Origin of the sequence: Pseudomonas sp. G5001 (assembly GCF_013385475.1) — a bacterium.
Lineage (GTDB): Bacteria > Pseudomonadota > Gammaproteobacteria > Pseudomonadales > Pseudomonadaceae > Aquipseudomonas.
Genome location: NZ_JACAPZ010000017.1, coordinates 56364 through 102916, shown reverse-complemented (window position 1 = coordinate 102916; position 46553 = coordinate 56364). Strand labels below are relative to the sequence as shown.

53 protein-coding genes (1 of these 53 only partly in view) are annotated in these 46553 nt (G+C 60.5%); 22 read left to right on the top strand and 31 right to left on the bottom strand.

Annotation, left to right across the window (positions count from 1 at the left end):
• Nucleotides 1-126: 126 nt before the first annotated feature.
• From HX805_RS15410 to HX805_RS15390, 5 genes are all read right to left on the bottom strand, one after another.
• Entirely contained in the window at nt 127-738 is a 612-nt protein-coding gene (locus tag HX805_RS15410) for a LysE family transporter (protein WP_177035511.1), read from the bottom strand.
• 74 nt (nt 739-812) lie between these two features.
• The gene (locus tag HX805_RS15405; RefSeq protein ID WP_177035512.1) at nt 813-1604 is read right to left on the bottom strand and encodes an AraC family transcriptional regulator; all 792 of its coding nucleotides are present in this window, start codon (nt 1602-1604) and stop codon (nt 813-815) included.
• Nucleotides 1605-1684: 80 nt separating this feature from the next.
• A complete protein-coding gene (locus HX805_RS15400; RefSeq protein ID WP_177008532.1) occupies nt 1685-2155 on the bottom strand; it encodes an arsenate reductase ArsC in 471 nt (156 codons plus the stop codon).
• A gap of 13 nt (nt 2156-2168) precedes the next feature.
• Nucleotides 2169-3452, bottom strand: a complete 1284-nt coding sequence (locus tag HX805_RS15395; RefSeq protein WP_177067375.1) for an arsenic transporter — start codon at nt 3450-3452, stop codon at nt 2169-2171.
• 18 nt (nt 3453-3470) lie between these two features.
• Entirely contained in the window at nt 3471-3827 is a 357-nt protein-coding gene (locus tag HX805_RS15390) for a metalloregulator ArsR/SmtB family transcription factor (protein WP_003212604.1), read from the bottom strand.
• Between the two features lie 176 nt (nt 3828-4003).
• Between HX805_RS15390 and HX805_RS15385 the strand changes: the two genes are divergently transcribed.
• The 3 genes from HX805_RS15385 to HX805_RS15375 all read left to right on the top strand — a co-directional run bounded on the left by HX805_RS15385 (nt 4004) and on the right by HX805_RS15375 (nt 5295).
• A complete protein-coding gene (locus tag HX805_RS15385) occupies nt 4004-4219 on the top strand; it encodes a hypothetical protein (RefSeq protein ID WP_003212603.1) in 216 nt (71 codons plus the stop codon).
• A gap of 72 nt (nt 4220-4291) precedes the next feature.
• Complete coding sequence (locus HX805_RS15380; protein WP_087693909.1) at nt 4292-4987, top strand: AzlC family ABC transporter permease; 696 nt, start codon at nt 4292-4294, stop codon at nt 4985-4987.
• Nucleotides 4984-5295 (top strand): AzlD domain-containing protein, encoded by a 312-nt coding sequence (locus HX805_RS15375; protein WP_008432487.1) that lies wholly within the window; start codon nt 4984-4986, stop codon nt 5293-5295. Before HX805_RS15380 ends, HX805_RS15375 begins: the two co-directional genes overlap by 4 nt.
• A gap of 152 nt (nt 5296-5447) precedes the next feature.
• Here HX805_RS15375 and HX805_RS15370 read toward each other — a convergent pair whose 3' ends face one another.
• A complete protein-coding gene (locus tag HX805_RS15370) occupies nt 5448-5708 on the bottom strand; it encodes a hypothetical protein (RefSeq protein WP_003212600.1) in 261 nt (86 codons plus the stop codon).
• A 109-nt stretch (nt 5709-5817) separates the two neighbouring features.
• On the opposite strand from HX805_RS15370, the gene HX805_RS15365 reads away from it, so the two are divergent.
• Nucleotides 5818-6171, top strand: coding sequence for a hypothetical protein (locus tag HX805_RS15365; protein WP_087693907.1), 354 nt, complete (start codon nt 5818-5820; stop codon nt 6169-6171).
• Between the two features lie 141 nt (nt 6172-6312).
• Here HX805_RS15365 and HX805_RS15360 read toward each other — a convergent pair whose 3' ends face one another.
• From HX805_RS15360 to HX805_RS15330, 7 genes are all read right to left on the bottom strand, one after another.
• Nucleotides 6313-7017 carry a YoaK family protein gene (locus tag HX805_RS15360; RefSeq protein WP_177117014.1) on the bottom strand — a complete coding sequence of 235 codons (705 nt, stop codon included), beginning with the start codon at nt 7015-7017 and terminating at the stop codon, nt 6313-6315.
• 77 nt (nt 7018-7094) lie between these two features.
• Nucleotides 7095-8123 (bottom strand): DNA topoisomerase IB, encoded by a 1029-nt coding sequence (locus HX805_RS15355; RefSeq protein WP_102369005.1) that lies wholly within the window; start codon nt 8121-8123, stop codon nt 7095-7097.
• A 91-nt stretch (nt 8124-8214) separates the two neighbouring features.
• Nucleotides 8215-9300 carry a molybdenum ABC transporter ATP-binding protein gene (gene modC, locus HX805_RS15350; RefSeq protein WP_177117013.1) on the bottom strand — a complete coding sequence of 362 codons (1086 nt, stop codon included), beginning with the start codon at nt 9298-9300 and terminating at the stop codon, nt 8215-8217.
• Nucleotides 9300-9980 (bottom strand): molybdate ABC transporter permease subunit, encoded by a 681-nt coding sequence (modB, locus tag HX805_RS15345; RefSeq protein WP_003212595.1) that lies wholly within the window; start codon nt 9978-9980, stop codon nt 9300-9302. The genes modC and modB overlap by 1 nt, the downstream gene beginning before the upstream one ends.
• A complete protein-coding gene (modA, locus tag HX805_RS15340) occupies nt 9981-10748 on the bottom strand; it encodes a molybdate ABC transporter substrate-binding protein (RefSeq protein WP_003212594.1) in 768 nt (255 codons plus the stop codon).
• Nucleotides 10749-10867: 119 nt separating this feature from the next.
• Entirely contained in the window at nt 10868-11932 is a 1065-nt protein-coding gene (locus HX805_RS15335) for a nitronate monooxygenase family protein (RefSeq protein WP_102369008.1), read from the bottom strand.
• Nucleotides 11933-12042: 110 nt separating this feature from the next.
• The gene (locus HX805_RS15330) at nt 12043-12921 is read right to left on the bottom strand and encodes an alpha/beta fold hydrolase (protein WP_177117012.1); all 879 of its coding nucleotides are present in this window, start codon (nt 12919-12921) and stop codon (nt 12043-12045) included.
• A gap of 176 nt (nt 12922-13097) precedes the next feature.
• On the opposite strand from HX805_RS15330, the gene HX805_RS15325 reads away from it, so the two are divergent.
• A complete protein-coding gene (locus tag HX805_RS15325; protein WP_177117011.1) occupies nt 13098-13682 on the top strand; it encodes an ABATE domain-containing protein in 585 nt (194 codons plus the stop codon).
• A gap of 6 nt (nt 13683-13688) precedes the next feature.
• On the opposite strand, the gene ada is transcribed toward HX805_RS15325, so the two are convergent.
• The 5 genes from ada to HX805_RS15300 form a co-directional block, all read right to left on the bottom strand.
• On the bottom strand, nt 13689-14753 hold the full coding sequence (ada, locus tag HX805_RS15320; RefSeq protein WP_008432501.1) for a bifunctional DNA-binding transcriptional regulator/O6-methylguanine-DNA methyltransferase Ada: 1065 nt from the start codon (nt 14751-14753) through the stop codon (nt 13689-13691).
• 76 nt (nt 14754-14829) lie between these two features.
• Nucleotides 14830-15510, bottom strand: coding sequence for a DNA oxidative demethylase AlkB (gene alkB / locus HX805_RS15315; protein ID WP_008432502.1), 681 nt, complete (start codon nt 15508-15510; stop codon nt 14830-14832).
• Nucleotides 15500-16216 carry a 2OG-Fe(II) oxygenase gene (locus tag HX805_RS15310; RefSeq protein WP_177067370.1) on the bottom strand — a complete coding sequence of 239 codons (717 nt, stop codon included), beginning with the start codon at nt 16214-16216 and terminating at the stop codon, nt 15500-15502. Before HX805_RS15310 ends, alkB begins: the two co-directional genes overlap by 11 nt.
• Nucleotides 16217-16298: 82 nt before the next feature.
• Nucleotides 16299-16463, bottom strand: a complete 165-nt coding sequence (locus HX805_RS15305; RefSeq protein ID WP_177019849.1) for a hypothetical protein — start codon at nt 16461-16463, stop codon at nt 16299-16301.
• Nucleotides 16464-16474: 11 nt separating this feature from the next.
• Nucleotides 16475-16777, bottom strand: coding sequence for a DUF1883 domain-containing protein (locus HX805_RS15300; RefSeq protein WP_003212586.1), 303 nt, complete (start codon nt 16775-16777; stop codon nt 16475-16477).
• A 212-nt stretch (nt 16778-16989) separates the two neighbouring features.
• On the opposite strand from HX805_RS15300, the gene HX805_RS15295 reads away from it, so the two are divergent.
• From HX805_RS15295 to HX805_RS15280, 4 genes are all read left to right on the top strand, one after another.
• Nucleotides 16990-17340, top strand: coding sequence for a hypothetical protein (locus HX805_RS15295; protein WP_003212585.1), 351 nt, complete (start codon nt 16990-16992; stop codon nt 17338-17340).
• Between the two features lie 195 nt (nt 17341-17535).
• A complete protein-coding gene (locus tag HX805_RS15290) occupies nt 17536-18186 on the top strand; it encodes a c-type cytochrome (RefSeq protein ID WP_087693900.1) in 651 nt (216 codons plus the stop codon).
• The gene (locus HX805_RS15285; protein ID WP_177117010.1) at nt 18183-19106 is read left to right on the top strand and encodes a c-type cytochrome; all 924 of its coding nucleotides are present in this window, start codon (nt 18183-18185) and stop codon (nt 19104-19106) included. The genes HX805_RS15290 and HX805_RS15285 overlap by 4 nt, the downstream gene beginning before the upstream one ends.
• Nucleotides 19107-19169: 63 nt before the next feature.
• Nucleotides 19170-19400: a hypothetical protein gene (locus HX805_RS15280; protein WP_003212582.1), complete on the top strand. Its 231-nt coding sequence runs from the start codon at nt 19170-19172 to the stop codon at nt 19398-19400.
• Here HX805_RS15280 and HX805_RS15275 read toward each other — a convergent pair whose 3' ends face one another.
• Both HX805_RS15275 and HX805_RS15270 read right to left on the bottom strand, forming a co-directional pair.
• On the bottom strand, nt 19401-19685 hold the full coding sequence (locus HX805_RS15275; protein ID WP_003212581.1) for a hypothetical protein: 285 nt from the start codon (nt 19683-19685) through the stop codon (nt 19401-19403).
• 144 nt (nt 19686-19829) lie between these two features.
• Nucleotides 19830-20015 (bottom strand): hypothetical protein, encoded by a 186-nt coding sequence (locus tag HX805_RS15270; RefSeq protein ID WP_003212580.1) that lies wholly within the window; start codon nt 20013-20015, stop codon nt 19830-19832.
• 307 nt (nt 20016-20322) lie between these two features.
• Between HX805_RS15270 and galU the strand changes: the two genes are divergently transcribed.
• Nucleotides 20323-21162 carry a UTP--glucose-1-phosphate uridylyltransferase GalU gene (gene galU, locus HX805_RS15265; RefSeq protein ID WP_003212579.1) on the top strand — a complete coding sequence of 280 codons (840 nt, stop codon included), beginning with the start codon at nt 20323-20325 and terminating at the stop codon, nt 21160-21162.
• A 55-nt stretch (nt 21163-21217) separates the two neighbouring features.
• Here galU and HX805_RS15260 read toward each other — a convergent pair whose 3' ends face one another.
• Nucleotides 21218-21985 carry a helix-turn-helix domain-containing protein gene (locus tag HX805_RS15260; protein WP_177020095.1) on the bottom strand — a complete coding sequence of 256 codons (768 nt, stop codon included), beginning with the start codon at nt 21983-21985 and terminating at the stop codon, nt 21218-21220.
• A 133-nt stretch (nt 21986-22118) separates the two neighbouring features.
• On the opposite strand from HX805_RS15260, the gene HX805_RS15255 reads away from it, so the two are divergent.
• Together HX805_RS15255 and gorA are read left to right on the top strand one after the other, a co-directional pair.
• The gene (locus HX805_RS15255) at nt 22119-24257 is read left to right on the top strand and encodes a TonB-dependent siderophore receptor (RefSeq protein ID WP_134326572.1); all 2139 of its coding nucleotides are present in this window, start codon (nt 22119-22121) and stop codon (nt 24255-24257) included.
• 56 nt (nt 24258-24313) lie between these two features.
• Entirely contained in the window at nt 24314-25672 is a 1359-nt protein-coding gene (gorA, locus tag HX805_RS15250; protein WP_102369015.1) for a glutathione-disulfide reductase, read from the top strand.
• Here gorA and HX805_RS15245 read toward each other — a convergent pair whose 3' ends face one another.
• Nucleotides 25673-26680: a DNA-binding protein gene (locus HX805_RS15245; RefSeq protein ID WP_102369016.1), complete on the bottom strand. Its 1008-nt coding sequence runs from the start codon at nt 26678-26680 to the stop codon at nt 25673-25675.
• A gap of 161 nt (nt 26681-26841) precedes the next feature.
• Between HX805_RS15245 and HX805_RS15240 the strand changes: the two genes are divergently transcribed.
• The 3 genes from HX805_RS15240 to ahpF all read left to right on the top strand — a co-directional run bounded on the left by HX805_RS15240 (nt 26842) and on the right by ahpF (nt 30174).
• Nucleotides 26842-27768 carry a site-specific integrase gene (locus HX805_RS15240; protein WP_177067367.1) on the top strand — a complete coding sequence of 309 codons (927 nt, stop codon included), beginning with the start codon at nt 26842-26844 and terminating at the stop codon, nt 27766-27768.
• A gap of 149 nt (nt 27769-27917) precedes the next feature.
• Nucleotides 27918-28481, top strand: a complete 564-nt coding sequence (gene ahpC, locus HX805_RS15235; RefSeq protein ID WP_003173835.1) for an alkyl hydroperoxide reductase subunit C — start codon at nt 27918-27920, stop codon at nt 28479-28481.
• Nucleotides 28482-28608: 127 nt separating this feature from the next.
• On the top strand, nt 28609-30174 hold the full coding sequence (gene ahpF / locus HX805_RS15230) for an alkyl hydroperoxide reductase subunit F (RefSeq protein WP_003212573.1): 1566 nt from the start codon (nt 28609-28611) through the stop codon (nt 30172-30174).
• A gap of 63 nt (nt 30175-30237) precedes the next feature.
• Here the strand turns inward: ahpF and gloA are convergent, their stop codons facing one another.
• Nucleotides 30238-30759 (bottom strand): lactoylglutathione lyase, encoded by a 522-nt coding sequence (gene gloA / locus HX805_RS15225; RefSeq protein ID WP_003212572.1) that lies wholly within the window; start codon nt 30757-30759, stop codon nt 30238-30240.
• A gap of 193 nt (nt 30760-30952) precedes the next feature.
• Here gloA and HX805_RS15220 point away from each other — a divergent pair, with 193 nt between their 5' ends.
• Nucleotides 30953-31489, top strand: a complete 537-nt coding sequence (locus tag HX805_RS15220; RefSeq protein WP_008432526.1) for a DUF4946 domain-containing protein — start codon at nt 30953-30955, stop codon at nt 31487-31489.
• Between the two features lie 170 nt (nt 31490-31659).
• Here the strand turns inward: HX805_RS15220 and HX805_RS15215 are convergent, their stop codons facing one another.
• The 3 genes from HX805_RS15215 to HX805_RS15205 all read right to left on the bottom strand — a co-directional run bounded on the left by HX805_RS15215 (nt 31660) and on the right by HX805_RS15205 (nt 34763).
• On the bottom strand, nt 31660-32025 hold the full coding sequence (locus tag HX805_RS15215) for a histone-like nucleoid-structuring protein, MvaT/MvaU family (protein ID WP_003212570.1): 366 nt from the start codon (nt 32023-32025) through the stop codon (nt 31660-31662).
• Between the two features lie 196 nt (nt 32026-32221).
• Nucleotides 32222-33766, bottom strand: coding sequence for an EAL domain-containing protein (locus HX805_RS15210; RefSeq protein ID WP_087693895.1), 1545 nt, complete (start codon nt 33764-33766; stop codon nt 32222-32224).
• 124 nt (nt 33767-33890) lie between these two features.
• Nucleotides 33891-34763: a LysR family transcriptional regulator gene (locus HX805_RS15205; RefSeq protein ID WP_177117009.1), complete on the bottom strand. Its 873-nt coding sequence runs from the start codon at nt 34761-34763 to the stop codon at nt 33891-33893.
• A gap of 77 nt (nt 34764-34840) precedes the next feature.
• Between HX805_RS15205 and HX805_RS15200 the strand changes: the two genes are divergently transcribed.
• The 3 genes from HX805_RS15200 to HX805_RS15190 all read left to right on the top strand — a co-directional run bounded on the left by HX805_RS15200 (nt 34841) and on the right by HX805_RS15190 (nt 38481).
• Nucleotides 34841-35764, top strand: a complete 924-nt coding sequence (locus HX805_RS15200; protein ID WP_177117008.1) for a DMT family transporter — start codon at nt 34841-34843, stop codon at nt 35762-35764.
• Between the two features lie 249 nt (nt 35765-36013).
• Nucleotides 36014-37090, top strand: a complete 1077-nt coding sequence (gene hppD, locus HX805_RS15195; protein ID WP_003212566.1) for a 4-hydroxyphenylpyruvate dioxygenase — start codon at nt 36014-36016, stop codon at nt 37088-37090.
• A gap of 158 nt (nt 37091-37248) precedes the next feature.
• Complete coding sequence (locus tag HX805_RS15190; protein ID WP_256348153.1) at nt 37249-38481, top strand: dermonecrotic toxin domain-containing protein; 1233 nt, start codon at nt 37249-37251, stop codon at nt 38479-38481.
• On the opposite strand, the gene rarD is transcribed toward HX805_RS15190, so the two are convergent.
• The 3 genes from rarD to HX805_RS15175 form a co-directional block, all read right to left on the bottom strand.
• On the bottom strand, nt 38450-39331 hold the full coding sequence (gene rarD, locus HX805_RS15185; RefSeq protein ID WP_023658818.1) for an EamA family transporter RarD: 882 nt from the start codon (nt 39329-39331) through the stop codon (nt 38450-38452). The two genes, HX805_RS15190 and rarD, sit on opposite strands and share 32 nt — an antisense overlap.
• Before the next feature lie 137 nt (nt 39332-39468).
• Complete coding sequence (locus tag HX805_RS15180) at nt 39469-40479, bottom strand: aldo/keto reductase (RefSeq protein WP_177117007.1); 1011 nt, start codon at nt 40477-40479, stop codon at nt 39469-39471.
• Nucleotides 40480-40555: 76 nt separating this feature from the next.
• Nucleotides 40556-41458, bottom strand: a complete 903-nt coding sequence (locus tag HX805_RS15175) for a LysR family transcriptional regulator (protein ID WP_008432540.1) — start codon at nt 41456-41458, stop codon at nt 40556-40558.
• A gap of 100 nt (nt 41459-41558) precedes the next feature.
• Between HX805_RS15175 and HX805_RS15170 the strand changes: the two genes are divergently transcribed.
• Entirely contained in the window at nt 41559-42263 is a 705-nt protein-coding gene (locus HX805_RS15170) for an SDR family oxidoreductase (protein ID WP_003212561.1), read from the top strand.
• A gap of 65 nt (nt 42264-42328) precedes the next feature.
• Here HX805_RS15170 and HX805_RS15165 read toward each other — a convergent pair whose 3' ends face one another.
• Complete coding sequence (locus tag HX805_RS15165) at nt 42329-42682, bottom strand: hypothetical protein (protein ID WP_023658819.1); 354 nt, start codon at nt 42680-42682, stop codon at nt 42329-42331.
• Between the two features lie 254 nt (nt 42683-42936).
• Complete coding sequence (locus HX805_RS15160) at nt 42937-44247, bottom strand: MFS transporter (RefSeq protein WP_003212559.1); 1311 nt, start codon at nt 44245-44247, stop codon at nt 42937-42939.
• A gap of 161 nt (nt 44248-44408) precedes the next feature.
• Between HX805_RS15160 and HX805_RS15155 the strand changes: the two genes are divergently transcribed.
• Together HX805_RS15155 and HX805_RS15150 are read left to right on the top strand one after the other, a co-directional pair.
• Nucleotides 44409-45515 (top strand): sugar diacid recognition domain-containing protein, encoded by a 1107-nt coding sequence (locus tag HX805_RS15155; protein WP_003212558.1) that lies wholly within the window; start codon nt 44409-44411, stop codon nt 45513-45515.
• A 91-nt stretch (nt 45516-45606) separates the two neighbouring features.
• Nucleotides 45607-46553, top strand: the 5' portion of a protein-coding gene (locus tag HX805_RS15150) for a glycerate kinase (protein ID WP_134326579.1). The gene runs 196 nt beyond the window's last position; 947 of the gene's 1143 nt are visible here — the first part of the coding sequence; it begins with the start codon at nt 45607-45609; its stop codon lies beyond the right edge, outside the window.

Below are 46553 nucleotides of genomic sequence, written 5' to 3'. Positions count from 1 at the left end.
CCGAACGCAGGTATTGCGGAGCCCTTTGCCTACTTTGGGCTGGGCCGGCATTCCGGCTTTTCCAAAGTGAGCCGCTGTAAGAGCGGAACCATAGGCCGCCGTTACCCAAATAACGGATATGCCCCCTCAAATCCCCCGCAACGCCAACATCGCCAGATACAGCAGCACCACCCCACAAGCCCCATAGCTAACCCTCTGCCACATGGGCGAAGCATTCCGCCGCAGCAAGTTGACCAACCCCGCAATCAAAAAGCACGACAACACCGACGCCAGCATAAACCCCGCAAAAAACATCAACGTCTGCCCATGGCTAGGCGCCGCCCCGACTATCCCCGATAACGCACTCCCCAGCGCCCCCCAATAGACAATGTTCTTCGGATTGGCCAGGGAAATCGCCGCCCCCACCACCAGCGCATTCTGCCCGGACCTGGGCGGCGCACTCCCGGCCTCTGGCAAGTGCCAGGCATCCATCAGGCTGCGAATCCCGAGCCAGGCCAGATACAGCCCACAAACGGCCGTCAGCGGCACCCGCACCGACTCATGCTGGATCAACAACGCCATGCCCGTAAGCCCGATCACCGCCCACACGGCATCGCCCACCAGCGAACCGATCTGCACCAACAGCGCAGGGGTAAACCCATGCAGCAGCCCACGGCGCAGCGTCTCCGCCAGCACCGCCCCCGGCGACAGGCAAAACACAAACCCAAACACCAGCGCCGAAAAAAAGATCGTCAACATGCCTGCCTTCCTTCAAGTGATGGCCGGCATTTTAGGGAAGGGTGTGTAAGTCGTCTTGAACCAGATTGCGCTTTTCAGCCCTTGAGCACGCGTTGATAGCGCCCCGGTGTGATCCCGTAGGCCGCCCGGAAATGCCGATTCAGATGGCTCTGGTCAGCAAACCCCAAGGCATGGGCAACCTGCGACGCCGCAACGCCTGAGCGCAACAGCCCCTTGGCGCGCCGGGTACGCAGTTGCATCGCCCACTGGCGTGGACTCAGCCCGGTTTCTTTCTGAAAAGCCCGCAGCAGATGGAATTTCGACAGGCCCAACTCGTCACCAAGGGTCTCGAGTGCCACCGCCTGGTGCAGGTTTTCAGCCAGCAATTCCTGGGCCTTGATCACCAACCCGCGTCCCACCGCAGTGCTGCCCGGCAAGCGGACGCCGCTGCAACCGACGACTTCGCCGAGCAGCACCACCAGGGCTTCCTCACTCAGCTCCCGGGCCAGCGGATCGACACTCAACGCACCTTCAATCGCCCCGGCGAGTTTCATCGCCAACGCCGGCTGGAAGCACAGCGAACGGTCAAACTCCAGGTGCGCCAGGCCCAGGTCAGCTGCCAATTGCTCGGCAGTCGCATACAAGCTGACAAAGCGCCACGGCTGCCCTTCGGCCGCGCCGCCGCCTTGAATCTGCCCCGGGTTGTACAGGGTGATGCTGCCTGGGCCGGCCTCGAAGGTGCGACGATCCAGCCACACCTGTTCCTCGCCGAGCAGGTTGACGCCGATCACGCATTCATCATGGCTGTGGCGGGCAAATGTCAGGCCGGTGCAGGTGGTGCTGCTGACTTCGTAGTTGCCCAGCCAGGCGTGCTGCATGGAACTCATTGAGGGGGCTCGCTGTGACCGTTGCCCGCGAGCATACGCCGGAAAAGACCTTCAGATCGACTACTCGCCCGGCTCTTCGGTTACGGCGTGGCGATGCGATCAAGCTCGGCCTTGATTTCGATGGCGCTGAGGCTGGCGAACGGAATCTCGAAAAAAGCCCGGCAGCGCCGTTCAATGATTTCCAGGGTGGCGCGGAACGCGGCGTCGACCTGGGCTTCATCGCCTTGAACATCCGACGGGTCCTCCAACCCCCAATGTGCCTTCATGGCTGGGCCGAAATACACTGGGCAAGCTTCTCCAGCAGCCTTGTCGCACACGGTGACGACGATGTCCGGCGGGCTGCCTTCAAAGGCGTCGTTGCCCTTGCTGTACAAGCCTTCGGTGCTGATGCCGGCGGCCTTCAGCGTGGTCAGGCTGCGTGGCAGCACCTGGCCCTTGGGGAAACTCCCGGAGCTGATGGCCTGGAAACCGTCCGGCGCCAGATGGTTGAACAAGGCTTCCGAAAGAATGCTGCGGCAGCTGTTGGCGGTGCACATGAACAGGACTTTCATCAAGCGAACTCCGTCAGAAACTCAGGCGCAAGGCCAGGGCGGCGAGGGTGATCAACAGTACCGGCAGGGTCAGCACGATCCCGACCTTGAAGTAGTAACCCCAGGTGATGGTGATGCCTTTGCGTGCCAGGATGTGCAGCCAGAGCAAGGTCGCCAGGCTGCCGATAGGGGTGATTTTGGGGCCTAGGTCGCTGCCGATCACGTTGGCGTAGATCATCGCGTCCTTGACCACGCCCACGGCGTGGCTGGCCTCGATGGAGAGCGCGCCGATCAGCACGGTTGGCAGGTTGTTCATCGCCGAAGACAGCAGCGCAGTGAGCACGCCGGTGCCCAAGGCCGCGCCCCATACGCCATAGCTTGCGAAGATGTCGAGCCAGGTCGCGAGGTAGTCGGTCAGCCCGGCGTTACGCAGGCCGTAGACCACCAGGTACATGCCCAGGGAGAAAATCACGATCTGCCAGGGCGCTTCCTTCAGCACCTTGCGGGTGGAGATTTTGTGGCCCTTGGCGGCGATCACCAGCAGTAATATGGCGCAGGCGGCAGAAATTGCGCTGATGGGAATGCCCAGCGGTTCCAGGGCAAAGCAGCCCACCAGCAGGATGCCCAGCACCCACCAGCCGGCGCGGAAAGTGGCGCGGTCGTGGATCGCACTGGCAGGGTCGTCGAGGTCGGCCGGGTCGTAGGTTTGCGGAATGTCCCGGCGGAAAAACCACAGCAATACGGCGAGGGTCGCGGCGACGCTCACCAGGTTCACCGGCACCATCACTGCGGCGTATTCGTTGAAGCCGATCTTGAAATAGTCGGCCGAGACGATGTTCACCAGGTTGGAGACTACCAGCGGCAGGCTCGCGGTGTCGGCGATAAACCCGGCGCCCATGACGAACGCCAGGGTGGCCGCCGGAGAAAAGCGCAACGCCAACAGCATCGACATCACGATGGGCGTGAGGATCAGCGCCGCGCCGTCGTTGGCGAACAAAGCCGATACCAGCGCGCCCAGCAGCACCATGTACGCGAACAGTCGCCGACCGCGCCCACGGCCCCAGCGCGCCACATGCAAGGCAGCCCAGGCAAAGAAGCCCGCCTCATCCAGCAGCAGGCTGATGACGATCAGCGCGACAAAGGTCCCGGTGGCGTTCCAGATGATGTGCCACACCACCGGGATGTCGGCCAGGCTGATAACCCCACAGGCCAGGGCCAGGATCGCACCCATCGTGGCGCTCCAGCCCACGCCCAGGCCCTTGGGCTGCCAGATGACCAGGATGATGGTGAACAGAAAGATAGCAACGGCAACAAGCATGAAAAGCTCTCCGCAGGATCAGCAGCAGGCGCTGGCCCGTTGTGGTCGGTCACCCATGGTTTCCAGACGCTGGGCGTCTGTTTTTAACCAGGCTTGGTTGGCTTGCAGGGTGGTGTCGAGCACTGCCGTCACCCACTCCGGCAAGGCCGGGTTGAGGCGGTAATAAATCCACTGGCCCTGGCGACGGTCCAGCAGCAACCCGCAACTGCGCAGTTGCGCCAGGTGGCGGGAGATTTTCGGCTGGCTGTCGTCCAGAGCATGGATCAATTCGCACACGCAAAGTTCGCCTTCACGCAGGATCAACAACGTCAGCCTGGCGCGGGTGGCGTCGGCCAGGCATTTGAAGACGTTGGGCGGGGAGAAAAGATCTGACATGGTCAGTGCCTTGATACATATGGAAATACGAATATACGGATATCCATATGTATTGGTCAAACCTTGTTTCATTGACCTGCGTCAAGTGCCCGACAATCGATGACAAGTGGTTGAAATTAAACTGAAACACAAATGTCCTAAAGTGCCTGCCCATTGGTGATGAAGGAAGAAAACGTGTGACCCGTGCCACTCGCAACCTGCGCAAGACCCTGGATTCCGTCGCGGACAATAACGAAACCGCGGCCTTTGACCTGATGCGCGCCGTCGAAAAGCTCAGCGATGAAGTGCTGCGCCAGCGCCTGCTCAATACCATCCACCGGCTCAACCAGGACGCCCACGAACTGCGCGAAGCCCGGGACGCGGTGGAGCGGGTGTCGGTCAAACTGGCTTGAGCACGATCGTTCAAGACAATCCCTGATACCGCTGGCATGCTTGTCGACTGACTGTCGATGAGCTTGTTGTGTATGCCTAACGCTCTGCCTCTGAACGCCTTTTCCCGTGGCGCGATTGCGATCATTCCATTGTCCCTGGCGTGTGCGCCGTGGGGATTGCTGGCCGGTTCGACTGCAATTGATGCCCAATTCACGCCACTGGAAGCCCAGGGGCTGTCGACCATCGTGTTTGCCGGTGCCGCACAATTGGTGGCCATCGGCATGGTCAAGAGCGGCGCCAGCCTGATTTCGATCCTGCTGACCACCTTGCTGCTGACCTCCCAGCATTTGCTCTACGGCATGCACATGCGTCCCACGCTGTCGCCGCTCAAACCACGGTGGCGCATGAGCCTGGGCTTTTTGCTGACCGACGAATTCTTCGCCCTGGTCAGCCAGTACGACCGCCAGACCTTCAATCGCTGGTACGCCCTGGGCGTCGGCCTGACGTTCTATATCATCTGGAACGTCTTTACCTTCGCCGGCATCGTGCTCGGCAAAAGCATTCCCGGGCTGGATCAACTGGGCCTGGAATTCTCGATCGCAGCGACCTTTATCGCCCTGATCACCCCGGTAGTGCGCGACGTGCCGACCATCGTCTGCGTAGCCGTGTCGTTGCTGTGCTCGGTTTGGCTGAGCTACCTGCACTGGGAATCGGCGGTGGTGGTGTCCGGTGTGTTGGGGATGAGCGCAGGGTATGCCTGCAAGCGGCTGGGAGTAGGGCAACAATGATCTTCGTGATGATTTTTGGCATGGGTTTGATCGTGTTTCTCAACCGCTACCTGTTTCTCGAGCCGCGCCTGCCGGTGCGCCTCAATCGCGGGGCGCGGGAGTTTCTCGGGTTTGCCGTACCGGGGATGCTCACCGCCATCTGCGGCCCGATCATTTTCCTGGCTGATCACAAGCTCAACCTGAGTGTAGGCAACCCCTACCTGCTGGCCGGAATCAGCGCCGTGGCGTTGATGTTCTGGACCCGTAGCGTGCTGATCACCGTGTTGCTGAGCATGGCGCTGTTCTATCTGTTCCGCTGGCTGCTCTGACCAACAAACTCCTGCTACGGGGGGAGCAAAACCAAGGCAAAAAAAAGCCTGCGGGAGGGCAGGCTGGAAGGGAGACTTCTTAAAAATGAGCCTGCCGACTATAGGCGGCGAGGTCTTCCTTCACAGTGAAACAAAGTTCATGAATCTGTCAGCTATTCGATAACCGGGGCGGCGGCTTTCTTGTTGGCTTTCGCCTCGGCCGCCAGGCATTCCAGGGCAAACTGCTCGGTGTAGGTCATCTGGATCGGGGTGCTTTCGCCCTTCACGGTGCGCTCGCCGTCAAGGATGTAGCGGATGCGCTTGTCGGTCACGCCGATGCGTTTGGCGATCCACGAAGGCGTCTGGCCGATGCGGCTGATCAGCTTGTCGGCGTAGTCGGTGGAGGGGTTGTAGCGCTCGGCATTGGGTGTCATGGGGTTTCCGGGTAAAAGCGGGTTCGTAAGTAGGCGGCAGGGTGACGCAATAATCCTTCGGTGTCGCCTGCTAATGGTACAGTCGCGTTTTTTCCAAGGAAGCTTCGGTATGCGGATGGTGGTAATTGGCGCTTTGGTCCTGGCATCGCTGGCCGGTTGCGCGGGCTCGAAGATGAAAGAGGCGCGTACCGGCGCGCCCTACAAAACCCTGGCCTCGGACAAGGCTCCGCTGGTGGTTGCCCAGTGCATCCAGTTCGGCTGGCAGGATGAAGCGGTGTTCGGGGTGGATGCCGGTGGTTTCATGGAGCCTGCACAGGCTGGTGGCTTCACCATCTACACCACGGCAGGTGACTATTTTGTCGACGTGCGCAGTGCCGGCGCCGGCGCCTCCGTCAACTATTACGCGGCCCAGGATGACTATCCGGCCAAGCGCCGCCTGGCGGCACTGGCGACCTGCCTGTAATCCATTCCGTTAGAAAAGTTCAGAAATGCCCTGCGGACAGTCCCGCAGGCATTGTTTTAGTATTTTCCCGCTCACCCGGCGTGACGGCTCTTTACCGGTACAGGGATGTCGAGGCCGGAGCGTCGGGAGGGCAACTGTTTTCTAGCGGGGCATGTACCCCAGGTGCCAGCGCCGCGGAATCTTCAGCGACACCAGCCCCAACAGCGCCGACAGCACCCCGCTGACCAGCAGCGCACGAATCCCCATGTGGTGCTCCAGCAACGCACCGATCACCGCACCCACAAACATCCCGGCCCACGGGATCAGTTGCACGCGCCAGCCGTTGCGGCGTTCACCGAGCATCCAGCGGCCCAGTCCGCGACCAAAGCGTGACAGCGCCCCGGTGACATAGGTAAGCCCCACGGGCAACCCGTTCACTTCTTCGACGGCGGCATTCAGCATGCCCATGGCGATGATCGCTGCCAGCAACGCCGGCAATTGATCGGCAAACGGCCAGGCCGCAGCCCCGCACAGCAGGGTGGCGATGCACAGCAACAAGGGCAGGGCGTGGCGCCGGCTGACGCGGCTGACCATCACGCCCAGCGCATTCCCGCCGATAAACGTCGCCACCAGCAGTGTCAGGCGCGCGGTAAGGCCCAGGTCGCCTTCGCTGATCGCCACGGCGAGGCGCGTGGTGTTGCCGCTCATGAACGACACAAAATCCCCGCTGGCCATGAAACCAATCGCATCGGTCATGCCCGCCAGCACGGAAAGGCTGGCCACCAGCAGCAACCCGACACGCCCGCGCCATTTGTGGCGATGCAGCAAGGCGGCGTTGGTGTAGGGCTTCAGGGATGAAGGCAGCATGGGGCCGGGTTCCTCGGTGAGATTATCCGGCCACTACCGTAGGGCGCTTCGTGCTCCGCTGCAATGACTTGGCGCACTTACAGGCGTTCGGCCAGTTGCTCCAGAAACATCGCCAGCCCGACTTCCTCGGCTTTCAAGCCTTTGCGCACTCGGGGCTTGGGCAGTTTCGCCAGTTCGCCCAGGCTGAAATGCTCCAGCACCGCCGGGTGGATGTAGCACTTGCGACACACCGCCGGCGTGTTGCCCAGTTGCTTGGCAACGTTCTTGACCATCTCCACCACATGTTTCCTGGCGTCGGATTCCGGCTGCCACTCAAGCTCGCGCAGCACTGCCAGCGCCAGGGCGCTGCCGGCCCAGGTGCGGTAGTCCTTGGCGGTAAAATCCGCGCCGGTCAGGGTGTGCAGGTAGGCATTCACATCGGTGGAACTGACGGTATGGCGCTCGCCGTTCTCGTCCAGGTACTGGAACAGGTTCTGCCCCGGCAACTCCAGGCAACGCTTGATCACCGTGGCCAGGCGCCGGTCCTTGACGCTGATCTGGTGCTCGATGCCGCTCTTGCCGCGAAACTGGAACAGGATCTCACTGCCCTTGATGTCCACATGGCGGGTGCGCAGGGTGGTCAGGCCGTAGGAGCGGTTGTCGCGGGCATATTGGGTATTGCCGACGCGGATCAGGGTGGCGTCGAGCAGCAGCACCACCGTGGCCAGGACCTTTTCCCGATTGAATCCGGGCGCCTCGATCTGTGCTTCCAACTGTTTGCGCAACTTGGGCAGCGCGCTGCCGAACTGTTGCAGCCGGGAATACTTGTCGGTGTCGCGCACCTCGCGCCAGCGCGGGTGGTAGCGGTACTGCTTGCGCCCCCGGGCATCCCGCCCGGTGGCCTGCAGATGGCCGCGCGGGTCGGCGCAGATCCACACATCGGTATAGGCCGGCGGCACTGCCAGTGCGTTGATGCGTTTGATTTCGTCGGCATCGGTTATGCGTGTGCCGTCGGCCTTGAAGTATTGGAATTTGCCCCGCAGCTTTTTCCGGGAGATCCCGGGCTGGGTATCGTCGACGTAATGCAGGTCGCGGGGCAGGTCGGCAAGCAACGCAGGATCGGGCATGGCGCAAATTCCTTGGCAGGTATTTCTGATTGACCGCAGGGTTTTGCGGTCGTGCCAACAAGTTTGCTCCCCCATAGCAGCTGTCGGACAGTCAGGCCAGTACCGCCACCGCCTTGATTTGCGCCCACAGCGGCTGGCCGGGATGCAGCTGCAGCTGGTCCCGCGAGTAACGGGTGATGCGCGCCAGCAGCGGCGTGCCGGCGGCGTCCAGGCTTACCAGCACGTGGGCTGCGTTGTCCGCCGGGATTTCCTGGGTCACCGTCACCGGCAGGCGATTGAGGATGCTGCTGTGTTCCTCGGCCTGCAGGCTCAAGCTGACGTCCCGCGCCTGGATCTTGAAACGCAACTGTTTGCCCAGCGCCAATGGTGCATGGGCCACGCGCATCTGCAATTGGCTCGCGGGCAATTGCAGGGTGAGCAACTGGTAATGCGCGTCGTAGGCGCAGACCGTTCCGTTGATCACCACGCCGGCGTCGTCGCCCAGGGCCATGGGCAGGTCAAGCCGGGCCAGGGTTTCGCCGATGGGGCCGCTGGCCAGGGCCTTGCCTTCACTGAGCAACACGATGTGATCAGCCAGGCGCGCCACTTCGTCCTGGGCATGGCTGACGTACAGCACCGGAATCTCCAGTTCGTCATGCAGGCGTTCGAGATACGGCAGGATCTCGCTTTTGCGTTTGCTGTCCAGCGCGGCCAACGGTTCATCCATCAGCAACAGGCTCGGGCTGGTGAGCAGGGCGCGGGCGATGCCGATGCGCTGGCGCTCACCGCCGGAAAGGTGCTGCGGATGGCGGTCCAGCAGGTGGCCGATGCCCAATAGTTCGGTGGCGTGGCTCATCTCCACCCGGCGTTGCTGGCGCGGGATGCGCTTGAGGCCGAACTCCAGGTTGGCCAGTACCGACAAATGCGGGAACAGGCTGGCTTCTTGAAACACGTAGCCCAGGGCGCGTTTGTGGGGTGGCACGAACAGTCCTTTGCGGCTGTCTTGCCAGACCTCGTCGTTGATCTGCACGAAACCCTCTTCAGCCCGCTCCAGCCCGGCGATGCAACGCAGGCAGGTGGTCTTGCCGGAGCCGGAATGGCCGTACAGCGCCGTCACCCCGCGACCGGGCAGGTGCAGGTCGACGTCCAGGGCAAACCCGGAATACTTCAGTTGCAGGCGTACCTCGATCATCGACATCAGCTCCAGCCCGCCTTGGTTTTACGGCTGGAGTAGAGCGCCAGCAACACCAGGAAAGAAAACACCACCATGGACCCGGCCAGCCAGTGGGCCTGGGCATATTCCATGGCTTCGACGTGGTCGTAGATCTGCACCGAGACGACCCGGGTCTTGTTGGGAATATTGCCGCCGATCATCAGTACCACGCCGAACTCGCCGACGGTGTGGGCAAAACCGAGAATCGACGCGGTGATAAACCCCGGGCGCGCCAGGGGCAGGATCACCGTGAAAAAGGTGTCCCAGGGATTGGCCCGCAAGGTCGCGGCCACTTCCAGTGGGCGAGTGCCAATGGCGGAGAAGGCGTTTTGCAACGGCTGCACCACGAACGGCATCGAATAGATCACCGAGCCAATCACCAGCCCGGCGAAGCTGAAGGTCAGGGTGCCCAGGCCCAGCCATTGGGTGAACTGGCCGAAGTAGCCGTTGGGGCCCATGGTCAACAGCAGGTAGAAGCCGATCACCGTGGGTGGCAACACCAACGGCAAGGCCACCACCGCGCCAATGGGGCCGCGCCACCACGAGCGGGTGCGCGACAGCCAGAGGGCTATCGGAGTGCCGATGATCAGCAGGATGACCGTGGTCAGCGATGCCAGTTTCAGGGTCAACCAGATCGCGGAAAAATCGGCACTCGACAGCGGCATTTACAGCTCGTAACCGTAGGACTTGATCACCGCGGCGGCTTTCGGACCCTTGAGGTATTCAACCAGGGCCTTGGCGGCGGCGCTGTCCTTGCCCTTGTTGAGGATTACCGCGTCCTGCTTGATCGGGTCATGCATCGACGACGGCACGATCCAGGCCGAACCGCTGGTGACTTTGCCGTCCTTGTAGATCTGCGACAGCGCTACAAAACCCAGTTCGGCGTTGCCGGTGGAGACGAATTGATAGGCCTGGGTGATGTTCTGGCCTTCAACGAGCTTGTCCTTGACCTTCTCGGTCAGGCCTTCCTTCGCCAGCACCTGGGTGGCGGCCAGGCCATAAGGCGCGGCTTTCGGGTTGGCGATGGACAGGTGCTGGAACTGGTTTTTCTTCAGCACTTCGCCCTTGGCATCGACGTAGCCTTCCTTGGCCGACCATAGCGCCAGGGTGCCGACCGCGTAGGTGAAGCGCGAGCCCTTGACGGTGTCGCCCTCGGCTTCGAGCTTCTGCGGGGTGGTGTCGTCGGCGCTGAGGAACACTTCAAACGGCGCGCCGTTCTTGATCTGGGTGTAGAACTGGCCGGTAGCGCCGTAAGCAGCGACCAGTTTATGGCCGGTGTCTTTTTCAAAGTCGGCGGCAATCGCCTGGATCGGTGCGGTGAAGTTGGCAGCCACGGCCACCTGTACTTCATCGGCATTCGCCGAGGAGAAGCCAAACGCGGCGATCAGGGTAGCGAGGGCCGTGGGGGCCAGGCGTGAGGCGCGAATCATCATCAAGAAGCTCCTTGGGGTTTGCGGCTTGTTATAGGCAGAAGGGGACTACCGCTATGTATGGGAATATATAGCGGTTGGCCACTGCCGGTACAGCGCAAAGTTGTCCCGGGAGTTCAGGTTCAGCGTCGGCCGAGTTTTTCCAGGGTTTGCGCGGCCAGTTGCAGCGTCAGGTCATAGCTGGAGATGTCTTTGCCGAGGCGCAGCGCCTGGCCCGACCACAAGTTGCTGAAGCCGGCTTCGTCCTTGGCCTTGAGCGGCATCAACGCACCGCCGGACAGCGGGAACGCCGGCGCCGTGGGGTTGATCGCGCCCAACTCACGCATTACGCGGTTGATGATGCCCCGCGCCGGGCGCCCGGTGAACAGGTTGGTCAGCGCGGTTTCACTGGCCTGGGCAGTGCGCAAGGCGTGGTGGTGTGACTTCGAGACGGTGGCCTCGGGGGTAAACAGGTACGCGGTGCCAATCTGCACCGCTGACGCGCCAAGGGCGAAGGCCGCGACAATGCCCCTGGCATCCCCGATGCCGCCGGCCGCAATCACCGGCACACGAACGGCATCGACAACCTGTGGCACCAGCGCCATGGTGCCGATCTGGCTATTCAGGTCGTCGCTGAGGAACATCCCGCGATGGCCACCGGCTTCGCTGCCCATGGCGATGATTGCATCGCAGCCGTGCTGTTCCAGCCAGATGGCTTCTTCGACGGTGGTAGCCGACGACAGCACTTTCGCCCCGGTGGCCTTGACCCGGTCCAGCAGGGATTTTTCCGGCAGGCCGAAGTGAAAGCTCACCACTTCCGGGCGGAATTCTTCCACCACTTCACAGGCGGCGTTGTTGAACGGTGCGCGGTTGGAGACGGGCGTCGGCGCGTCAAAATCGGCGCCCAGCTCGCGGTAGTAGGTTTCCAGCAGGTTCTTCCACTGAAGGTCGCGGTGAGCATCCGGCGTCGGTGGCTGATGGCAGAAGAAATTTACGTTCAGCGGCCGCGAACTGGCCTGGCGAATCGTGGTGAGTGCTTCGCGCAGTTGCTCGATGCTGAGCGCCGCCGCCGGCATTGAACCGAGGGCGCCGGCCTGATTGGCCGCAATCACCATAGCCGTGCTCGTGGCATTGGCCATGGGCGCCTGAATGATCGGTAACTCGATGCCCAGCAGGTCAAGAATTCGGGTGTCTGGCCAGGTGCTCATGGGACGCTTCTCCAACGGTGGAATGCTGTTCCGTCGTTTTAGCAGGGCCAGGCAGCACCAGGCCAGTCTGTATTATTCACTGGACGAATCCAGTGTTTCATGGGCGGTTATCAGTTGATGGCGTCGCCCAGTACTGCATGAATCCGTTGGGCAATGTGCGCGGCGTGGGTTTCCAGGGCGAAGTGGCCGGTGTCGAGTAATTCCACCACGGCGTTGGGGTTGTCGCCTTTGTAGGCATGGGCGCCCGGCGGGATGAAGAAGGGATCGTTCTGGCCCCAGATCACCAGCGCCGGCACTTGCGTGGCCTTGAAAAACGCCTGGAACGCCGGGTACAGCGTCAGGTTGTTGCGGTAGTCGAGGAACAGGTCCAACTGGATCTCGTCATTGCCGGGACGCTGCATCAGGAGCACGTCGAGCATGTAGGACTCCGGCGCCACCAGCTCCGGTTGCGACACGCCATGCAGGTACTGATAACGCGTGCCTTCCAGGCTGATGACCGCGTTGCGGATCACCTCGCGATTGGCCTGGCTCGGCTCGGCCCAGTAGGCCCGGATCGGACCCCAGGCGTCACCCAAACCTTCCAGGTAGGCATTGCCGTTTTGCGATATCAGCGCGCTGACCCGTTCCGGGTGGGCCACGGCCAGGCGCAGGCCCACCGGTGCGCCATAGTCGAACACATAGAGGGCATAGCGACTGAGGTTCAGGGCCTCGACGAAGTGGCCAGCGGTGATCGCCAGGTTATCGAAGCTGTAGTGGTAATTGCGTTCGGCGGGGACTTCAGTGAAGCCGAAGCCTGGCAAGTCCGGGGCGATGATCCGGTAACGGGTGGCAAGCAGCGGGATCAGGTCACGGTACATATGGGACGAACTGGGAAAGCCATGCAGCAGCAACAACACCGGCGCGGACGGGTCGCCGGCTTCACGGTAGAAAATGCGCACACCATCGGCATCAACGTGCTGATAGCGAACAACCGGGGCTGAAATCGACATGATCGGAGTCCTCTTTGTAACTGGTTAAATTGATTTGTTGGGTTACTGGTTTTGCAGGCTGCGCTTGAAAATGTAACCTGTCAAATTAATCTAATGGGTTACTGATTGACGAATTTAGTAACTATTCAAAAGCGAAATCAGCGGTTACGATGGCGCGGACTTGAAGAGGATTCGCCATGCCCGCCATCACCCCATCCCCATTGGAACCCTACGTCCTGGCTGATCATCCCGTGCTGGACATGCTCAATACCCGGGCGAATGTCGACGGTGTGCCCTTTGAATTCTGGCAAGGCGATGCCGATGTCGAGCGCTGGCTGGTGCGGCTTGGCTGGGCCGAGGAGGGCGCAGTACCGGTATTTGAGGAGGGGGCACTGCTGGGCGCGGCGCGGGGATTGCGGGAAGTGATCCGCGTGTTACTGGAACAGCGCAAGGCCGGCCAGCAGGGCGATCCCGGCGCGCTGAATGCGTTCCTGCGCAAGGCGGTCAGTCACCCGCAACTGGCTTGGCCGGCGCCTGGCGAGTTGCGGCTGGAGCGCCAGCGCAAGGTGCAGACTGCCGAGCAGTTCCTGGCGCCGATTGCCGAAGTCGCCGCGACGTTACTGGTGGAAGGGGATTTCGGCCTGATCCGCACCTGCGAACATCCCGAGTGCGTGCTGTGGTTCTACGACCGCACCAAGGGCCACAGGCGCCGCTGGTGCAGCATGGCGCTGTGTGGCAATCGGCATAAGGTGGCCGAGTTTCGCAAGCGCAAACTGGTGTAGACGTCCTCAGGATTCTGCCGGGCTTTCGCGCTCCAGCAACTGCCGCTTGCGCTCGACACCCCAGCGGTAGCCCGACAGATTGCCGTCGGCGCGCACCACGCGATGGCAGGGAATCGCCACCGCCAGGCTGTTGGCACCACACGCCTGGGCCACGGCGCGATAGGCGGTCGGCGCGCCGATGCGCTGGGCGATCTCGGCGTAGCTGGCGGTGCACCCCACCGGGATTTCCCGCAAGGCTTGCCACACGCGTTCCTGAAACGCAGTGCCGCGCAAGTCCAGGGGCAAGTCCAGGCCCAGGGCCGGCGCTTCGATAAAGCCCACCACCTGGGCGATCAATTGTTCGAAGTCGTGATCGGCACCCAGCAGATTGGCGCGGGGAAACTGGTCCTGCAGGTCGCGCACCAGTTTGTCCGGGTCATCCCCCAGCAGGATCGCGCACACACCGCGATTGCTCTGGGCCACCAGAATGGCGCCCAATGAGCATTGGCCAACGGCAAAGCGAATATCCGTGTTGGTGCCGCCGGCTTTGTAGTCGCGGGGCTTCATGCCGAGCAATTGGTCGGCAGCCTCATAAAAGCGGCTGTTGGAATTGAAGCCGGCGTCGTACAGCGCATCGGTCACCGAGTGCTGGTCCTTGAGGCCGTCCCGTACCTTGCGCGAGCGATGAGCACTGCCGTAGCGCTTGGGCGTCAGGCCGGTCACCGCCTTGAACACCCGATGAAAATGGAACGGGCTCAAGCCGGCGAGGGCGGCCAGATCTTCAAGGGGCGGCAGGGTTTCGGCCTGTTCGATGTGCCGACAGGCCGCTGCCACCAGTTGCGCATGGCGTGCGGCCACCTGGGTCTGGTCCCCCGACGCGCGCTTGTTGGGCCGGTAGCCCGCCGCTTCAGCCTGTTGCGGGGTGTCGAAGAACTCGACATTCTCCGGGCGCGGCCGCCGCGCGGAACTGCTGGGGCGGCAGTACACACCGGTGGTTTTTACGCCATAGACGAAGGTCAGGTCGGCCTTGGCGTCGCGGGCGACGATGGCGGCCCAGCGTGGGTCTTGTTCGGTGGCGTGGCGCGCGGTCATGGTGGTGGCTCCTGGTTGAAGAATGCCAGGTTAGTCCCGTGGGGCATTCCCATCACTCCGATGCTTGCGGTCAAATTCATCCGGCCGTGCGAAACGTCAGGTTGATGCGCTGCGGCCCCATGACCGGATGCGTGCCGGGCTTGATCGGCATCACGCCGTGAAAGCGCAGGCGGTCCACGCCGCCCCATACCACTACGTCGCCATGGAACAGCGAGACTTTTTGCGTCTTGTCGCTGCGCTCATGGCCGCCGAACAGGAAGATCGCCGGTAAACCCAATGACACGGAGACCACCGGGGCGGCATAGCGACGCTCGTTTTTGTCCTGGTGCAGGGACATTTTCGCGCCTGGCACATAGCGGTTGATCAGGCAGGCATCCGGCTCGAAATCGTCGAAACCTGCATCTGCTGCCGCCATCACGGCCAGTTCGCGCAATGCGGCCGGCAGGGCTGGCCAGGGTTGTTGGTTATTCGGGTCAATCGGGGAGTAGCGATAACCGGTGGAGTCGGTCGTCCAGCCCAATTCACCGCAACTGCTTAACGCCGCCGACATGGTAAAACCACCGGGCGTGACCATTTGCCGGAAGGGCGATTGAGCCAATACCCGTCGCAGTTCCGGTAGCAAACGCTCGACCCAGGGCAGGGCATAGCCCCTGAGGACGTAGGATTGTTCACCGATTTGCTCGCGCCCCGGGGGCTGTTGCAGCGCCTCATCGGCGAACAAATCGGCGGTTGATCCGGGAAGGGTCTTACTGCGCATCGTGAAAAATCACTCCCAAGGTATGCCGGGTACCACTGTGCAGAACACTGACCCCATGGCGCAAGGTCACCCGATGAAACCCCCTCACACTCGGCATGGGTCGCTGATTGACCGCGAAGATTACCGCGTCACCCTGGTTAAGAGGGACGACCTGGGCCCGGGATTGCATTCTTGGCCGCTGCTCCGTCAGCACCAACTCCCCGCCACGAAAGTCCTCTCCCGGCTGCGACAACAGGATGGCAACTTGTAGGGGAAACACATGTTCCCCGTACAGATCCTGATGCAGGCAGTTGTAGTCGCCTGGACCGTATTGCAGCAATAACGGGGTAGGGCGTTGCTGCCCGGCTGCGTGGCAGCGGGCAATGAAGTCGGCATGGTGCGCCGGATAGGTGATCGGCAGGTTCATCTGTTCGTTCCAGCGATTGGCCTGGGGCGCCAGGAACCCATACAGCTGTTCACGCAGCGCGCGGATCGGCGCTGGCAGCGGGTAGCGGAAATATTTGTATTCGCCCCGGCCAAAGCCGTGCCTGGCCATCATCACATGGGAGCGAAACAGTTCGGGTCGGGGGTAGTGGCCGCTCAGTTCAGCGCATTCCTGCTGATCCAGCAGGGCCGGAATCAGTGCGTTACCCTGTTCATCAAGGGCTTGCTCGATGGCGGCCCAGTCCAGCTTGGCCAGGCGTTCATGCAGTGGAGTGGAAGGCATCGACAAGTTCCTGTGGCAGCGCATTAGGGCTGCCAGTCTAGAAAGTCGTCAGCGTCAGAACACTCCGATGCTTGCGCTCGAATTACAGCGCCTTGCTCACATTGATGTCGGTAATCTCATCGCTGGCATCGTGGATTTTCTCCAGGGCTTCCTTGGCTTCCTCCACGCTGCCTGCTTGCAGTTGGGCGAACTCGAAGCGGCGCTCACCGTTGAGTTTGTACTTGATCACATATTTGGTGGTAGTCACGGGCATTCCTGTCAGCTCAGTTTCGAATTGGTGCGGCGCACAATGCGGATCTTGTGGGACAAGGTCGGCTTTTTGGTCACGCTGATGGCGCGGCGGGTCACGACGTCCAGGGTGATGTTCCAGAACCCGGTGCTGGGCGCAGTGATTTTTGCCGGGAACTTGTCGAACGCGCCGCCGTGGTAAGTATGGCGGCCGCCGTTCTTGAAGCTGCGAAAGTTGGCATCGCTCATCAGGCGGATGTTGCAGGTTTGCGAGCATTCAATGACGACAATATCTCCTTCATTGAGGTGCTCACGCTGGTGGATGAATTTCATAAGGTGTCTCCAGAAGGGCTTTTTCTGAAAAATCAGAACGATACGTAGGTTAAGATGGAGTTTATCAGCCCCAGCACGTTTATTATCGGACCGTCGTCGACGACTTCGACAATTTAAAACAGTTATTTACCGAGTTATCAGGGATAAATCCTACGTGGGCGGGAGAAAAATACCTTCTTCGCTGTCGTAGGGTCTTTATCGGAGGTTTTTATATGAAGTGGAGTGTGTTGGTTCTGGCCCTGGCGTTGGGTGGATGTGCTTCGGTGGCGGATATCAAGCAGACCCCACCAACGCTGGCAGTGATCTCCGGGAAAAAACCACAGGAATACGCGGCGTGCGTTGTCCAGAAATTGTCTAAAACCCGCAGGCCTTCGCAGATCGAGCCTCACAAGGATGGTGTTCAAGTTATCGTACCGCAGAAGTTTTCTGCCGACCCGTCGGCCATTTTTGAAATTGAAGAGCGCTCCAGCGGGAGCAGTATCAAGCTCTACGAGAGCATGTCCAATGTGCCTATTCGTCCAGGTGACGTGAAGGCTGCGGGGGAAGCGTGCATTTCCGGCTGAGTCTGTAGCCGCCCACCTCGAATCCGATCAAGAAGCCCGACCCTGCTACCGCAGCGTCGGGCTTTTTTGTGCGCGATGTTCAGTGCACCGTCCTTTTGCTCGCGGATGAGTGTTGTCGCGACCGGGCCATTGCCCTACCATTTGTAGGCTTATGCCTAATTCGCCTAAGCATATAACTATAAAAATGGAGTCGTGATGATGTCTCTGGAACGAGTTCTGATGGGTAGCGCGTTGTTGCTGATGTTGGGCAATGCACACGCGCTGGAGGGGAAAAACGTTTATATGCAGGGCGGCTCGCAGCCGGGAGCTGCGCCGTGCGTGGCCTGCCACGGGGCTGATGGCCTGGGGCTGGCAGCCGCGGGTTTTCCGCGTTTGGCCGGTTTATCGGCGGGGTATTTGCGTAAGCAACTGCAGGATTTTAAAAGTGGCGCCCGTAACAGCCCGGTGATGCAACCGCTGGCCAACGCCCTGACGGAAGAGGAAGTCAGCGCTGTAACCCGGCAGCTGGCGGCAATGCCTGCGCCCGCACCTGTGCCGGTGCACCGCAGCGAGATGCCTACTGACGCTGCGCAAAAGATTGCCCTGCAAGGTGCGTGGGAGCGCCAGATTCCGGCCTGTGTCAGCTGTCATGGCCCGGCCGGCGTGGGCGTCGGCGACGGGTTTCCACCCCTGGCCGGACAATCTGCGGCCTACCTCGCGGCGCAGTTGAACGCCTGGCGCAGCGGCACGCGCCATAACGATCCGAATGATCTGATGGGCCATATCGCCAAATCCCTCAGCGCTGAAGAAGTGCAGGCCGTGGCCACCTATTTTGCCTCGTTGAGCGGCCAGGAGGCCAAGCCATGAAGCGCTTCTTGTTTGCTCCGCTGCTGGGAAGCCTGATCGGCGTACCCGTCCATGCCGCCCCTATTGCCATGGAAGACCAGTCACAGTTGCAGCCAGCCGGCGCTCATGGGGCTGCCGTGCAGTTCCAGCCGCCCAAAGAAAGCGAGCTGCCGGACAACGCCTACGGCAAGCTGGTGAAACAGGGCTACGCGCTGTTTGTCGACACCAAGCGCCTGGCGCCGCAATTTGTCGGTAATGGCCTCAATTGCAGCAATTGCCACCTGGACCAGGGTCGCCTGGCCAATTCGGCGCCGCTGTGGGGTGCCTACCCGATGTACCCGGCGTATCGAAAAAAGAACGACAAGGTCAACACCTTCGCCGAGCGTTTGCAGGGCTGTTTCCAGTTCAGCATGAATGGCGGCACGCCACCGGCTGCAGACAGCCCGGAGATTACCGCGCTGTCGGTGTATGCCTACTGGCTGGCGAGCAAGGCTCCCTTGGGCGTCGAACTGCCGGGCCGTGGCTACCCGGACGTGCCGGCACCCGCCAAGGGTTACGACCTGGCCCAGGGCGCAGAGGTCTACAAGGGCCAGTGCGCGGTGTGCCATGGCGCCGAAGGCCAGGGCCAGAAAGTGGGCGACAACTACGTGATGCCGCCGCTCTGGGGTAAAGACTCCTACAACTGGGGCGCCGGGATGCATCGAATCAATACGGCAGCGTCCTTCATCAAGCACAACATGCCCCTGGGCCAGGGCGGCAGCCTGACCGACCAGCAAGCCTGGGACGTGGCGGCCTACGTCAACCGTCACGAGCGTCCTCAGGACTCGCGCCTCGTGGACGGCTCCGTGGAGAAAACCCGGGTGAAGTTCCACGCCAATGACGGCGTCAATCTTTACGGGCAGACGGTCGATGGCGTACTGATCGGGCAAGGCATCCGTTAAACTGTCGATAACCCATAAAAAATGCCGCTGAATCAGCGGCATTGTCTTTTCGGAAACTCAGTCATGAAACGTGAGCAAGTCAGGGAACAGCATGCAGGGGGGCATATTTCTGCGACCCATGTGATTCAAAATCCCGCGGATACGGGCGAGTGGATCGTGTTCTTCAAGAAGAGCGGCGGTCGCAGTTACTTCCTGGTGGATGACCAGGATGAAGTCGAATCCTTCTCCCGCCTGGACGACTTGATCGAGACCATTCGCGGCCTGGGCATCAAGTTCGCCGAAATTCACATGTAATTATTTGCAGACCACCGTCACGCTGCGGGTCTTGTAGTTGCCGACATCCTTGCCCAGGGTCTTGTCGCTTTCTTTCAGGGCCGGTGTGCCTTCGGTGCCGACAATCCGGTAGCCGGTGCCCGCGCAGGACGCATCAGCCTTTTCATAACAGCTGGCCCAGGAGTTGGCTTCGCCGGAGCAGTCGATGGCCAGTCCTTGTTCGCCGTTCTTCAGGACCGTGTCGGAAGTGGTGGTGCAGCCACCGGTAAGCGCCAGTACCGCAATCAGTGCCAGGATCTTGTTCATGTAGGAGTCGTCATCAGGGTGTTGGAGGGGAGCGCTGACACTGTCGTGGGGCGTTACAGGCGAGATTATAGCGAACCGCCATCAACGTACAGACAAACACAAAAAAGCCCCGTCAAACGAGGCTTGATTGGCGTTACCGCGGTGTTACTTGGTTTTCGGACGCTTGCTCGACGCGTGGCCGGCCTCATCCACAAACACTTCGGCCACGGCACAGGCTTGAGCTTCGGTCGCGAATGCGCCGGCAACGCTGTCGCCATGGAAGTTGATCAAGTGCCAGCCGTCCGCTCGCTTGGTGATCAGGTAGCCGTTCACGCCTTTTGGTTCTGACATCTATCAATCTCGTTGTCTGGTTCAAGGGCGTAATGATAGCGCCAAACGGCGTGGGGCGGCGCAAGTTGTTGCAGGTCAGTGCCGATCGTCATAAAGCGTGCTAAAAAGGTTGGAGCCCTTTGAATGACGGGCACAAGCCGACGATTTCTAACAGCGGCGAAGGTACTTGATTGAATGCCGGCGGAACTTACGCCGACATTTTTTCTCTATGTTGACATCGCAACGCCAGCAGGACCCATTGTAAGGTGACTGCGGCCTGATTAGACTGCGCCGAATTTCGTACGCACAGCCCTTTGTAAGGACTCATATGATCAAGAAATGCTTGTTCCCAGCAGCCGGTTACGGCACTCGCTTCCTGCCAGCGACCAAGGCCATGCCCAAAGAAATGCTGCCGGTGGTGAACAAGCCACTGATCCAGTATGGCGTGGAAGAAGCACTGGATGCCGGCCTGAACGAAATCTCGATCGTGACCGGCCGTGGCAAACGCGCCCTGGAAGACCACTTCGACATCAGCTACGAGCTGGAAAACCAGATCAAGGGCACCGACAAGGAAAAATACCTGGTCGGCATCCGTAAGCTGCTCGACGAGTGCTCGTTCTCCTACACCCGCCAGACCCAAATGAAAGGCCTGGGTCACGCGATCCTGACCGGTCGTCCGCTGATCGGTGACGAACCGTTCGCCGTGGTACTGGCCGATGACCTGTGTGTAAACCTGGAAGGCGACGGCGTCCTGACCCAGATGGTCAAGCTGTACCAGAAGTACCGTTGCACCATCGTCGCGGTTCAAGAGGTCGATCCTCAGGAAACCAACAAGTACGGCGTGATTGCCGGCGACGATATCGGTGATGGCCTGATCCGCGTACGCGACATGGTTGAAAAGCCAGCGCCGGAAGATGCTCCGTCGAACCTGGCGATCATCGGCCGCTACATCCTGACCCCTGACATCTTCAAGCTGATCGAAGAAACCGAGCCAGGCAAGGGTGGCGAGATCCAGATCACCGACGCTCTGCTGAAGCAGGCAAAAGACGGTTGCGTGATTGCCTACAAGTTCAAGGGTCGTCGTTTTGACTGCGGTGGCGCTGAAGGTTACATCGAAGCGACCAACTTCTGCTACGAGCACTTCTACAAGACTGGCAAGGCTTACTGATTTATCGTTGCCAGCCCGTTGAAAAAGCCTGCGAGTCGAAAGACCGCAGGTTTTTTTATGCCTTGCCCAAATAGCGGCTGGGGGCTTCGCCCAGTACCCGCTTGAACATTGCACCAAACGCATTGCCGTTGGCATAGCCCATGTCCCGTGCAATAGCCCCCAATGGTCGGCCCTGGGCTAACTGGCAAACGGCTTCGGCAATCCGTAGCTGCTGGCGCCATTGGTTGAAGCTCAGCCCGGTTTCATCCCGAAACCGCCGGCGCAGGGTGCGCACGCTGGCGCCGATGGATTCACTCCAGTCTTCCAGGGTGGCCGGGTTCGCCGGGTCTTCCAGAAGCATTTCACACACACTGAGCACGCGTTTGTCCCGGGGCAATGGCAGGCTGCAGCCTTCGGTTTCAGTCGCGGATATCAACTGGTGCAGCAGCAATGGCGTGAGCAGGGCAGTGTGGGCGTCGGGTGCGAGCATGCCCAGAATCAGCTCCCGCAGCAGCGGCTCCACCCTGATCAATCGGCAGGATTGCCACGCCGTGGGTAATTGATCGCTTTCCACGTACAGTGCGCGCATCGCAACCTCACCGACCATGTGCAATTCATGGTCGACACCCGGCGCAATCCAAAAGCCGTATGCCGGCGGGACGGTCCAGGCGCCCATGCGGGTCAGCACCCGGATCACGCCTTGGGTGGCGTGCACCAGTTGGCCATATTCATGGCTGTGCCAAATCTCCCGTGCGCCATCGACATAGTCATGGGCCCGAACCCGCAATTCCTCGCTGGTGCTGCGAGCGGGCGCCCCAAAGCGTTTACGCCAGATGTTGTCCAATCAAGAATGATTCCTGAGATGTAGGTTGGAACGGTCATTAATTGACCCGTGCGCGTAGAAGAATGACCGGATCTTTAACGCGATTCAATATTAAATAAGAACGATTAACAAAAAGACTTTTCAAGGAATCGTCATGTCCGGTGCGTTGTCTTCTCCTCCGTTTTACCTTTCCAGGCTGGCGCTGGTGGTGTTGGCGCTTGCTCCTGTTGTGTGGGCCGATGACGCGCCCATCGTGTTGAAGGACACCGCGGTGACAGCCGCCGAGGCCGAGCCGGCAGACGGCGTGGTGCCAGGCTATGTGGCGCGCAACACCACCGTGGGCACCAAAACCGGCGCGCCGATCGTGGAGACGCCGCAATCGATCTCGGTGGTCAGCCGCCAGCAGATGGATGACCAGGCGGCGCAAACCGTCGACCAGGCATTGCGCTACACACCAGGGGTTTACTCCCAGGATAACGACCTGCGGTTTGACCAGTTGAGCATTCGCGGCTTCGATGCCGACTCCTACCTCGACGGGCTCAAGCTCAATCGCACGACCTGGTTCGCTACGCCTCGGGTCGACCCTTGGTTTCTGGAGCGCATCGACGTGCTGCGCGGGCCAGCTTCCGTGCTGTACGGCCAGAGCGGGCCGGGCGGCCTGGTGGACATGCAGAGCAAGCGGCCGACGGATGAGCCACTGCACGTGTTGCAAATGAGCGTGGGCAATGACAACCGCTATCAGGCCGGCTTCGATTTTGGCGGGCGCCTGGACGAGCAGGGCGATGTGACCTATCGGCTGACCGGGCTGGGCCGCATGGCCGATACCCAGACCGATCACATCAAGGACCAGCGCATCGCCATCGCGCCGGCCATCACCTGGAACATCGACGACGACACCAGCCTGACCCTGCTGGCCAACTATCAATACGACCCGGAAGGTGGGCTGTTCAACCCGGTACCCGCGTATGGCACCGCGCTGCACAACCCGAATGGGCGCTTGCGCCCCGATGATTACCTGGGCGACCCGGACCGCGATCGCTTCAAGCGCAATCAGTTTTCCCTGGGCTACGCGTTCAGCCACCGGTTCAACGACACCTGGAGCTTTCGCCAGCACCTGCGCTATATGCATGATGACGTCGACTACTACCAGACTTCCCTCACCGGTCCGCTGGACGCCAACCTTGCCACCGCGCCGCTGTGGGCCAACGTCAATCATGAGCACCTTGGCCAGTTCGCCCTTGATAACCAGTTGCAGTCCGACTTCAGCACCGGCCCGGTCAAGCACACTGTGCTGATGGGGGCGGACTTCCAGCGGCTGTTGCAGACCATCAACCGGGGCGGTCAGTATTTCCCGAGTGCGATCAATATTTACAACCCCGACTTCAGCGCCTTGCCGAGGGTGCCGGTGTCCATCAACCAATACACCACCCAGAGCCAGTTTGGCGTGTACCTGCAGGACCAGCTCAGCTTCGACCATTGGCGCTGGCTGATCGGTGTGCGGCAAGACTGGGCGCGTACCTACGACAATCAGGACAGCGCGTTGACTGGCGCCAACCTGAGCAACACGCGCCAGCACGACGAGAAACTCACCTGGCGTTCGGGCCTGAGCTACGTGTTTGATAACGGCGTTGCGCCGTATGTCAGCTACAGCGAATCGTTCCAGCCGCAACTGGGCACTGACCGGCTGGGCGCGACATTTGTGCCGACCACCGGCAAGCAGTACGAAGCCGGCGTTAAATACCAGCCTGTGGGCTCCCGCAGCCTGTACAGCGCGGCAGTGTTCGACCTGCGTCAGCAAAACGTCCTGACCACCGACGATGTCGACCCCAATTTTGCCACCCAGAAAGGCGAAATCCGCTCCCGCGGCATCGAGCTGGAAGCCCATGCCGAGGTCACCTCGAACCTCAGCCTGATCGGTTTTTACACCTGGATGGACCAGCGCATCCTCAAATCCAATGACGGCGACCAGGGCGAACACCCGACCGGCATCCCGGGCAAGAGTGCCTCGCTGTGGGCGGACTACACCTTCCACGACGGCCCGCTGCAGGGCGTCGGTTTCGCGGCGGGTGCGCGCTACTTCGGGCCGAGCTACGGCAGCGCCGACAACACGCTGGAGGTATCATCGCGCACGCTGTTTGATGCCGCGGCGCACTATGACGTGCAGAACTGGCGCCTGGCCCTCAACGCCAGCAACCTGTTCAACAAGGAATACCTGGCCTACTGCAGCAACGGTTTCCTTTGCTACTGGGGCGCAACCCGTTCGTTGCAGGCCAGCGCGACGTATCGCTGGTAAGGCGCTGACCTCTGGCGCGGCAGCAGGTATGCTGTTGTCCTGCCGAGGAGAGTGAAATGGCCTACGATTTTGACCTTTATGTAATTGGTGCCGGTTCCGGCGGTGTGCGCGCTGCACGATTCGCTGCGGGTTTTGGCGCCAAAGTGGCGGTGGCTGAAAGCCGCTACCTGGGCGGTACCTGCGTGAATGTGGGCTGCGTACCGAAGAAACTGTTGGTGTACGGCGCGCATTTCGCCGAAGACTTCGAGCAGGCCAGCGGTTTTGGCTGGTCCCTGGGTGAAGCGAATTTCGATTGGGCGACCCTGATCGCCAACAAGGATCGTGAAATCAACCGCCTCAATGGCATCTACCGCAACCTGCTGGTCAACAGCGGCGTGACCCTGCACGAAGGGCATGCGCGGCTGGTGGACCCGCACCAGGTAGAAATCAACGGCGAGCGTTTTACCGCCAAGCACATTCTGGTGGCCACCGGTGGCTGGCCGCAGATCCCGGACATCCCGGGGCGCGAGCACGCCATTGGCTCCAATGAGGCGTTCTTCCTCAAGGAGCTGCCCAAGCGTGTGCTGGTAGTCGGCGGTGGCTATATCGCCGTCGAGTTCGCCGGGATTTTCCATGGCCTGGGCGCACAGACTTCGCTGCTGTATCGCGGCGACCTGTTCCTGCGCGGTTTTGACGGCTCGGTGCGCACGCACTTGAAGGAGGAGCTGACCAAGCGCGGCCTGGACCTGCAGTTCAACGCCGACATCGAGCGTATCGACAAGCAGGCCGATGGCAGCCTCAAGGCCACCTTGAAAGATGGCCGCGTGCTGGAAGCCGATTGCGTGTTCTACGCCACTGGCCGACGCCCGATGCTCGATAACCTGGGGCTGGAAAACACTGGCGTCAAGTTGGACAAGCGCGGCTTTGTCGAAGTGGATGAGCTGTACCAGACCGCCGAACCATCGATCCTGGCGATTGGTGATGTGATCGGCCGCGTGCAACTGACGCCAGTGGCCCTGGCTGAAGGCATGGCCGTGGCACGTCGCTTGTTCAAGCCTGAGCAATATCGTCCGGTGGACTACGCGATGATCCCGACGGCGGTGTTCAGCCTGCCGAATATCGGCACCGTGGGCCTCAGCGAAGAGCAGGCCCGTGAAGACGGGCACAAGGTGCAGGTGTTCGAAAGCCGCTTCCGGCCGATGAAACTGACCCTGACCGACTGCCAGGAAAAGACCCTGATGAAGCTGGTGGTCGACGCCGAGACCGACAAGGTCCTGGGTTGCCACATGGTCGGCCCCGACGCTGGCGAGATCGTGCAGGGCCTGGCGATCGCGCTCAAGGCGGGCGCGACCAAGCAGCATTTCGATGAAACCATCGGCGTGCACCCAACAGCGGCGGAAGAATTCGTCACCATGCGCACGCCAGTGGCGCAGTAATCAGCCCTCGGTAGTTGCTTCCGGCACCGTCGCAACGACGGCTGCCAGGCGCAGCGCATCAATACTGGCCTGGGCCTTGACCAGGTCCAGTTCCAGGGTTTTGTTGGCCTTCTGATGCTCGGCCAGCGTTTCCTGGCGCGCCTGATTCTCCAGTTGGGCAACCCGCAAGCGCTCCTGCAGCAGGGTGCGCTCGCTGTCGATCACACTCACTTGTTCGCTTAATTGGCGCTGCTGTTCACGGTCCTGGCGAGCCTGTTCCTGCAGTGCGCTCAATTCCTTCACGGTCACCCGATGCTCGATCAGCAGGCGCTCATTATCGCGGTGCAACTGAGTGATTTCATCCTGGCGCACCATCGCGCTCTGCTGGGCCTGGCGCAGCTCTGCCTGGACCTGCTGCAACTGGCCTTCATGGCGACGCTGTTCCTGCTCACGCTGGTCCTTGATCGCATTGCGGTAATGCTCCAGGGCGTCCCGGGCATGCAGGTGCTTCTCTTCCAGTGAGCGAATCTGCTCGTCCTTGTCGTTGATCCGCAACTCGTAATCGCTGCACGCCTGGCTCAGCCCGGCGTTGCGGGTTTGCTCGGTTTGCAGGCTGGAGCGAGTGCTTTGCAAGGCCGCGCTTTCATCGGCCAGGGCGGCGGACTGGATATCGAACTGCTGCTTGAGCTGGGAGTGGGCCGCTTCCAGCTCCTCAACCTGGGCGAGCAGGGCGGTTTTCTGTTGCTGGAACTGCGCCAGGGCCAGGTCTATAGGCTCCTGGGCCTTCTCCTTCAGGCGCTGGGCCAGTCGCGCCACCAGTTCACCCAGTTCGTCGTCGATGGGCGCTTCGGTGATGGTCTGGCGGGTTTCGCTTTCGTCCAGCTCCTTCAGATAGCGGTGAATCGTGGTTTTCGAGCCGGTATTGCCCATCTCGATGCGTACTGCATCGATGCTCGGGTTTTCGCCACGGGCAAGGATTGCCAGGCGTGCCGTTTGAACTACTGCTTTATTGATGCCGCCGCGAGCCATGGAGTCTCCGTCGATTTAGTACTGTGGTACGTAGTATGTATATACGTACTATATCACGATTGTTTTAAAGCCGAAATTGATGATTTATCAGATGGGATATTGGCGTATTATCCCGTGTGATACAGGTTTTGAAATGGACAACAGCCAATGGCAGTACAGGCATGAGTGAGCTGGACCGTTATCTGAATGCGGCCACCCGCGATAACACCCGCCGCAGCTATCGAGCGGCAATCGAGCATTTCGAGGTGAATTGGGGTGGATTCCTGCCGGCGACCAGCGACAGCGTGGCGCGCTATCTGGTGGCGCATGCGGGCGTGCTGTCGGTCAACACGTTGAAGCTGCGTTTATCGGCGCTGGCCCAGTGGCACACCAGCCAGGGGTTTCCTGATCCGACCAAGGCGCCAGTGGTGCGCAAAGTCCTGAAAGGCATTCGCGCCCTGCACCCGGCTCAGGAAAAACAGGCGGAGCCATTACAGCTGCAGCACCTGGAGCAGGTCATCCAGTTCCTCGAACAGGAAGGCCACGACGCCCGAGGCGCAGAAGACCATCCCCGATGGCTGCGGGCCAAGCGTGACGCAGCGTTGATCCTGCTGGGTTTCTGGCGTGGCTTTCGCAGCGATGAGTTGTGCCGGCTGAATATCGAGCACGTGCAGGCGGTGCCCGGTTCGGGCATCACCCTGTATCTACCGCGCAGCAAAAGTGATCGGGAAAATATCGGCCGCACGTACCAGACGCCGGCGCTGTTGCGGCTGTGCCCGGTGCAGGCCTACGGCGAATGGCTCAGCGCTTCAGCGCTGGTGCGCGGCCCGGTGTTTCGCGGCATTGATCGCTGGGGCAACCTGGGCGAGGAGGGCTTGCACGCCAACAGCGTGATCCCGCTGTTGCGCCAGGCGCTGGAGCGTGCCGGGATTGCGGCCGATCAGTACACCAGCCACTCCCTGCGCCGGGGCTTCGCTACCTGGGCTCATCGCAGTGGCTGGGACTTGAAGTCGTTGATGACTTACGTCGGCTGGAAAGACATGAAATCGGCCATGCGCTATGTTGAAGCGACGCCCTTTCTCGGCATGACCCGGGCATCCCTCGAGTGATTCAAGGTTTCTTCTATTAATACAGTCTCTTGATAGTGAAAACCAATCGTCAGCATCAGGTTTGCCAATGAGCCATCGGCCGGGAGAGTGGGTAGGATTCACCTCATCAACTTACTAAGCCCTTCTACAAACCTGACGGAGAGTCAACGATGCCTATCATCAACAGCCAAGTAAAACCGTTCAAAGCTACCGCCTACAAAAACGGCAACTTCGTAGACGTGACTGATGCTGACCTGAAAGGCAAATGGTCTGTCGTCTTCTTCTACCCAGCCGACTTCACCTTCGTCTGCCCAACCGAACTGGAAGACCTGGCTGACAACTACGCCGAATTCCAGAAACTGGGCGTCGAAATCTACAGCGTTTCCACCGACACCCACTTTGCCCACGCTGCCTGGCACAACACCTCGCCAGCCATTGGCAAAATCCAGTACACCATGATCGGCGACCCGACCCTGACCATCTCCCGCAACTTCGACGTGCTGATCGAAGAAGCTGGCCTGGCAGACCGTGGCACCTTCGTGATCAACCCTGAAGGCCAGATCAAAATCGTTGAACTGAACGATGGCGGCGTTGGCCGTGACGCTTCCGAGCTGCTGCGCAAAATCAAGGCGGCCCAGTACGTTGCTGCTCACCCGGGCGAAGTCTGCCCAGCCAAGTGGAAAGAAGGCGAGGCCACCCTGGCTCCGTCCCTCGACTTGGTCGGCAAGATCTAAGTCTGTGAAATGCCAAGGGCGGGTTACCGCACCTAAGTAAGCTGCATCCGCCCTCGAAACGCCCGGGCGAGATTCGCTCGGGCGTTTTTTTGTCTGCAATAAACCGAATTAATAGGAAATCGCCCGTATGTTGGACGCCAATCTTAAAGCTCAGTTGAAGTCATACCTGGAACGGGTCACCCAGCCGATCGAGATCGTCGCCTCCCTCGATGACGGTGCGAAATCCCAGGAAATGCTTGCCCTCTTGCAGGATGTAGCCAGCCTTTCGACGCTGATTACCCTGAAAAGCGATGGCAATGATGCGCGCAAGCCATCGTTCTCCATCAACCGCCCGGGTGCCGATATCAGCCTGCGTTTTGCCGGCATCCCAATGGGCCATGAATTCACTTCGCTGGTGTTGGCGCTGCTGCAAGTCGGCGGCCACCCCTCGAAGGCCAGTGTCGAAGTGATTGAACAGATTCGCGCCCTTAAAGGCGAGTTCAGCTTCGAGACTTACTTCTCGCTGTCGTGCCAGAACTGCCCGGACGTGGTCCAGGCGCTGAACCTGATGGCAGTATTGAACCCGAACATCCGCCACGTCGCCATCGACGGTGCGCTGTTCCAGGCAGAAGTCGATGATCGTCAGATCATGGCCGTGCCCAGCGTTTACTTGAATGGTGTGAACTTCGGCCAGGGCCGCATGGGCCTGGAAGAAATCCTCGCCAAGCTCGACACCAGCGGTATCGAAAAAGCCGCCGAGAAAATCAGCGCCAAAGATGCGTTCGACGTACTTGTCGTCGGCGGTGGCCCAGCGGGTTCGGCAGCGGCTATCTACGCTGCACGTAAAGGCATCCGTACCGGTGTTGCAGCCGAGCGCTTCGGCGGGCAGGTGCTGGACACCATGTCGATCGAGAACTTTATCTCGGTACAGGAAACCGAAGGGCCGAAACTCGCCAGCGCCCTGGAGGCCCACGTGCGTCAGTACGACGTGGATATCATGAACCTGCAGCGTGCTACTGCGCTGATCCCGGCGAAAAACAACGGTGAGCTGCACGAAATCCGTTTCGAAAGCGGTGCGACCCTCAAGTCCAAGACCGTGATCCTGGCCACCGGTGCCCGCTGGCGTGAAATGGGTGTACCGGGCGAGCAGGAATACAAGGCCAAAGGCGTGTGCTTCTGCCCGCACTGCGACGGCCCGCTGTTCAAGGGCAAGCGCGTGGCGGTGATCGGCGGTGGTAACTCCGGCGTTGAAGCAGCCATCGACCTGGCCGGTATCGTCAGCCACGTGACCTTGCTTGAGTTTGACAGCAAGTTGCGCGCCGACGCCGTGTTGCAGCGCAAGCTGTACAGCCTGCCGAACGTTGACGTGATTACCAGCGCGCTGACCAGTGAGGTCAAGGGGGATGGCCAGAAAGTTACCGGCCTGGCCTACAAGGATCGCGACAGTGGCGAATTCAAGACTATCGACCTGGAAGGCATCTTTGTACAGATCGGTTTGCTGCCCAACACCGACTGGCTCAAAGGCACTGTGGAGTTGACTCCACGTGGCGAGATCATCGTCGATGCACGTGGTGAGACTTCGTTGCCAGGCGTTTTTGCCGCCGGCGACGTAACGACTGTGCCGTACAAGCAGATCGTAATAGCAGTAGGCGAGGGCGCCAAGGCTTCCCTGAGTGCTTTCGATCACCTGATCCGCACTTCCGCCCCGGCGTAAATTCCGGCCCGGAAATGAAAAACCCCATGAGTGATCATGGGGTTTTTTATTGCCGGCGGAACCTTACAGCGGCGTTGGCTGAATGATTTCAACCCAGTACGCATCCGGGTCTTTCACGAAGGCCAGGCTTTTCATGCGGCCGTCACTCAGGCGCTTCTGGAAGTCGCAGCCCAGTTCTTCAAAGCGCGCGCAGGCAGCAACGATGTCCGGCACCGAGATGCAGATATGGCCAAAGCCACGCGGGTCGGTGTTGCCGTTGTGGTAGGCAAAGTCCGCGTCGTTTTCGGTGCCGTGGTTGTGGGTCAGTTCGAGGATGCCCGGGATCGACTTCATCCACTGGGTGCGGGCGGCAGCGTCGGCCGGGATCTGGGCCTTGTCGACCAGGGCCAGGAAGTACAGGCTGAATTCGGCTTCCGGGAAGTCACGTTTTTCAACCAGGGAAAAACCCAGTACGCGGGTGTAGAAATCCAGCGACTTGGTGATGTCCTTGACCCGCAGCATGGTGTGGTTGAACACGAAGTTCGTGGTGGCGGTGTCAGGCTGGGCGGTGACGCCCGGGAAAGTGTTCAGTTCGTGCAGGCTCATGGGCCCTCCAGAGAAAAATGGGGCAAACGTGGCTCCGGTTGGAGCATCCCTTGGCTTGCGGCTGGCATCCGTGCAGCCGGTCCATGATACGCAGCCCTGCCGGTTGCGCCAAATGAAAAAGGTCACGCAACCCTTGCGGCCAGCGGGTGCAGGGGCCCAAACTTTGTCGCTTGAACCTTGAGTGTTTTTCGTAATGACCGGATTTCGCGCACCGTTGTTGAGTACCCTGGGCCTGTTGCTGGGCAGCACCGCTGCATGGGCGGCTGACCCGGAAATTCATTGGCCCAGCGGCTGGCAGGTAGAGGAAGTGGCGCCCGACGACCAGGCCCCGGCGCAACCGTCGGCGGTGTCCCGCCAGCGGGCCATAAAGAATGATGAGAATGGCGCGACCTTGATGGTCATGGAGTTGACGGGCACGCCAATCGAAGCGGGGCATACGGTCAACCTGCAAGGTGTGCTGCTGGAAATGCGCAAATCCATCCAGAAGGACTTTGCCCAGGGTGGTTATCAAAGTGTGTGCACCAAGATGCACCCCACAACATTGAGCCGGCTTGAGGCATTGGAAACTACCTGTGTAATCACCGAGAACGGTCGGCATGTGCTGTCGCAAACGTTGGTGGGGGCTGTCGATACCGATAAGGCCTATGTTTTTTCATACGCAGGCCAGGCCGACGCTTACGAATCAAGCAAGGATGAAGTCAGTTCGGTGCGTGACAGCCTTAAACTTTGAGCGTTGTAGGCATCGCGACAAATAAGTCGATTTGAACAAAGTGAAATGTTTTTTAAAGTTCGTTTTTGAAAGTGCCAGCGTCCTGATTTGTTTCACTATCGATGCCTGTAAACAAAAAAGCCCTGCATGTGCAGGGCTTTTCTTAGTGCGTTTGTACTAGCCGCAAAGCATTAGCCGCGAAGCCAGGAGTCTACTGTGGCTGCGCCGTACTGTTCTTTCCACGCCTTCAGGCCGCGATGGTTGCCGCCCTTGGTTTCGATCAGTTCACCCGTGTGCGGGTTGTGGTAAACCTTGACGACGCGGGCACGGCGCTGTTTGGGTGCGGCAGCGACGGAAGCGCCGGACTTGCCCGGGTTAGGATCCAGGATGGAGATGATGTCGCGCAGGCTTTTGCCGTAGGTCTTCATCAGCCCTTGCAGCTTTTCTTCGAATTCGATTTCTTTCTTCAAACCAGCATCGTTCTTCAGGGATTCCAGCTGGGCAAGCTGCTCTTGAAGGGCTTTTTCTGCTGCGCGAAATTCGGCGAGTCTGGACAAAATCTATACTCCAATAGTGTATTTGGCTGATATCTACTGCAAACAAAGCGATAAGCCAAGAGCCTTAAGGCGACTCAATGAAAGTGGCCTTCCTGCCAATTCAGCACAGGCAGGAAAAATTGTAGTAGTTAATCAGTCATGAGTAAATCATGTCTTTTGTATAAATAACAATATTTCCGTTGAAGTGGCTGGCTATTCAATGGCTGTTCAGGAATCTAATGAACTCGTCGCAAGGTACAGGCTTGCCAAACAGGTAGCCTTGCAAGAAATCAACGCCTTGGGCCGCCAGATAGTCGCATTGTTCTTGTGTTTCGACGCCTTCGGCAACGATGCCCAGGTCCAGCTTGGCAGACAGTTCAATGATGCTGTCGAGTATATGCCGCGAGAGTGCATCAACACCGATCATTGCCACGAAGCTTTGATCTATCTTCAAGTAATCGACATTGAAGTTGCGCAAATAACCGAGGCTGGAGTGGCCGGTGCCAAAGTCGTCGATCGCGATCATTACCCCCATTTCATGCAGCGCCTGGAACAGCTGGCGGGTGATATCCGTGGGTTCGATCAACTCGCGCTCGGTCAACTCAAGGACCAGGATCACCTTGCCCGGCGGGAAGGCAGCGAGGAACTCCCGGCAGTCCTCCACCAGCTCCAGGTCGTGACAATGGCGAGCGGTAATGTTGATGCCCACGTGAAAATTGTCGGCAAACCGCGCGGTGTGGGGCGCCAACTGTGCGGCGGTCTGGCGCATCAGGGCGCGGGTCATCGGTACGATCAGGCCCGAATGTTCGGCCAGGGGAATGAACAGGTCCGGGCGCACCAGGCCTTCCCTGGGATGATTCCAGCGCATCAGCACTTCACAGCCGGCCCACTGCCGGATGTTGTCGCCACGCACCACTGGCTGGTAATAGGGCACAAATTCATTGGCGCCCAGGGCCCGTTGCAGTTCCAGGGTCGGTGCCGATGAGCGCTTTTGCAGCCAGTGGGCGAGGATGCCTGCCAGCACGCCGAAAAACACCACCAGAACGAACAGTGCAGGATACCGCGCCTGCATGTAGCGCCAGGTTTCACCCTCCGGCATCCCGGCTTCCACGCTGTAGGTATACCGTGTGGAGTCGAGATGATGATGCGCGACGGAAAATGTCGGCAGCGCTGTGCTGTGCACCTTGCCATCCGCCGCCAGCCAGTTAGGCCCCACCTGCAACACCAGGTCGGTATATCGGCTGATCAGGCGCAAGGCGTTTGTCAGGTGGTAGCCATCGATGGAGGCAAAGGCCCCCCGGTCTCCCTCGGTGAGGCGATAAACCAGCAATGCGGTGTCGGGTGTCACCGGGTTGCCTTTCATCAGCCAGAGACGACCGCCGACGTAGTCCTCAGGGTTGACCGGTGACTGGTAGTTGCCACCAAACAACGAGCTGCAATAGATGTTGCGCTGCCAGGATAAGGTGGTGGCGCGCACGAACGGCCGGCGGGTGACCTGTTCCCGCAGCTTCAGTTGAGTCGGGTTATCACATTCATGGCCGGCCAGTGGCAGCAGGTCCTGGGCGGCGAGGGCGGTGTTGTCGAGCATCAGGTCAAACTGGCGCACGGCCTCTTGGGCGGTTTGCGCGGTGCTGTGCTCGAGGGTGCGCCCGGCTTGCCAATACAGGATAAGCACACCCAGCAAAATGGGCAGCGCGCCACTGAGCAGGGTGATCAGATGGCGAGTGGAGGCCTTTCGGGGGCCTTTGACGGTCAGTGGCATTTGCGCAGCCTGTAGCGGGAGAGGGCAATAGGACGCTCAAATGCGGTCGGGACAACCTCGGTGGCCTTCCAACAAAGCGTATTGGTATTGGCCATGATAGATGGCGGCAGGCGTCTGTGCATGTTCAATAAAGCTTCAACCGTGTGGCCAGTTGAATAAATGCCAGGGTTGCCGGGGAGGACTGCCGACGGTCCAGTACCGCCAGCCCCACCTGGCGTTTGACGGCAGGCTTGAGCGGTTTGATCAGGTAATCCGCCTGCGTGGATTCAGGCAGCGACAACTCGGCGACAATGGTCACGCCGTCGCCCCGGCGCACGGTGTCCAGGGTGCTGAGCAGCTGTGAGCAGCGGTAACGCACATCCGGCTGCAACCCTGCACCGACGAACAGCCTTGAGACCAGGTCGGCCGAACCGGCCTGGGTCAGGATAAAAGGTTCACCACACAGCGCTTTCAGGCTGACACTTGGCTGCGCGCCCAAGTGATGCCCCAAGGGCAGCAGCGCGACCAGTTGGTCCTCAATCAACGGGAACGTATCGAAGCGCTCTTCAGGCAGCACCACAAACCCAACGTCGACGCGCCGCTCTTCCAGCCACTGCGTCACCTGGCGATCGGGGCCTTCGTCGACATGCACCTCGATGCCCGGATGCTGCTCGCGAAAATGCTGCAGGATCGCGGGCAACAAGCGAATCGATGAGGTCGGCCCGAACGAGCCGATGCGCAGCGTGCCGCGCTTCATCCCGCGGGCATCGGCGGCTTCCTGTTGCAGCGTGTTGGCCAACCCGAGCATGGCCCGGGCGCGCAACAGCAGTTGTTGGCCGATATCGCTGAGTTCGACCTGGGACTGATGACGTCGGATCAACTCCACACCCAGTTCCTGCTCCAGGGATTTGATCGCATGGGACACCGCCGATTGGCTGATGCCCAGGCGATTGGCGGCGCTGGTGAAACCTTTCAGTTCGGCCACCAGGGAAAAGATTTCCAGTTGGGTAAGGGTCATGAGTATTTACTCATTTTACGATGATCGGGGATTAGCCAAACAATAAGCCAATCCCGTGTCTTGTGAGTAGAAATCTGATGAACCCGAGCCCTGACCGTCTGACATATCTGAAGCTGGCGGCCGTGACCATGATCTGGGGCGGCACCTTCGTTGCCGGGCGCTATCTGGCGGCAGGCCTGGACCCACTGTTGGCGGCGACCGTGCGCTTTGTACTGGCCAGCCTGGCGCTGCTGGCCTTCCTGGGCGCCGCGCGTATTCGCCTGGTGCGTCCGACCACCGCGCAATGGGTGCAATTGATGGTGCTGGGCTTTTTCGGGATCTTTTTCTACAACCTGTGTTTTTTCTACGGCCTGCATTACATCAATGCGTCCCGGGCCTCGTTGATCGTGGCGCTGAACCCGGCAGTGATTGGCCTGGCCTCGTGGCTGCTGTTCAAGGAACGCCTGGGCTGCTTCAAGCTGGTGGGGATCGCGCTGTGCCTGGGTGGCGCAGGGCTGGTGATCGTCAGTCGCAACCCGCAGTTGCTGCAGGGCACGGCAGATGCGTGGGTCGGTGACCTGCTGATTTTCGGCTGCGTGGTGGGGTGGGGCGTGTACTCGCTGTTTTCCCGGGGTCTGAACCAGCGCCTGGGGCCGTTGCAAACCGTGACTTGGTCGATCCTGCTGGGCACGCTGATGCTGACGATCACCACGCTGGTGACGGGCCGACTAACGATGGCCGCATTGGGCCGGATTGATCTGCCCCAACTGATGAGTTTGCTGTACCTGGGCGTGCTGGGCTCGGCACTGGCCTACATCGGCTACTACGATGGCCTGCGCCGCATCGGCGCCACCCGTGCGGGTGTATTTATCGCCCTCAATCCGCTGACGGCAGTGATCTGCGGCGCATTGCTGCTTGGCGAGCAACTGACCGTGCCGATGCTGCTGGGTGGGGCGGTCATCCTGCTGGGCATCTATCTGTGCAACAAACCCCTTGCGCGGGCCAGGGCAATGGGGATTTGATAAGAGTACGGACAAATCTGTTTACGCTGTGTAGAATCGATTTACGCATACAAGAATAAGGACTTGGGCTAACGCAAGCCTCGCCCGTCAGAGACTGATGTAACCATGAAGCTACTCGGGTCCCCCCTCATCTTTGGTGACTTCCTCGCCCGCAGCGTGCGGGGTATCTCCTGTGCGCCACCCGCTGACCTCATCCTTGCTCGCAAATAAACATTTGTTAATTACAAGAATGATGATGAGGCACCGAAAATGGCAGACCTGTACGAAAACCCAATGGGCCTGATGGGCTTTGAGTTCATCGAATTCGCATCGCCAACCCCGGGCACCCTGGAGCCGATCTTCGAGATCATGGGCTTCACCAAGGTCGCGACCCACCGTTCCAAGAACGTACACCTGTACCGGCAGGGCGAGATCAACCTGATCCTCAACAACGAACCCAACAGCATCGCCTCCTACTTTGCGGCCGAGCACGGCCCGTCGGTGTGCGGCATGGCGTTTCGCGTCAAGGACTCGCAACAGGCCTACAACCGGGCCCTGGAACTGGGCGCCCAGCCTATCCATATCGAAACCGGCCCGATGGAGCTGAACCTGCCGGCGATCAAGGGCATTGGCGGCGCGCCGCTGTACCTGATCGACCGCTTTGGTGAAGGCAGCTCGATCTATGACATCGACTTCGTGTACCTCGAAGGTGTCGAGCGCAACCCGGTGGGCGCGGGCCTCAAGGTCATCGACCACTTGACCCACAACGTGTACCGCGGCCGCATGGCCTACTGGGCGAACTTCTACGAGAAGCTGTTCAATTTCCGTGAGGCGCGCTATTTCGACATCAAGGGCGAATACACCGGCCTGACCTCCAAGGCCATGAGCGCCCCGGACGGCATGATCCGCATCCCGCTGAACGAAGAATCGTCCAAGGGTGCCGGGCAGATCGAAGAGTTCCTGATGCAGTTCAACGGCGAGGGCATCCAGCACGTTGCCTTCCTCACCGATGACCTGGTCAAGACCTGGGATGCGTTGAAGAAGATCGGCATGCGCTTCATGACCGCGCCGCCAGACACCTACTACGAGATGCTCGAAGGCCGCCTGCCGAACCACGGCGAGCCGGTGGATCAACTGCAGGCACGGGGCATCCTGCTGGACGGCTCGTCAGTGGCGGGGGACAAGCGCCTGCTGCTGCAGATCTTCTCGGAAACCCTGATGGGCCCGGTGTTCTTCGAGTTCATCCAGCGTAAGGGTGACGACGGCTTTGGTGAAGGCAACTTCAAGGCGCTGTTCGAATCCATCGAGCGCGACCAAGTGCGTCGTGGTGTGTTGACCGCTGACTGATCGCCTGGGCGATACACAAAAAAGCCCGATCGGGATTGCACCTGGCCGGGCTTTTTGTTGCCCGGCAGAAACATCGGGACATAGGCGGTTGCTAGCGGCCAGGAACGGAATTCACTGCCAGCGTTACTCAGTGTCATATGCCCAGTTGAGGTTCATGTATGACAGTCATTACGCACACCGGTAGTCCTCCTCCAGGTTTGAATCAGGCAGCAGCCGTCAACGACGTACCCGCCATCAGTCCCTTGGCCCCAACTGTTCCCTCCCCATTAAGTCCTGCCACTGTCGCCCGCGTGACGTTTTCCTCGAACGTGGAATGGAGCAGTGCGCAGGGCGAGCTGACCGCCGCAGGCGTCGAACTGGCCAATGCCGTATTGGCCCCGGGTACCTCATCAACCGTCGGCGCGCAGGTCTGCACGTTCGCGGTGGACGGGATCCAGTCGAGCGACATTCTGGTGGTCAAACGCGTACCCGCCTCTGAAACCGGAACGAATATCCTGTTGTACATTCCTGACGTTGAGGGCAATTCGTTCTTCGAATTCAATAACCTTGAAGAAATGAACGCCTGGCTCAAAGAGGTCGCCATCGACCCTGACAAGTTGGATGTACTTGCCGGGCATTTTTCCCGCAATGCGCCTGCCGATCAGACAAAGCGGGTAAAAGACACGATGACGCGCTTCGCCGCAGGCGATATCAATGCCGTGGTCGGGCCTTTTGGCTACGAAAAGGGCGATATCTTCAATCGCCTGGACAAGCACACAAGCGTGCCGCCGGTACCGGTCAACGGGCTGACGGGGACCTACCTGAAAGTTGAGACCCGTGATGGCCGGGTGACTTTCGCAGGCACACGTCCGGACGGAGAAACCGTACTCTATCAGTACGATGCCTACGGCAACTTCCATGGAGGAGGTAACAAGGGCAACTTCTACTTTGTGAAAAACGGCCTGAACAATGACCAGCCGCTGTCGCCTGTCTCGCGAGAGCAATACTTGAAAACGGTCGTCAGTGTCAGCCTGGATAATGTAGGTGCCAACGATTTATGGGGGCTGTTCGACGAGTTCATCCGCCAACTGAAGAATCCGGGTTCAGGCATTGGGACGGCCTTGATCGCACTGGGCGTGCCTGAGGATGTGGCGCAGTCCATCGAAAAAATCGTCAAGAACCCCGTCACCGGCACCTTGCTTGAACTCAACCATGGCAACCGGCTCGGTAAGCTGTTTGGCGTTGAAAAGGCGCAAATGGACGCCGCACTGACGCAAATAGGCGACGAAATCCAAGGCAGGATTCCGTATTACGGGGCCATCCGAGGGGGGTTGTCGCAAACGGCTGTAATGCTCGAAATGGCAGCAAAAAAAAGCGCTGTCAGGCCTTCTGCTGACGCACCAAATGCTTGAAGCCTTCAAACACCAGCACCATCACCGCGAGCCAGATCGGAAGATACGTCAGCCATTCCCCCGCCTTGATGCTTTCGCCCAACAACAAGGCCACGCCGAGCAGCAGCACCGGTTCTACATAGCTGAGCAGCCCGAACAGGCTGAAGGCCAACAAGCGGCTGGCGACGACGTAGCACACCAGCGCCGACGCACTGATCAAGCCCAGCATCGGGATCAAGGCGTACAAGCCCTTGTGGGCGTCGAGCACGGCAAAACCCTGTTCGCCGCTTTGCACGAACCACAGTGCCACCGGCAACATCAGCGCCATATCGAGCCACAGCCCGCCGAGGTGGTCGGTCTTCAGGCGTTTGCGCAGTACGAAGTAAACCGGGTAGCCGATAATCACTACCAGGGTTGCCCAGGAGAATCCGCCCACCTGATACAACTCGTTCAGCACACCAGCACCGGCGAAGAACACCGCAATCTTTTGCAGGCGTGACAATTGTTCGCCATACACCAGCCGACCGGTCAGCACCATCGTCAATGGCAGCAGGAAATAGCCCAGCGATACATCCAGGCTGCGACCGTTGAGCGGCGCCCACATGAACAGCCACAACTGCACCCCCAGCAGCGCCGAAGACACCACGACCCCGCCGATCAGCGCGGGTTTGGCCGCAACCAGCCGAACCAGTTCCCACACCCGTCGCCACTCGCCGCTGACAATCATGAACACGGTCATGCAGGGCACCGTCAACAACATGCGCCAGCCGAAGATCTCCAGGCCGCTCAAGGGCGTAAGCAGCGACGTGAAGTAATACATCACGGCAAACAACACCGAGGCCAAGACCGATAACACAACACCTTTAGACACACTGTCCTCACGAAAGCCGATTGATACAAAAGAAGGGGGGATTTCAGGGAGGGAATATAGTGCTTTTGAGGTGAGATGTTTGCTCTGTTTTGGAGCGGTTTATGGGAGGATTTCTCAGGTCCCCCCATAAAAGGGACTTATGGCCGGGCAACTCGCCCCGACACAAAGTGGCTCACATCATTGAACCCTGGCGTCGACGCATGCCCTGGCGTGACCAGCGAGTCGATGAATACTTCGTCCTCCGCCGTGATCTTCACCTCCAGCGCGCCGGTGTAGGCATCCCACTGCGCCTCGGTGCGCGGCCCGACAATCGCCGAACTGACCGCCGAGTTGTTCAGGACCCAGGCAATCGCGAACTCGACAATCCCCACGCCACGGCCCTGGGTGTATTGCTGGATCTGCTGGGCGATGCGCAGGGATTCAACGCGCCATTCGGTTTCCAGGATGCGCTTGTCCTGGCGTCCGGCACGGCTGCCGGCTTCAGGCGTTACGTCCGGCGCATATTTGCCGCTGAGCACGCCACGGGCCAGCGGGCTGTAAGGCACCACGCCCAGGCCATACGCGGCGGCGGCGGTGATCTGCTCCACCTCGGCCTGACGGTTGACGATGTTGTACAGCGGCTGGCTGATGATCGGTTTGTCCACCCCCAGGCGCTCGGCCACGCGGATCACTTCGGCGATCCGCCAGCCGCGGTAGTTGGACAAGCCCCAGTGGCGGATCTTGCCCTCGCGGATCAAGTCGCCAATCGCTGAAATCGTGACTTCCAGTGGCGTGTTGTGGTCTTCGCGGTGCAGGTAATAGATGTCCAGGTAATCGGTGTCGAGGCGCGTCAGGCTGGCTTCCAGCGCATTGAAAATCCGCTTGCGACTCAGGCCGCTGCGGTTCGGCAGGCCATCCGCCGGGCCGATGCCGACCTTCGAAGCCAGCACCCAATCCTGGCGCTGGCGGGCGATGGCTTCGCCGACGATTTCCTCGGAGCGCCCTCCGGTGTAGACGTCGGCGGTGTCGATAAAGTTGATGCCTTGATCCCAGGCCTTGTCGATGATGCGCAGCGAGTCCTCGGTGTTGGTCTGCTCGCCAAACATCATGCTGCCCAGGGTCAGTGCGCTGACCTTCAACCCGGACTGGCCCAGTGTGCGGTAAATCATCGTGAACACCTCAAAAGGGGGAGACAGGCCCTATCCAATACCAGAGAGCAAGGCTCTGGAACAAGCCCCGCGACGGTTATTGCGGTAATAGTTCGGCGCAGCGCAGTTGCAGGAAGCGATGCAGTACCTTGACTCGCTCCGACACCTGCAACCGATGGGGACACATCAGATTGAACGGGGTCGGTTCGCCTTGCCAATCGGTGAGCAACGGCACCAGGCGCCCGGCCTTGATATCGCGCGCTACATCCAGCCGCGCTTTATAGGCGATGCCGTGCCCGGCCAATGCCCAGCGCCGCACGATCTCGCCGTCATCACTGAGGTAGTCGCCGCCGACCTCGACTTCCTGCAGCACCTCGCCCTGGCGAAAGTACCAGGTGTTGTTCGCCCGACCCTGGCGCATATAGCGCAGCGTGCTGTGTTGTGCCAGGTCCTGGGGGAGGCGTGGCGTACCGTGGCGCGCGAGGTAGTCGGGGCTGGCGCACGCCACCCGCGTGTGGTCGGGCACCACCGGCAACGCGACCAGGCTGGAGTCCCGTGGTACGCCGAAACGCAGGGCGATGTCGACGGTTTCGCGGAACAGGTCGGCATTGCTGTCGTTGAGCAGCAACTGAAGGCGCACGTTCGGGTGTTCGAGCTTGAACTCATCCAGCCAGCCCAGCAGCACATTGCGCCCGAAATCCGAGGGCGCGGCCAATTGCAGTAATCCGCTGAGGCTCTGGCCTTGCTGCTTGACCGCCTGTTCGCCTTCCGACAGCGCCTCCAGTGCCACGCGCACACTGTCGAGGTAGCGCCGGCCTTCTTCGGTCAGGCGCATGCTGCGGGTGGAACGCGCCAGCAGCCGGATGCCCAGGCGGGTTTCCAGGCGCTTGAGGGCAATGCTCGCTGCGGCCGGGGTCAGGCTGAGGCTGCGGGCGGCTGCCGACAGGCTGCCGGTGTCAGCAGTGCGTACGAACACTTCAAGGTCGAGGATTGAGCTCATTTGTAAAAATCCTTTAAAGATCTTGTCGTTTTACCGGGATTTTTCAACGATTGCCAAGCTGGGAAGATGAAAGCTCATTTTCTCAGCCAGGTATTTCCCCATGACATCTCCCCTCAACGGCACAACCATCATCGTCATTGGCGGCAGCAGCGGCATTGGTGCCGCGGTGGCCAAGCAGGCCGTGGCACGCGGTGCCCATGTGGTGCTGGCCGGGCGGCGCTTGTCTTCAACCGTGGAGAACGGGGTGCGCAGCGAGCAGGTGGACGTGACCGACGCAGCCTCATTACAGCGCTTGTTCGAAACCGTGGGGCCGTTTGACCATCTGGTCTACACCGCAGGGCCTGCGGTGCAGGCCAAGGCCCTGATCGAGACCGACCTGAACCTGGCGCAAGACAACTTCAACGTGAAGCTCTGGGGTTCGCTGCGGGCGATCCAGTCGGCGCTGCCATTTCTCGCCGAGCGCGGCAGCATCACCCTGACGTCGGGGCAGTTGGGGCGCAAAACGGTTGCGGGGCAATTCATCAAGACCGGCATCAATGCGGCGACCGAAGCGCTGGGCAAGCAACTGGCCAAGGAACTGGCGCCACGGCGGGTCAATGTGGTCAGCCCGGGCGTGATCGACACCGAGGCGTATGCCGGGTTGTCCGATGAGCAGCGACTGGCAATGTTTGCCAAGGCGGGCGGGGCGTTGCCGGTGGGGCGCGTGGGGCAGGCCGAAGAAGTGGCTGCCGGGTATGTGTTGGCGATGGAGAACGGGTTTATCACCGGTAGCGTGATTGATGTCGACGGCGGCGGATTACTCTAAAGGCAGCTGAATAAAAAAGGTCCCGCTTTCAGGCGGGACCTGCATTATCAGTAATAGGGCCGTGCTTAATAACGTGGCACCGGAACCGGTTGTGGCGGGTAGTAATAGCCTGGAGGCGGCGCCTGGTAATAGACCGGTGGCGGCTGTTGGATGTACACCGGCTGCGGCTGCACGTAAACCGGTTGCTGCTGCACATAGACCGGAGGCTGGGAGTTGGCGACCACCGAACCCACTACGAGACCGCCGACAACCGCACCCAGCAAAGCCGGGCCACCCCAGCCCCAACCACCGCCATGCCCGTACCCATAACCGTGACCCCAGCCATAGCCATACCCTCCACGGGCTTCTGCTTGCCCTGCGATGGCGAGGGTGGCAATGAGCAACATGGCTACTTTCATTTTTGAGAGTCGACTGATCATGATAAGTCCTCTACGTATGCACCGAACCGGTCTTGATAATATCCCCGGGCATAGGCTTCAGACAGCGGTTTCGGACGGGATGATGGAGTACGAAAGTAAAGGCTGGGTAAAGGTTGTAGCCTATTTGTTACGTGGAGTGGGCGTAGAGGTTAATAGGGCTTTTGGGCGGTTGTTTGCCTATAAAAACTCGCTTTTATATGAGCGAATAGATGACCGGCGCCGCCCTTGATATCACGGCACCGGTCAGCGCTGATTCAAGCCTTGAGTGTGCGCGTCATGCGCAACGCCAACACACTGCCCGCGACGATCACCGCCGCCAGCAGGTACAGCGCCAGGTCCGTAGACCCGGTGGCATCTTTCACAAACCCGACGATATACGGGCTGAGGAACCCCGCCATCTGGCCCATGGAGTTGATCAACGCCAGACCACCCGCTGCCGCACCTGCGCTGAGCATCGCGGTTGGCACCGGCCAGAACATCGGCAGGCCGGTGAGGGCACCCATGGTGGCGATGGTCAGGCCGAGGATCGCAATGGCCGGCGTGGTTGCAAAGTTCACCGCAATCACCAGCCCGATCGCGCCCATCAGCATCGGCACCACCAGGTGCCAGCGACGCTCCTTGCGCAAGTCGGCAGAGCGGCCCACCAGCAGCATGAACACCGCCGCCAGCAGGTACGGGATCGCACTCAGCCAGCCAATCACCAGGTTATCGCTGAAGCCCATGTTCTTGATGATCGATGGCAGCCAGAAGTTGATGGCGTACACACCGCTCTGGATGCAGAAGTAGATCAGGCCGAACGCCCAGATCGCCGGGTTCTTGAACACTTCCAGCAGCGAGTCGCTGGTGGTCTTCGGCTTGTTGGCCAGGTCGGTCGCCTGGTCGGCTTCCAGCACCGCGCGCTCATGGGGCGTGAGCCACTTGGCGTTGGCAAAGCTGTCGCTGAGCAGGAAGTAGGCGAGGGCGCCGAGGATCACCGTCGGCACGCCTTGCAGCAGGAACATCCACTGCCAGCCCGCAAGCCCGCCCTGGCCGGCGGCGAAGTGGTTGAGGATCCAGCCAGAGAACGGGCTGCCGAGCAGGCCGGAGACCGGAATCGCCGACATGAACAGCGCCATGATCCGCCCACGGCGGAAGGTCGGGAACCACTGCGAGAGGTACAGCACCACGCCCGGGAAGAACCCGGCTTCAGCGGCGCCGGTCAGCAGGCGCAAGCCGTAGAAGTGCGTCGGTGTGGTAACGAACAACAGGCAGGTGGACAGGGCGCCCCAGACGATCATCATCAGCGCAATCCAGCGCCGTGGACCGAATTTGGTCAGCGCCAGGTTGCTCGGCACGCCGCACAGCACGTAGCCGATAAAGAAGATCCCGGCACCGAGGCCGTACACGGTCTCGCTGAATTTCAGGTCGTCGAGCATCTGCAACTTGGCAAAGCCGACGTTGACGCGGTCGAGGTAGTTGAACAGGTAGCAGATGAAAATGAAGGGGATCAGGCGCAGGGTGATGCGCTTGTATACGGCGTTTTTATCGTCATCGGTGGCCTGGGTAACAGCGGCGCTCTGTGACATGGCAGTCTCTCTTTATTATGATTTTTCGCGATGCGAGGGTAACGTTGATCGCCCAACGAGTCTCGGCCACCTCAAGGGGTGCTGTCTTTGTGCTCGCGCACAGTGAAGCATGGTTTGCGCTGTGCCTATGAACAACCGGTTTTTTTCAGGAATTTAGCCCCATGTTCGAGCTGGATCATGACCTGGCGCAGGATATCGTCAATCGCACCATGGCGATCCTGCCCTATAACGTCAACGTCATGGACAGCCAGGGCCTGATCCTGGGCAGCGGCGAACCCGAGCGGATCAACACCCGCCACGAAGGCGCGCAGTTGGTGCTGGCCAACGGGCGGGTGGTGGAAATCGACGGCCAGACCGCCAAGCACCTCAAGGGCGTGCAACCCGGGATCAACCTGCCGCTGCTGCACGACCAGCGCCTGATCGGCGTGCTGGGCATTACCGGTGAGCCGGAATTGCTGCGCACCTATGCCGAACTGGTGCGCATGACCGCCGAAATGCTGGTCAGCCAGCGTCACCAGCAAGCCGAGCAACAATGGCGGCGCCAGCGCTGCGATGATCTGCTGGCACTGCTGCTGGCCGAGACCGGCGATTCGCCGCGCCTGGTGGATGAAGCCCAGCAACTGGGCCTCAAGCCGCAGCTGGCGCGCACGCCGTACCTGTTCGAGCTGGGCAGCGGCCAGTCGGCCGAGGCCTTGAGCGCCTGGCTGACCTCGCGCTACCCCGACAGCTGGTGCGTCAGCTCCGCGCAGTTTTCCCTGCTGTGGTGCCGGCCGGCGTCGGTGCAAGTCGATAACCCGCGCCTGCTGGAAAAGCTCGACGGCCTGGGCTGGAACATCCTGCGGGTCGCCGTCGGCGGGCAAGCGGACGGGCTGGCCGGCCTGCGCCGTTGTTACCGGCGAGTCGGCGACCTGCTCGCCTATGGCCGTGATGTGCTGCCCGAATCGCGGTTGCTGACCCTCAATCGCTACCGCCTGCCGGTCATGCTCTGGCGCCACCGCAACGACGACGCCCTCGATGAATTGCTCAACCCGCTGCGCAAGGTACTGGCCAAGGACAGCAACGGCCAGTTGCTGGCGACCCTGCGCAGCTGGTGCGACCACGACGGCCAAAGCCAAGCCTGCGCCGATGCCCTGGGGATCCACCGCAACAGCCTGCGCTACCGCATGGAACGCATCGCCGAGCTGAGCGGCGTCGACCCGCTGACCCTCGACGGCATGCTCGCGTTGTATCTCGGCGTGCAGCTATTGCCGCAAGCTTTGTCCAAATGAACAACAAACCCCAGCCACTCTTGTGCAATGGACCGGCGTTATTGCCGGTGCCAACTGGCAGCATGGGCGTTATAAAAACCGGAGAAAGCCCATGAAAATCATCATCGCCCCTGACTCGTTCAAGGACAGCCTGAGTGCCGAGGGCGTGGCGAATGCCATTGCCGAGGGGTTGGCCAGCGTGTGGCCCGACGCCGAGCTGATCAAGTGCCCGATGGCGGACGGTGGTGAGGGCACGGTGGAATCGGTACTCGCCGCCTGCCAGGGCGAGCTGCGCACCAGCCGTGTGCAAGGGCCATTGGGCGGCAGTGTCGACGCGCATTGGGGCTGGTTGGCCGAGAGCCACACCGCAATCATCGAAATGGCCGAAGCCAGCGGCCTGCAACTCGTGCCACCGGGTCAGCGAAATGCGTGTTCCAGCAGCACCTTCGGCACTGGCGAACTGATCCGCGCCGCCCTGGATGCCGGCGCCCAGCGCATCATCCTGGCCATTGGCGGCAGCGCCACCAACGACGGCGGCGCCGGGGCGATGCTAGCCCTGGGTGTGCAGTTGTTTGATGCCGAGGGAGCAGCGCTGCCCCTTGGCGGCCTGGCGCTGGGCAAACTGTCGCGCATCAGCCTTGAACAACTGGACCCCCGCCTGAACGAAGTGCGCTTCGAAATCGCCGCCGACGTGAACAACCCTTTATGCGGTCCTCACGGGGCCTCGGCGATTTTCGGCCCGCAAAAGGGCGCCACTCCCCAGCAAGTCGAGCAACTGGATGCGGCCCTCGGCCATTTCGCCGATCACTGCGCCAGGGTATTGCCCAAAGACGTACGCGACGAACCCGGCAGCGGTGCCGCCGGTGGCTTGGGTTTCGCCGCCAAGGCGTTCCTTGGCGCGCAGTTTCGCGCGGGTGTTGAAGTGGTCGCAGAGCTTGTTGGGCTTGAGCAAGCCGTGCGTGGCGCCGACTTGGTGATCACCGGCGAAGGCAGGTTCGATGCCCAGACCCTGCGCGGCAAGACCCCGTTTGGCGTGGCGCGGATCGCCAGGCAGCACAA

What these genes read in the sequence shown, in the direction of transcription:
- HX805_RS15410 (WP_177035511.1), bottom strand. Translation starts at nt 738, where the DNA reads ATGTTGACGATCTTTTTTTCGGCGCTGGTGTTTGGGTTTGTGTTTTGC.
- HX805_RS15405 (WP_177035512.1), bottom strand. Translation starts at nt 1,604, where the DNA reads ATGAGTTCCATGCAGCACGCCTGGCTGGGCAACTACGAAGTCAGCAGC.
- HX805_RS15400 (WP_177008532.1), bottom strand. Translation starts at nt 2,155, where the DNA reads ATGAAAGTCCTGTTCATGTGCACCGCCAACAGCTGCCGCAGCATTCTT.
- HX805_RS15395 (WP_177067375.1), bottom strand. Translation starts at nt 3,452, where the DNA reads ATGCTTGTTGCCGTTGCTATCTTTCTGTTCACCATCATCCTGGTCATC.
- HX805_RS15390 (WP_003212604.1), bottom strand. Translation starts at nt 3,827, where the DNA reads ATGTCAGATCTTTTCTCCCCGCCCAACGTCTTCAAATGCCTGGCCGAC.
- HX805_RS15380 (WP_087693909.1), top strand. Translation starts at nt 4,292, where the DNA reads ATGCCTAACGCTCTGCCTCTGAACGCCTTTTCCCGTGGCGCGATTGCG.
- HX805_RS15375 (WP_008432487.1), top strand. Translation starts at nt 4,984, where the DNA reads ATGATCTTCGTGATGATTTTTGGCATGGGTTTGATCGTGTTTCTCAAC.
- HX805_RS15370 (WP_003212600.1), bottom strand. Translation starts at nt 5,708, where the DNA reads ATGACACCCAATGCCGAGCGCTACAACCCCTCCACCGACTACGCCGAC.
- HX805_RS15365 (WP_087693907.1), top strand. Translation starts at nt 5,818, where the DNA reads ATGCGGATGGTGGTAATTGGCGCTTTGGTCCTGGCATCGCTGGCCGGT.
- HX805_RS15360 (WP_177117014.1), bottom strand. Translation starts at nt 7,017, where the DNA reads ATGCTGCCTTCATCCCTGAAGCCCTACACCAACGCCGCCTTGCTGCAT.
- HX805_RS15355 (WP_102369005.1), bottom strand. Translation starts at nt 8,123, where the DNA reads ATGCCCGATCCTGCGTTGCTTGCCGACCTGCCCCGCGACCTGCATTAC.
- modC (WP_177117013.1), bottom strand. Translation starts at nt 9,300, where the DNA reads ATGTCGATGATCGAGGTACGCCTGCAACTGAAGTATTCCGGGTTTGCC.
- modB (WP_003212595.1), bottom strand. Translation starts at nt 9,980, where the DNA reads ATGCCGCTGTCGAGTGCCGATTTTTCCGCGATCTGGTTGACCCTGAAA.
- modA (WP_003212594.1), bottom strand. Translation starts at nt 10,748, where the DNA reads ATGATGATTCGCGCCTCACGCCTGGCCCCCACGGCCCTCGCTACCCTG.
- HX805_RS15335 (WP_102369008.1), bottom strand. Translation starts at nt 11,932, where the DNA reads ATGAGCACCTGGCCAGACACCCGAATTCTTGACCTGCTGGGCATCGAG.
- HX805_RS15330 (WP_177117012.1), bottom strand. Translation starts at nt 12,921, where the DNA reads ATGTCGATTTCAGCCCCGGTTGTTCGCTATCAGCACGTTGATGCCGAT.
- HX805_RS15325 (WP_177117011.1), top strand. Translation starts at nt 13,098, where the DNA reads ATGCCCGCCATCACCCCATCCCCATTGGAACCCTACGTCCTGGCTGAT.
- ada (WP_008432501.1), bottom strand. Translation starts at nt 14,753, where the DNA reads ATGACCGCGCGCCACGCCACCGAACAAGACCCACGCTGGGCCGCCATC.
- alkB (WP_008432502.1), bottom strand. Translation starts at nt 15,510, where the DNA reads ATGCGCAGTAAGACCCTTCCCGGATCAACCGCCGATTTGTTCGCCGAT.
- HX805_RS15310 (WP_177067370.1), bottom strand. Translation starts at nt 16,216, where the DNA reads ATGCCTTCCACTCCACTGCATGAACGCCTGGCCAAGCTGGACTGGGCC.
- HX805_RS15300 (WP_003212586.1), bottom strand. Translation starts at nt 16,777, where the DNA reads ATGAAATTCATCCACCAGCGTGAGCACCTCAATGAAGGAGATATTGTC.
- HX805_RS15295 (WP_003212585.1), top strand. Translation starts at nt 16,990, where the DNA reads ATGAAGTGGAGTGTGTTGGTTCTGGCCCTGGCGTTGGGTGGATGTGCT.
- HX805_RS15290 (WP_087693900.1), top strand. Translation starts at nt 17,536, where the DNA reads ATGATGTCTCTGGAACGAGTTCTGATGGGTAGCGCGTTGTTGCTGATG.
- HX805_RS15285 (WP_177117010.1), top strand. Translation starts at nt 18,183, where the DNA reads ATGAAGCGCTTCTTGTTTGCTCCGCTGCTGGGAAGCCTGATCGGCGTA.
- HX805_RS15280 (WP_003212582.1), top strand. Translation starts at nt 19,170, where the DNA reads ATGAAACGTGAGCAAGTCAGGGAACAGCATGCAGGGGGGCATATTTCT.
- HX805_RS15275 (WP_003212581.1), bottom strand. Translation starts at nt 19,685, where the DNA reads ATGAACAAGATCCTGGCACTGATTGCGGTACTGGCGCTTACCGGTGGC.
- HX805_RS15270 (WP_003212580.1), bottom strand. Translation starts at nt 20,015, where the DNA reads ATGTCAGAACCAAAAGGCGTGAACGGCTACCTGATCACCAAGCGAGCG.
- galU (WP_003212579.1), top strand. Translation starts at nt 20,323, where the DNA reads ATGATCAAGAAATGCTTGTTCCCAGCAGCCGGTTACGGCACTCGCTTC.
- HX805_RS15255 (WP_134326572.1), top strand. Translation starts at nt 22,119, where the DNA reads ATGTCCGGTGCGTTGTCTTCTCCTCCGTTTTACCTTTCCAGGCTGGCG.
- gorA (WP_102369015.1), top strand. Translation starts at nt 24,314, where the DNA reads ATGGCCTACGATTTTGACCTTTATGTAATTGGTGCCGGTTCCGGCGGT.
- HX805_RS15245 (WP_102369016.1), bottom strand. Translation starts at nt 26,680, where the DNA reads ATGGCTCGCGGCGGCATCAATAAAGCAGTAGTTCAAACGGCACGCCTG.
- HX805_RS15240 (WP_177067367.1), top strand. Translation starts at nt 26,842, where the DNA reads ATGAGTGAGCTGGACCGTTATCTGAATGCGGCCACCCGCGATAACACC.
- ahpC (WP_003173835.1), top strand. Translation starts at nt 27,918, where the DNA reads ATGCCTATCATCAACAGCCAAGTAAAACCGTTCAAAGCTACCGCCTAC.
- ahpF (WP_003212573.1), top strand. Translation starts at nt 28,609, where the DNA reads ATGTTGGACGCCAATCTTAAAGCTCAGTTGAAGTCATACCTGGAACGG.
- gloA (WP_003212572.1), bottom strand. Translation starts at nt 30,759, where the DNA reads ATGAGCCTGCACGAACTGAACACTTTCCCGGGCGTCACCGCCCAGCCT.
- HX805_RS15220 (WP_008432526.1), top strand. Translation starts at nt 30,953, where the DNA reads ATGACCGGATTTCGCGCACCGTTGTTGAGTACCCTGGGCCTGTTGCTG.
- HX805_RS15210 (WP_087693895.1), bottom strand. Translation starts at nt 33,766, where the DNA reads ATGCCACTGACCGTCAAAGGCCCCCGAAAGGCCTCCACTCGCCATCTG.
- HX805_RS15205 (WP_177117009.1), bottom strand. Translation starts at nt 34,763, where the DNA reads ATGACCCTTACCCAACTGGAAATCTTTTCCCTGGTGGCCGAACTGAAA.
- HX805_RS15200 (WP_177117008.1), top strand. Translation starts at nt 34,841, where the DNA reads ATGAACCCGAGCCCTGACCGTCTGACATATCTGAAGCTGGCGGCCGTG.
- hppD (WP_003212566.1), top strand. Translation starts at nt 36,014, where the DNA reads ATGGCAGACCTGTACGAAAACCCAATGGGCCTGATGGGCTTTGAGTTC.
- HX805_RS15190 (WP_256348153.1), top strand. Translation starts at nt 37,249, where the DNA reads ATGACAGTCATTACGCACACCGGTAGTCCTCCTCCAGGTTTGAATCAG.
- HX805_RS15180 (WP_177117007.1), bottom strand. Translation starts at nt 40,479, where the DNA reads ATGATTTACCGCACACTGGGCCAGTCCGGGTTGAAGGTCAGCGCACTG.
- HX805_RS15175 (WP_008432540.1), bottom strand. Translation starts at nt 41,458, where the DNA reads ATGAGCTCAATCCTCGACCTTGAAGTGTTCGTACGCACTGCTGACACC.
- HX805_RS15170 (WP_003212561.1), top strand. Translation starts at nt 41,559, where the DNA reads ATGACATCTCCCCTCAACGGCACAACCATCATCGTCATTGGCGGCAGC.
- HX805_RS15165 (WP_023658819.1), bottom strand. Translation starts at nt 42,682, where the DNA reads ATGATCAGTCGACTCTCAAAAATGAAAGTAGCCATGTTGCTCATTGCC.
- HX805_RS15160 (WP_003212559.1), bottom strand. Translation starts at nt 44,247, where the DNA reads ATGTCACAGAGCGCCGCTGTTACCCAGGCCACCGATGACGATAAAAAC.
- HX805_RS15155 (WP_003212558.1), top strand. Translation starts at nt 44,409, where the DNA reads ATGTTCGAGCTGGATCATGACCTGGCGCAGGATATCGTCAATCGCACC.